The sequence below is a fragment of the Ciceribacter azotifigens genome (assembly GCF_048159625.1).
In the GTDB taxonomy this organism is placed as follows: Bacteria; Pseudomonadota; Alphaproteobacteria; order Rhizobiales; family Rhizobiaceae; genus Allorhizobium; species Allorhizobium azotifigens.
The window spans coordinates 1-54,085 of record NZ_JBLQTA010000002.1 but is presented as its reverse complement, the minus strand read 5'-3'; the positions used below and the strand labels follow the sequence as shown (position 1 = coordinate 54,085).

Below are 54,085 nucleotides of genomic sequence, written 5' to 3'. Positions count from 1 at the left end.
CGCCGAAGGCGAGCGCCACGTCACGGGCCGCGCCGTTGCGCGCCTCGACGAAATCCATGTCGCGGGGCGAGAGCCCCATCGATTTCCAGTCGAGCCCGCCTTCGAGCAGCAGCGGCCGCCCCGCCCGCATCGGCCCGGAATAGCCCTCGTCGAGCTCCCGCTTCAGCCGTTCGTACTGGTCGGGCGCGAGATTGCCGCCCTCCTTCGGCTGGTAGACGAGCGCCCCGGAGGGCCGGGCGGAATTGTCGAGCAGCGCCTTGTTCCAGCGTGCCGCGGCATTGTGGAGATCGAGCGCGACCTGCGCCGCGGCAAGCGGCGGAAAGCCCAGATGATCGTCGAGCGGATGGAAGAGTTTCAGGTGCAGCAAGGCGCCTTCGCCTTCCGCCGCGATCCGCCGCACCGCGCTCCCGGCGCGGTATTCATAGGCCTCCGGCCAGCCGTCGCGGCCGGCCACCACGCTCACCCGGTCGGGGCGGAGGAGGTGCAGTTCCGCCGCCCGTCCGCCAATGACCAGCGGCTCGACGAAGGCATTGCCGGCAAGCAGCAGATGACCGTAGAGCGCCTCCAGGAAGTCCGCCCCGCCGGTGCGTCCGTTCGGCCGCGCCATCAGGGTCAACGCCGGATGTTCACCGACCTCGCTCTCGCCGTCATAGAGCAGCCACGGCACGGCGGCCGCGGCTTCCGAAATCAGCCGCACCGTGCGGTGGGCGACCGGGTTCCTCATGAAGCCCTCGCGGGCGAGCGTACCGTAGGAACGCCCGCTCCACTGCGCCCGCCCCTCGCCGGCAACCAGCGCCAGCCCACCGCCGCCCGCCTTCCGTTCGGCCACGGCTCCCTGATCCGCCGCGGCTCCCCACGGCAGTCGAAACGGCAATCTCATCGGATTTTTCCTGTTGTTTGATGTCCGTGCGCGGGGGGCGCCTCTTCTCCCCTGGAGGGAGAAGAAGCGAAATCAGCATCTTGAGCCGAAAGCTAAGTGCCAGATTTCGCAGATGAGGGGGCCGGACCGCCGCGAGCGATCTGCAACGCCCTTTGCGCAGGTCGCATCCCCGACTCTCCGGGAAGGGCCATCGTATCGATCCGCCCCCTCACCAACAAAATCTGAGGTTTAGCCTGCGGCTAAGCCCTCGATTTTGTATCCTCTCCCTCGCTGGGGAGAGGAGCGGCGCGACTGGACACGGGACCCTCTTCTCCCCGATGAGGGAGAAGACGCGAAATCGGCGTCTTAGCTTCAGCTAAGTGCCAGATTTCGCTGATGAGGGGGCAGCAACGGCGTCACGCTCGGCCCTCCAGAACCTCGACGACATGGACGAGGGCCTGGCCGACATCCGCATAGATCTCCTGGTTCCAGAAGCGCAGAATGCGATAACCGAGCGAGGACAGATAACGGTCGCGGTTTTCGTCGCGAGAGTCTTCGGCATGCTGAAAGCCGTCGAGTTCGACGATCAGTTTCCTGTCGGCACAAAGGAAATCGACAATGTAGGGGCCGATCGGGACCTGAGGTCTGAACTTGTGGCCGTTCAGCAACCGGTTGCGGACATGCGACCAAAAGATCGCCTCGGGATCGGTTGCGTCGACCCGCATTTGCCTGGCCCGCCTTCGGGCCAAATCGGGAAGCTCTCTGGCCATGGCGGCTCTCCGGAAAGCGCCAGATCATGCCGTTTCACCGCAGACCACGCAAGGCCGCGCCGCTCCTCTCCCCTCGAGGGAGAGGATACAAAATCGAGATCTTAGCCGGAGGCTAAGTCTCAGATTTTGTCGGTGAGGGGCCCGGTTCCCATGGCACGATCCTGACGGAGCCCCTCTCTTGGAATTTCTAGCACTTGGCGATCGCCAAGATGCTGAAATTCCATTCTCCCCCGCAAGGGGGGAGATGGAGCCCGTCTCACCGGCGCCTCGCCCCTACCCCCGCGGCTCGATGATCGCCGTGGCCGTATCGTAGTCGCCGGCAAAGCGCTTGTCGCGCAGCGGCCGCACCCTGTCGATCGAGGCCTGGTAGAGCGGATGGGCGTGGTAGGCGGCGAGCGCCGCCTCGTCCTCGAACTCGCCGTAGACCACGATGTCGATGCCGTCGTCGAAGCGGTCGGCCTTCATGTTGGTCGCGATCTCCAGCCGCGTCGCCGCGGGAATACCGGTCAGGATCGACAGGCCGTCGAGCACGGCTTCGAGGTCTTCGTGCTTCGGCACGGTGAAGAGGACGATATGGCGGATCACGAGCCTTCGCTCCGGCTTGGTTGACGGCGGGCGCCTCTGGATTCGGGCAGCCGCCGGATAGCATGGCCGCCCGCTCCGCTCAATCGCCTTCTGCCGACGTTTTCGATCGGGCCGTCACCTGAGCGCCTTCAGGAAGGCGCGGCCGTAGCCGGCAACGAGTTCCGCCCGGTCGAGGCCGTTGACGATGCGCCGGGCGCCGGTCCAGTCCTCTCTGGTCGCGGAAAAGACGTCGGCGAGCGAAACGCCGGTGAAGAGCCCGCGCATCATGCCGGTCACCAGCACGCTTGCTGCGACCTCCATGTCCATCGCCCGGGCCGGGTCGCTCACGAGATCGATGCCGAGCGCCTCGGAGAGGCGCCGGTAGTTCCGCCTGTGGGTGATCTGCACGAAGCCGCGGCCGAGGAAGGTTCGCCCCTTCCCGTCGCGGCGCCAGTATGGCCGGGCAACCTGCGGCAGCCGGCCTGCGGCATAGGCCCGGTCGAGGATTGCGATCGCCCGGTCGTCGGTCGAGGCAAGCGTCTCGCGCACCGGCCGCATCGTCCGCGCCGTCTCGTGGAAGGCGGTCGCGAGCATGTAGGCGAGATGGCGCGGGTCGCCGTCCGGCGCAGTCTTCATCCATGCGCCGCGGATCGCCGAAATCCCCCGCACCTGGCCGTCGGTCAGGCGTCCGCCGAAGGGATCGGCCCGGATCGCCCGGTAGAAGTCGCGTTCATCGTTCATCGTCGATTCGCCCCGCCTTCACGCCGCCGCATGGGCACGACGCTCATCCCACCCACACCTTTCCAGGGGTGCGGCACCACGCGCGTCAACCATGTTGTGAAAAACCCCGGAACTCTAATCGTTTTAAAGAATTTCAATCGTTTAGAGCGCCCGGACGGCGTATTTACAAAAATTTAACAGTGTGAAAATTGGACCCGTCCCATGTCGGACGCGCCCATTCATTGAGGAGAGATCCGGATGCAAGTGAAGCCCACTCAGCCCCAGACCCCTGCCCAGATTCCGGCCCAGACCATCCCGGCCCATGTTCTCGAACGCATGGAAAACGAATGGCGCCAGATGCGCCAGGGCGCCGGCCAGCCGTCCTCCCGATAAGCCCCTAGACACCCCTGACGCGCGGCTCGCCCGCGCGTTCCAGCAGCAGCGCCGTCAGCGCCCAGACCAGCGCGTCCAGCCGGTCGGGCGAGCGGCCTGACGAGAGCCCGTCGGGCCCGAAATCGCACATCTGGTCTTCGAGCGCCGAAAAGCGGCCGGCGTGTACCACCCGGCCCTGCTCGTAGAGGGCTGCCACCGGCTCGGCCCTCAGATACTTGCCCCGCGTCGCGCGCACCAGCGTCAGCGGCAGGCCGGCATCGATGCTGCGCAGCACCGCCGCCACCATCTCGCCGCCCTGGTTTGCCTCTGCCACCACCCGGTCCGCCTCGAAGCGCCGGTAGGCGCGCACCACCGCCTGCGCCCATTGCGCCGGGCTTGCCGCCTCCACCGAGACGTCGGCGAGCACCGCGGCGCGGCCGTTCTCCTCGAGCCCCGCCACCACGATGCCGCAGCAGCTTTCGCGTCCCGTGCCCGCCGGCGGATCGACCGCCACGACGATCCGCCTCAGCGGCCCCGTCAGCTTCACCGTCAGCGCCTCGATCCGCTCGCGTTTCCAGAGCGCGTCCTCGCGGTCCTCGATCAGCTCGCCGTCGAGTTCCTGCCGGCCGAGCCGCGTGCCGCCGTAGCGCTCCTGAAGTGCCGCGATGAAGCCGGGCGCGAGGTTCTTCGCATTGTCCGCCGTCGAAAGCCGGCTCACCCGCGTCGCCTTCGCCGCGATCAGCCGTTTCAGAAGCGGCAGCGGCCGCGGCGTCGTGGTCATGAGCTCCCGCGGCGCAGTGCCGAGTCTCAGCGCAAACTGCAGCATGTCGTAGGTCTCGTCGGGATATTTCCATTTCGCCAGCTCGTCGCACCAGGCAAAATGAAACTGCGGCCCGCGCAGGCTCTCCGGGTCCTCGGAGGAGAAGAATTGCGCAATCGCCCCGTTCGGCCAGACGAGCCGCCGGCGCGAGATTTCCACCTCCGGCCGCATCCGCCGGGCGATCCGCCAGATGCCCGACGCCCCGTCGACCATCACCTCGCGGGCATCGCCGAGCGTTTCGGCGACGAGCGCGATGCGCAGATCGGAGCGCGCCCCGGCGCCAAGCGCCAGCGCGTGCACCCATTCCGCGCCGGTGCGGGTCTTGCCCGAGCCGCGCCCGCCGATCACCAGCCAGGAGCGCCAGTCGCCTTCCGGCGGCTTTTGCTCCGGCCGGCCGGTGAATTCCCAGCTCCGGCCGATCCTCTTCAGCACCGCCGGATCGCAGAGCGCCAGCCGCTCGATGACGGCGTAAACGTCCGGATCGGCGATGATGCCTTCCGAGGGCGGCGGTTCCTGCGTCTCCGGCGGCAGGCTTGCGGCGATGCTGCCGGCGAGCTTTCCCGCCGAGGCGATACTTTGCGCCCTCAGGTCCTCTATGCCGTCGAACCCCTTTCGGTTCTCGTCGAGCGCCGTCGTCAGGCCCTTTCCCGCCTTCTTCACCACCCGCCTGTCATCCGCATTCTGCGCCCGGCGCGCTTTCCGGTTCACCGGAAGCGCCGGGACTGTCTCCGGCCGTGGCGGGAGCGCCGTCGCGGGCTGCGGTCCAGCTCTGAAGCAAGCGTCTTGCACGCGCATCGGCCTGTGCGTCGATGATGGCCCGAAGTTCTGCCCGGATTGCCGCATCGCCACCCTCTTCCTCGGCCAGGAGTTCCGCCGTCTCGCGGTCGCGCACGATCTGCCGCTGCAGGCCGTCGATCTTTTCGAGCGTCCGGACGAGCAGCGCCATGGCATCGGTCGCCGCCTTCGCGTCAGCCCGCGCGGCCTTCGCCGCCGCCTCGTCCTCGCCGGCGATCAGCGCCTCCGCCGAGGCCCGCAGCCTTCGGAAAAGCTCGAACTGGTCGCGCATCTCCGCCGTCAGGTCGTTCAAAAGCCTCTGGAATTCGTCGACAGGCGACGGCCGGTCGGCCGATTTCAGCTCGAGGAACAGCCGACCCACCGCCCGGCGCACCCGTGGCGCGTCCCTCGCCGCGGCCTCCGCCGCGGAGTCCGCACCCACCTCGCCCGGCGGCCACGGGCCGAAGACCGAGATGTCGAATTCGCCTGCCCCGTCCATAGCCTGCTCTCCCTGCCGGCCCGCGCCGACGAAAAAAGGCCCGGGGCGAACCCCGAGCCTCGAATGACTGACAATGCCCCGGCATCGTCCCTGACGACATACATGCCGGTGCTTGCGGCGCCGGCCGGAAATACCTCTCTTCTCCCCGCCGGGGAGAAGGTGGCGCGCAGCGCCGGATGAGGGGGCGGAGAATGCCGGCGGCAGAATCGGACGTCTTCTCCCCCTTGGCGGGGGGTGAGGAGCGGTCGGCGAAGCCGGGCAATCGATCCAGTGAATCGATTGCAGCGACGAACGCCTTGAGCCCAAGCGAAAGGCCGGTCAGGTCCCCAAAAGGGGCAGAGGGGGTCGGTTACATAGATGCCCCTCACCTGCGATTTCTGGCACTTAGGCCTTCGACCTAAGATGCCGAAATCGCTTCCTCTCCCGCCAGGGGAGAGGCGTTGCCAGCGCGGTGCCAAGGGGCGTTCTCCCCCCTCGTGGGCAGGGCTATCGCATATGGGATACCGGTGGCGGCTGCGGCCTCCCTCTTCTCCCCTCGGGGAGAAGTGCCGAGCGTATGCGAGGCGATGAGGGGGCTGCCCGGCACGGCTTTTGCGCTTCGCGCCCCCCTCATCCGGCCCTTCGGGCCACCTTCTCCCCGCTGGGGAGAAGAGGGAGCCCGCTTCGTGCGCCGCTCAAAATTCATAGGCAATTGCCCTGCCCTCAAGGGGGGAGATCGGCGCCATACACACCGCGGCCTCTCATTCCTTATTCTGGCACTACCTCATCGGTACTGCGGCAATCGCAAACCCATCTCCACCGTCATGCCGGGCCTGACCCGGCATCCAGCCCCGGCGCGTCCGCGCCGTGAAAGACTCTTTTGCGATCAGTGACTTGTTCGCACCGGATCCCGGATCACCCTCGGGTTCAACCCGAGGACGGGGATGACGGCGACCTTTTGTGCCAGGAGCACCACCGGGCCACCCCGGCCGCACTTCTTCGACCATGACCGAAGACTATCAAACGACCGTCACGCCGTCAAGGATTATTTTCCTATCCATTGCCCCCCCCACCGCTCTCCCCTATCCTCCCGCCAACGGAGGACGGAGGCCACCATGACCGAGGACGAGGTTGCCGCTCTTGCGCTGGCACTGCCGGAGACGGAGGAGAGTGCCCATTTCGGCAAGCGGGATTTTCGCTTTCGGAACAAGATCTTCGCCACCCTGCCGCGGCCGGGCGAACTGGTGCTGAAGCTTGCCCCCGACCGGCAGGCGCTCGCCGTCGCGGCGGCACCCGACCTGCTTTTTCCGGTCCCCGGCGCCTGGGGTCTCAAGGGCTGGACGGTGCTGCGCTACACGGACGCCGCCCCGGCGGACGTCGAGGACCTCCTGCGCGCGGCATGGGAGACGGTCGCGCGCAAACGCCCGCGCGGCTGAGGCTATCCCCGCACGGGGAGGCCCCTCGCCTACACCTCGCCGCCGGCGATGGGCAGCACGCCGTCGAGGTCGTCGGTTTCGAGTTCCACCACCCAGTAATCGGGATCGAAGCGGCCCTCGCGCGCAAGAAGCGTATCGACCTCGCCCGCCTCGACGCGCGTCAGCCGCACCTCGAAGGCGCGAGCGTCGCGCCGCTCCTCCGCCATCAGGCTCTGCGGCGCCGGGCCGTAGAGCGTCTCGAGCCCGTCGCGAAAACGCTGGCGCACATAGATCGCCCCCGCCTCCTCCGCGCCCTTGCGCGCGACGGCGGCAAACCCGCCGGCGGAAAACACGCGGCGGACGAGCGCGGAAACGAAGATATCGGAACGAAGACGCATCCGCGCGTCATAGGGCAAGCGGGAGGAGAAGGGAATGGGGCGAGAGGCCCGCATACAACAGGCGCGGGGCGACATCACCGACAGGGCACTGTAGCGTTGACGCGCCGCGCGCGTGATTCCGGCCGGCGAAATCCGGCGCAATCCGCTCCGGAGCGGATCGGCGGAGCGCTGTAGCGAAGCAGAGGAGGAGGGCTCGGGAATGAGGATCATGTCTCTCAACGGTTGGGGCGGCAAGCTGCACGAGCCGTTGACGCAATATCTCCGGTCGGAAGCGCCTGAGGTCCTGTGCCTGCAGGAGGTGGTCTCGAGCCCTGCTTCGGCCAAGGACTGGCTGATCTACCGCGACGGGGAGACCGTCCTGCCGCAACGGGCGAACTTCTTTCACGACGTGGCCGCCGCCCTTCCCGACCATACGGCCGTTTTCTGTCCGGCAGCCCAAGGCGTCTTGTGGGATGGCGGGACCGCGGTGCCGTCCCGGTGGGGATTGGCGACCTTCGTGCACAAGTCGCTGGCGATCACCGGCCAGGTCCAGGGCTTCGTCCACAAGGCGTTCTCGCCGCACGGCTATGGCGAGCATCCCCGTTCACGAAATGCACATGCGGTACGCCTCTATGATTTCGAGAACGACCGTCCGGTCTCGATCGCTCATATGCATGGCCTCCGCGATCTCGACGGGAAAGGCGACACGCCGGCAAGAACCCGGCAGGCTCGCAGGCTGGTCGATCTGGTTTCCCAGGTCGCCACCCCGGGGGATGCGCTGGTCGTTTGCGGCGACTTCAATGTCGAGCCGCAGAGCGAGACCTTCGACATCCTGGGCACCTTGGGACTAATGGAGCTGGTGACGGCACGAGGGTTCGAAAGCACCCGCACCTCGCACTATCGCAAGCCCGGACGCTTTGCCGATTACATGCTGGTCAACGAGCGCGTGGAGGTGCTGGACTTCTCGGTCGTCACGGACCCGGAAGTCTCCGATCATTGTCCCCTGGTGCTGACGATCTAGCGGCACAGGCCACCCTCTTTCCCGGGCGGCCCCCTCCTCACACCCTCACCGCCAGCCTCAGCCCGCCCCAGTGGCGGCCGGAGACGGTGATCGGGGCGGAGATGTCCTTCATCACCACGAAATTGCCGCCGCCCATGTCGCGGCGGTAGGTCTGGACGAGGAAGGGGGCCGTCGAGCGGCCGGCGGCAAGGCCGACGCGATCGGCGAAGATGCGGCGGTTGCGGCAGTTGGCGGTGTTCCACACCGCATCGCCCGGCCGCTGCGGCTCGGAGAATTTGCGGTTGTGGGTCGGCAGGTAGCCGTTGACGTCGACGGCGGCGCAGAAGCCGACGCGGTCGCTCAAGGACAGCACCGGCTCGAGGATCGGCGGCAGCACCCTGTCGGAGAATTCGGTGAAGCGGGTCATCATCTGCACCGGGTCGGTGCCGGGGATCGGCCGGTACTGCCGGTCGAAAAGCGCGTCCATGGCGATGCGGCCGGCGCGCACGCCCTCCTCGAACACCGCCGAGATGCGGTCGGCGAGGTCACGGGCGGTGCGGATCCAGGCGCTGTCGACGGTCTCGATGCCGGCGCTCGCGGTCAGCTGGATCAGCGTCTCGGAGAGGTTCACCACCTTGTCGACACGGGCGGCGGCCGCCTGCAGCGCGCCGTCGGAGCTTCGCACCTCGCCGGCCATCTCGCCGAGGGTGACGACGAAGGCGGAGCACTGGCCGTTCACCGTCTCGGTGGTCTTCGCCATCACCGAGGCGCTGTCGAGGATGCGGGTAATCACCCCTTCCATGGTGCCGAAGGACTGGTTCATCGCCTGCGAGGTCTCGCGCACGTCGAGCGCGCTTTCGCTCGCGCCCTTGCCGGCGGTGGCGAGCTTCTCGATCTTGCTGCGGATGTCGTCGAGAATCGCCTGGATCGAGGCGGTCGCCTGCGAGGTCTGCAGCGCCAGCGCCCGGATTTCCGAGGCGACGACGGCAAAGCCCTTGCCGGCCTCCCCGGCGCGAGCCGCCTCGATCGCGGCGTTGAGCGCAAGCAGGTTCGTCTGCCGGGCGATGATACCGATCTCGCTCGCCACCTTGTCGACGTCCGAAAGCGAGCGCGAGAAGGTGCCGATCTCGCTGCTGATCTCGATCGAGGCGTTGACCATCTGGTCGATCTTGCCGACCGCGCCGGTCATGCGGCCTGCCGAGTCCGACAGCATCCGGCGGGCTTCGCCGGCGGTGGCGTCGGTCTCGCCGAGGGCAGCGGCGACGTTATTGTTGGTCTCGGCGATCGAAAGCGCGGTGCGGGTGATCTCGTCGAAGGTCACGGCATGGCGCTTCGACATCGCCGCGACATCGGTGATCGCGCCGGCGATGTCGACGAGGTCGATGCCGAGTTCGGAGGCCTCGCGGGCCATTTCGGAGACGATCCGCTTGAGGACGGCGGCATCCGACGTGGCCTCCTCGGGCACGTCATGCTCTTCACTCACGGCGAGCGCATTCGACATGGTCATTGCAAACCCCTCCCAAGATTTGGAGGATCATCGCCAATCATGGTTAAGGTTTTGCAAATATTCGTATATAGACGAAAGTCTAATGTGGCCGGCAGATCAGAGCGCGCCGATGTCCTTGAGCTTCTTCAGCACCGCCGGGTTCGGCTCGCCGGTTTCCGGCAGGCGATAGTGCCGCTCGAAATGGCGGATCGCCGCCCGCGTCTCTTCGCCGGCAACGCCGTCGACCTTGACGTCGCTGTAGGCGATGTTGCTCAGCCCCTGCTGGATCGCCATTACCATGTTCGGGTCGGCGCCGCCGGCGATTGCCTGCGGGATGTCCCTTGCCGGCCGCAGCACCGCCTCGACGGCGCGCTCCTCCGTCTGCGCCTTGCGGCGCTTTTCCGATACGGTGGTGACGGTGCGCTCGGCGCTGCGGATCGCGGCGGCGACCGGGTCCTCGCCGGCTGCGGGCGAGATGTCGCCGGCCGGGCGCTGGGCCGGACGAACGGCGACGGCGCCGCTTTCGACGGTAAGCGCGGCAAGCAGTTCCGGGCTCGGACGGCCGTCCGCCGGCATGGCGACGGATTTCTGGAAGGCGGCGATCGCGGCTTCCGTGCGCGGGCCGGTCACGCCGTCGACGGTGCCGTCATAGAAGCCGCGGCGGGCGAGCGCCTCCTGCACGGAGCGCACAAGGCCGGCATCGGCAGCGGCATCAACGGGGGGAACGGCGGCGGTCGTCTCGTTCACGGCCTCGCCTGCAGGCATGACGCCATCCGCCGTCGCGGCGGTATCCTGGCCCTGCGGCTCCTCGGCCCGCTCGATGCGGAAGGTCGTGACCCGCGCGGGATCTTCCATCAGCGGATTGCGGGCAATCCCGGCAAGCGCGTTGAAATCGGCCCTGTCGCGGGTGCGCCAGAAGGGCGAGGGATGGACGCCCGGCTGATACCAAAGGGCGTTCGCGGCGATCATGCCGAACACGACGCAAAAGGCCGCCGCCCCGCCGACACCGACGGGATGGCGAGCCGCGAAACCGGCGAGCGCGCCGGCAGCCCGCGAGGCGAGGCCCGGCGCGCGGCGCGCGGGCTTCCTCTCAGGCGATTTTCGCTTTCGCTTCGTCATGCACCCATTCGTCCTTCGTTCGCGCAGCCACGGCGTTCTCCGCCTTCAGCCGCGGCGGGAAGTCCACCCTGTTGTCTGCGCCGGCCGTATCGCCGGCAGCGATGATTCCGGAGCCGTCCGCCGGCAGCGTGACGGTCACCACAGTGCCCTCGCCCGGCCGGCTCGTCATTTCGAAACGGCCGCCATGCAGTGCGGTAAGCCCCTTCACCAGCGACAGCCCGAGCCCCGATCCGTCGTAGCGGCGGTTAAGCTCGCCATGGATCTGGGTGAACGGCTTGCCGATCAGCGACAGCTTCTCCGGCGCGATGCCGATGCCGGTATCGCTGACGACGATCTTCAGTTCGCCGCCCTCGATGCCCGCGTCGATGGTGACCGCGCCGCCGGCTTCGGTGAACTTGATCGCATTGCCGACCAGATTGATCAAGACCTGGCGAATGGCGCGCTCGTCGGCGACGACCTCGCCGAGGCCGCGGCCAAGCCGGCTCGTCAGCGTCACGCCGCGGGTCTTTGCCTGCAGCGAAAGCATGTTCTCGCAATGGCTGATCGTCTCGGCGATGGCGAAGGGCTCGAGCGTCAGTTCGTAGCGGCCGGCCTCGATCTTCGACATGTCGAGCATGGCGTTGACGACCGAAAGCAGGTGGGCGCCGGACTGGTGGATGAGGCCGACATATTCGCGCTGGCGGTCGTTCTCGAGCTTGCCGAAATATTCGCCCGCCAGGATGTCGGAGAAGCCGAGGATGGCGTTGAGCGGTGTGCGGAGCTCGTGGCTGACGGCAGCGAGGAAGCGCGACTTGGTCTCGTGCGCGTCGGCCGCCTCGCCGGCCATGCGGCGGGCCTCGTCACGGATGCGCATCTCGCCGGCGATATCGAGGATCTGGGCGTGGACGGCGGAAAGCGCGCCATCGGCACCGCGCACGGCGGTCATGTCCATGCGGACGTTCATGAATTGCGACTGTTCCAGCCCGAGCATCGGCCGGTCGAGGCGGAGATCGATCGCCACCGCATCGACGCCGGCGCGCAGGTCGGCGAGCGCCTCGACGAAGCCGAGCCGGTCAGAGACATGCACATGCTCGACGAAGGGGCGGTCGATCGGATCGCGCAGGAAGGAGAAGAAGACTTCGCGGTCGCGGCCGCCGGCGGCGCGCACAAGGCCCCTGGCATCAAGCCGGAGGAGAAGGCCGGGGCAGGCCTCGGCGGAGAAGCCGTCCGCGGCCGGCGATTCGGCCGTCTCGTCCGGACGGCCGGGCGCGCGGGCGAAGGCAAAGGCGACGACGCTTGTGACGAGGAAGAGCGAGAGCACGAGCGCAAAGCCGAGCGGCAATGCGACGGCGGGACCGGCGACGAAGAGGAGTGCCACGGGAACGGCCGGAACGAGCGGCAGGAAGGCCAGCATCACCCGGCGAAGCAGCACCACGTCGGCCGCTGCAACGGACCGTCCGGCGCCGGTGCGCGCAAGGCAGGCATGCGCCGCGTCATGCAGCATCGCCACCGTCATCTCAGCCATTTTACTCAATACCAGCACGCCAAATTTCCGCGAACGCTTGCACTCTCGAACCACCCCGACCATAGGCGCCGCGCGCTTAAGGAAAAGATAAAGGAAGGGGCCGGAACAGCGCCGCGAAGGCCCGGTTTGCGCCATTCCGGAACAAGCCGGCCAAGCTTTCGCATTCATGGTTAACAGCGCGTAAGCGACGGAAATTACGGCATTTTCTGGACCGCGTTAACCTTTGGCCAAGGGCCGCGCGGCAAATCGCCGGGATTTCGGGGATGGCCCCCCTGTTTATGCTTAACGGCGATTGCTAAAACTTGATGCAAATGGTGCGTGAGGGCCGGATCGTTAGAATTTTAGTCAATTTCGCCGAAAAACCGAGCGGGTTTTGCAAAGCGAAATTACCAACCCGCGAATAGGCTCCCCTCACACGCCGGGAAGGACCCGGCAGCCGGCACGGACCGGTGATGCTCGGACGGGTAAACGCAATGTGGTTTCTGATCAAAGGAACGTTCTGGTTTTCGATGGTGCTGGTGCTCTTGTCGTATTTCGGCACCCGGCCGGAGGCGCAGGACGCCGGTGCGTCGCTCAACGTCGCCGACGCAATCTCGGCGGCCACCGACGCCTATGCCTATGTGAGCGAGATCTGCAGCGTGAAGCCGGATGTCTGCGTCAAGGGTGCGGAAACCTTCGCCGCGCTCGGCGAACGGGCCCGTGAAGGCGCGCTCGTCGCCTACCAGCTCCTCGACCGCCAGTTCGGCGACGAGGCCAAGGAAAAGGCCGCCGCAGCCGGCGAAACCGCCGACGACGTCTCGGACATCATCGTGACCGGCACCGTCAACACGTCTGCAGGCGCCGTACCGACGCCGCGGCCGAAGCCGGCCTCCTGATTTTGAAAGCTTGCCCGGCGCGCTTGCCGCCCCGGGCCTGATGACTGCCCTACTGCCATACTGTCGACTTGTGCCCCTTTCGGCCGACGCGGTGCCTTTTCACAAGGTGCCGCGTTTTCTTTTCCGGCGGCACGACAGTTCAATTCGCCGCCGAGATCGCCTATATCGGACCCATAGCGGCAATGAGACAATAAACGGAGCCGGGAATGACCACCCTGCAGCACATGATCGACGATTTCGCCTTCCTCGACGACTGGGAGGACCGCTATCGTTACGTGATCGAGCTCGGCAAGGCGCTGCCCGATCTGCCGGAGGCGGAAAAGACCGCCGAACGCAAGGTGAAGGGCTGCGCGAGCCAGGTGTGGCTGGTGACCAAGGTCGGCGAAGGCGACGACCCGGTGATCGAATTTACCGGTGATTCGGACGCCCATATCGTGCGCGGGCTGGTGGCGATCGTGCTCGCCGCCTATTCCGGCAAGCGCGCCTCCGAGATCGTCAAGTTCGACGCGATCGACCTCTTCGGCAAGATCGGCCTCATCGAGCACCTGTCCGCCCAGCGGGCGAACGGGCTGCGCTCGATGATCCAGCGCATCCGCGAGGAAGCTGCCCAGGCGCTGGTGGAAGGCGCGCCCGGACGCTGATCCTTTCGCGCCCGCGTCGCCTGCCTTGCCGCCGCTCGTCTGCTTCGACGGTTTGCGTTTCTGCCCTCAGGTCACCCCCCCCTCAAGGGCAGGGCAATTGCATGGGAATTTTGAGCGGCGCACGAAGCGGGCTCCCTCTTCTCCCCTCGGGGAGAAGGTGGCCCGAAGGGCCGGATGAGGGGGCGCGAAGCGCAAAAGCCGTGCCGGCCAGCCCCCTCATCGCCTCGCATACGCTCGGCACTTCTCCCCGAGGGGAGAAGAGGGAGCCCGGAGCCGCCACAGGTATCTCACATGCGATAGCCCTCCCCTCAAGGGGGAGATCGACCGTGGCACCGCGCCAGCCGCTTCCGCGCGACGCGAAGGGAGAGGTGGGCGTGAAGGGCGAAGGTAAGGGACGCCCCCTCCCAAGCCGGCAGAGGGGGGTGAAGGCCTCGTTCAACGATGGCCGACCCCGCTACCCCGAACAGAACCACGCCTCAGCCGATCTCGGGGCGATAATCCTCCGCGCCCCAGTGGCGGGTGTGCCGCGGCGGGCGGGCCGGCGGGGCATAATGGCGGGCGAGCGCCATCAGCGCGGCGCGCAGCATCAGCTTTGCCGAGCGCACCGGCCATTGCCGCTCGCGCTCCACCGTTTCCAGCCCCTTCATGAAGCAGCAGACGTCGAGCGCCACGCCGGCGAGCTCCGGCCCCATGGCCTCGACCGCCGCCGTCACCCGCCGCCTTGCGGCAAGGGCGCTGTCGCCGAGTTCCGCGGCGCCGCCCGCCGCCCCCTTCGTGCGGCTTGCAAGCCGCGGCTCCCAGGAGGAGGTGATGCGCGGCTGCAGGCCGGCGCGGAGGAAATCGGCGGCAAGCCGCTCGCCCGCGTCGATCGCCTGCGCATCGAGAAAGGGCCCGCCGTCGCGCCCCTTGAGGCGGGCGAGCGGACCGAGCGGCGATTCGGCGAGATTGCGCCGCACCGTGGCGGCCGGCCGCCCCGCCTCCCCCTCCCCGCCGTTTTCTCCCGGCAGCGCGCAGACTTCGATCTCGCGGTGCTGGTCGGCAAAGCCGCCGGCCTCGGGATCGGTGAGCGCCCGGCGGAGGAAGGCGCGTGCCTCGTTGCCGGCGACGACCGCACGGCCGCGGCGCTTCAGGAGGCCGCGGGCGACGGCGAGCCGCAAAAGCCGCTCGGCGAGCACGATCTCGCCGCCGCTTCCCGAAAGACGGCAGGCGCCGCCCTCCTCGCCCGCAATCCGCATCGGCCCGGAAAGGGCAAGCCGCATCAGCCGCAGGAGCGCCCTGCGCTCGGCCGGCACCAGACTGCCGTCAGCCATGCGGGTGACCTCCGGGTGCGAGGAAGAAGCTTGCCGTCAGCCGCTCGGCCGCGCCGACGAAATCGTCATAGGCGCGGTTCTCGCGCCGCTCCTCGACGGTGCGGCAGGCATGGGAGACGGTGGAGCGGTCGGCGCCGAAGGCGATCGCGACGTGCTGCATCGGGATCTGCAGCACGACGTGGCTGACATACATGGAAATCTGGCGGATGTGCTGGACCGAGCGGCGGCGGTCACGCCCGGCCGTACCGTCGTAGCCGGCGAAGGCCAGCAGCTCCGCCACCACCTGCCGCACCATCATGCAGCGGAAGCGCAAACTCTGCCGCTCGGCGGAAGACAGCAACGCCGCCGGATCCGGCGGCCGCGGCGCGGGCTGATACTCGACGGGAACGGCTTCATGTGACAGCATGGGGCTCTCCTCGGTATATAGGTTTTTATTCCTATATCCTTTTAGCCCAAGTGCCGGACGAGAAAACCACAGGGATTTGGGGGAGGTGTGTTTTGTTTGGGGTGTGGAGGAGCGGCCGGTGGGGCCGGGAGGGGGACATGGCGGCTTTCTCGCGAAAGTGGAAGCGTCCTGCGGCCATCGCACCTAGGTGTCGTCGTACTACGCCGCGCAGGTTTTGCTTCGACCTTCGCGACGATAAAGACACAGGTTTGTGGGCTCTAAGTCCTTTCGCGACTTTGAAAGGAAGCCGCTCGCCGCGTGCTTGCCAAAGCCGAAAGAGGTTCTTGTGAGGATTTCAGTCGATCGTCTTGAGTTGTGGGTGACATTGGCACCACACTTGTCGTGGTGCTAGTAATCGCGTCAAGGTAGCTGCTTTAAGAGGACGCTCGACAACGTCATGATTGGGGACATGGTGAGGTACTATGACAGACGCCGGCTGGACAGTAGATCAACTACTTATTGAAATTGAGAAGGCAACCACCGAACAGTGGTCCAAACATCAGCGTCCGCTGCTCCTCAGCGAACTAGGCATGGACCTGACGAAGAAGCAGGGGGATTATCGGCCTGCAATTGCACCGCTGAAGTTAAGGCAGTTTATCGCAACACAACTTTCCAACAAGGTTGTGATCATCACCCATCCGCGTCAACTTCAGAAAATCGCCCTCATTCCGGCGGGCGAGGATTTCTCCTTTGAACCTGTAGGCGGGGAGAAAGCCGGTCCGTTGCTCCGCGAGGCAGGGGAACGGATCAAAGCATCCATTTGGGCGGCGTTCGTGAAACCGCTCGCACCGAATTGCAATCGCTATCTCGATGTCGAAGACAAGGCCTTGCGCTTTCAAGACATCCCCAATGGATCAAATTCCCGATCGAAGAGTGCGCGTTCTATTTCAAGCGAGCTAATCGTGGACGGCCAAAGTAAAGAGTACAATCCGGAAGAAGTTGCGGGTCGCATCAAGACTTGGGCAGCTGAAAATGGCTTACTGGAAGAGCACTTGTATAATCGTGAAGCGAGTGGTGGATTGCCAAAAAATAGCTTCTTCGACGTTTTCAAAGGCCTGAGTGACAGCGATCTTCGTCGAATTGAAATACCTTTTGACATTGTGATGAAGCTCGCACGCCAATGAAAACAGCGTTCCTTCTGTTCGCGAAGGATCAGCAGCTTCGAAAGCATTTCACGGTTTCAGACGAAGCTATGATCCCGAAGGAAATCAGAGACAAGCATGGCTCTGGTTTCAAGTTCTTCACTAACCCGCCTCATCTCAGCGCTGAGGAATTCTGCGTCAAGATCAGCAATGAAAACCCGGAACATGCGCTTGTTCTTCTCGTGGAACACGGCTTAGGTTACTCGCTGGATGGGCTTGGCTTGCCGTTAAGTGTCCTGCAAACTGACGCGAGAGCAATGGGAATTGAGTTTTCCCGAGTGCTTACGTTCTGGATCAAACGCTTAAACGCGGTTGAGCAGATATTTAAGCCAATGGGAAACAAGAAAGCGCTTCTTCTCCCGTTCGGAAACTTCAGAGACGAAAAAGCCAATGAAATCTGGGCTTCGATCGCGTCAAATCTTAGCGAAAGGACGTTCGGCTTAACGGACGAACTAACTCGGCTGATTACCCATCTGAAAACGCGGGAGTTCCCCAAGCGAAGAGGCGGCGACTACAAAGACAAATATTTCGTCGATGAAAAGGGATATTATTTCCAATATGGGCATGAGGTTCATTCCAAACCCGTTACTGTAGGCGATGGACATACGGTCCGCTGTGCGCTGAGTTCGCAACTAAGGCTGGGCCTGCCTTATGACCGAGAGCGCCACTACAATCTTTCGCTTGAAGATAACGGCAATCTCAAAGGCAGAACTTTTGTGAATTGCCATGGCCTTGATCACACTGCCGAAAGCTGTGATCATCTCAACGTTTTTCCGAACGACTTCATAAATTGAAAAAAATGGGCGCTTTCGCGCCCATTTGACTCAAATATCTAAGCCTAACTACCTCACACCGGCTCGGTAATGTCAGATCACGACTAGGTCGATCTCTCCGACACCCGTCATTCCTGCAGTTGGCCTCCAAATGCTTACGGCTGTAAGTTCCACCTGGACGCATGCAAAGAGCTTACTTAGATACGAGCATGTCTCCTATGAAGCCAATTAGATGGCTTTTCCCGAATGAGTCAACACGTCCTTTCGGATTACGCCTTCATTAAACCAAACCAGTTAACAAAGGTTCCACGCCGACCACTCGCCGCTTCGAACAAAGCTATTTCAAATTAATTGGAAATTCGCAAGCGAAATTTCCAGCGCGTCATCCGTCGAACAATTCACCACTTCTCGATGCGTGCTACCTCAGTGTGGCTGTTGGCCAAATGCGCTTTCGCGATAGGCCGCCGATGGTCCGGTTTTGGAAAGCTCTTAGCGCAGCTTAAATGACTGACGGAAGCCGCCCCGCCGGCCGCCGCCCCCCTCCGCCTCCCTCCCACCACCTCCCCTCCCTCCCCCCTCACGCCAACAAAAAACCCGGCCCCGCGCGCAGCGGGACCGGGTCTCGAAGAACAAGGCCTCCGGCCACCCCTTCAGGGCCGGGAGATCTTTATCGGGCGGCGTGCTGCGGCCTGCACCTTGTCGATGCGGCCGCGGCGGTGCCGGGCTTAGCGGCCGCGCTTGCGGCGCTGGCCGAGGCCCATTTCCTTGGCAAGGCGCGAGCGGGCCTCCGCATAGGCCGGGGCCACCATCGGGTAGTCGACCGGCAGGTCCCACTTCTCGCGGTATTCTTCCGGCGAAAGGCTGTGATGGGTCATCAGGTGCCGCTTCAGCGACTTGAAGGCGCCGCCGCATTCCAGGCAGATGATCTGGTCGTCCTGCACGGACTTGCGCACCGAAACCGCCGGCTTCGGCTTTTCGACGACGGCGGCGACAGGCGCAGGCGCGGTCGTGTTGCTCAGCGCCGCGTGCACGTCGGCGATCAGGTTCGGCAGGTCGCCGACCGGGACCACGTGATTGCTTACGTAGGCCGCGACGATGTCGGCCGTCAATTCCACGAAAAGGTCATGGCCGGAGCCATGGGCGGAATCACTCATTGTCATTCTCCTGTTCAACATGTCTTGCCAAGCGCCGCCCTCATGGCCGGCCGCCACTCACCCAGCAAACCAGAACATGACCGCCGCTGCCGCCCTGTTGAAACAACATGAAACCCACCCCTAGATTTCGAGTGGCAACGTCGGTCCCGCCTGTCTGGAAATGATGGTCCAGCATAGAGGCTGCATTAGAAAATCAACCTGTTGCAGTATTCCTGCAAAAATAACTTGCGGAAGATTTTCGACACAACCTCGGAACGCCAGTTCTCAAGTCCAGTGCTCCACTTCAGCGATTATCATTGTTTCGCCGAATATCCAATTACTATTTTTACCCATTGGGCGCAGTCAAAATTCCGCTCTATTTCAGAGCAATTGCGACGCTTGTGCTTTCGCACTGCAAATGGAACCGCAAAATCCGCCGGCGGAAATGCGTCACGAACCGTCTTTCTTCAGATCGTCGCAGACGGACATCCGCGTCAGCGGATAGCCGACCTTGTGGGCGGCGCGCGCCAGCAGATGCGCGGAAACCGGCGCCGTCAGGATGAAGAAGAAGAAAGCGGCGAGCGCGCGGGCGAGCGTTGCGACGTCGCCTGCATGCAGGCCGACGGCGAGCAGCAGCAGGCCGGAGCCGACGGTGCCCGCCTTCGAGGCGGCGTGCATGCGGGTGTAGAGATCCGGCAGACGGTTGATGCCGATCGCGGCGATCAGCGCGAAGAGCGCACCGCCGACGATCAGCGCCGCGGTGACGAGGGCAAAGAGCACGCTCATGCCTTGCCTCCCTTCGCTGCCTGCTTCTTCGTCTTCTTGCCGGCCTTCAAGCCCCCCTTCCGGGTTTCGTCGGCCGCCGTCTCACCGACCAGCCCGCGGGTGAGGATGAAGCGGGCAAACGCGACCGTCGTCAGGAAGCCGACGAGGCCGAGCGAGATGGCGATGTCGATATAAAGCGTGTAGCCGGTGCGGATCGCAAACGCGGCGATGAAGCCGAGCACGATGCCGACCAGCATGTCGAGCGCCAGCACGCGGTCGGGCAGCGTCGGGCCGACGACCACGCGGAAGACGGTGAGGATGAAGGCGATGCCGAGCACGATCAGCGCGAAGGTGCAGGCGGTCTGGATGATGGCTTCGGGTGCCGTCATTGGAAGGCCTCCCTGATCTTGCGTTCGAAGCCGTCGGCAATGTCGCGGCGGGCGGCCTCCGGGTCGGAACAGTCGATGGCGTGGACGTAGAGCGTCTTGCGGTCCTCCGAGACGTCGACCGAGAGCGTGCCCGGCGTCAGCGTGATGAGGTTGGCGAGCAGCGTGATCTCGAAATCGCGCGTCACCGTCAGCGGATAGGCGAAGATGCCGGGCTTGATGTCGACCTTCGGCGAGACGACCATGACCGCCACTTTCCAGGCGGATTTGGCCAGCTCGACGAAGAACAGCCAGGCGAGCGAGGCGACGCGGAAGGAACGGGTGAGATAGCCGGTGCCGTTCACCTGCTCGCGGATGAGGCCGAGCGTCAGCGTCGAGAGCACGAAGCCGAAGATCAGGTTGTGCAACGTCGCGCTGCCGGTGACCGCGGCCCAGACGATCGCCATCAGGAGGTTGATCGCATAGAGGATCATTGCGCGCCTCCTTCGGGGAAGACGGACTGGAAATAGGCGGCGGGGTTCAAGAGCCCCTCGGCGGCGGTCCGGGTCCAGCCGATCATCTGATCGGGGAAGAGGCCGAACCAGACGACGAAGGCCGACAGGAGAAGGATCGGCGCGAGCGCGGAAAAGCGCGGCGCCTCGACCGGCGGCGAAAGCGCGATCGTCTCCATCGTCACCGGCAGGGCCTCCGGCGCCGGCCGCCAGTAGGCGAGGAGGAAGACCCGACCGAAGGCGATGGTGATGAGGAAACCGGAAAGGAGGATCGAACCCGCCAGCCACCAGGCGCCGGTGTCGATCGCCGCCTTGACCAGCAGCGCCTTCGGCCAGAAACCGGACAGCGGCGGCAGGCCGCTTGCGGCGAAGAACAGCGTCAGTGACAGCGCGGCAAAGCCCGGTGCCCGTGCGTAGAGGCCGCTCAAGCCGGAGAGCGAGAAGCTGCCGCCGATCCGTGCGGCCTCACCGGCCAAGAGGTAGAGCGCCGTCATCAGCACGATCGAATGGAGCGCATAGAAGATCGCCGCCGAAAGCCCCGGATTGCCGCCGATCGCGACACCGGCCAGCACGTTGCCGATGCCGGCGATGACGACGAAGCCGAGTATGCGGCGGATGTCGGCCTGGGCGAGCGCGCCCATGGCGCCGAGCACCATCGTCGCGGCGGCGGCGATGCCGACCACCAGGCCAAGCGCCTCGGCCTCGACGGGGAAGAGCATGACCATGGTGCGCAGCAGCGCATAGACGCCGACCTTGGTCAGCAGGCCGGCGAAGAGCGCCGAAACGACGATGCGCGGCGTGTGGTAGGAGGCGGGCAGCCAGAAATTGACCGGAAAGGCCGCCGCTTTCATGCCGAAGGCGAGCACGAAGAGCGCACCGAGCGTCATCAGCGGCGCGGTGCCGCGATGCTCGGCCGCCTTGCGGGCGATGTCGGCCATGTTGAGGGTGCCGAAGATCGCATAGAGATAGCCGACGGCGATCAGGAAGAGCGTCGTGCCGACGAGGTTCAGCACCGAGTATTTGAGGGCGCCATCGATCTGCTCGCGCTCGGACCCGAGGATCAGCAGGCCGAAGGACGAGATCAGCAGCACCTCGAACCAGACATAGAGGTTGAAGATGTCGCCGGTGAGGAAGGCGCCGGAGACGCCGGCCATCAGCACCATCAGGAAGGGATAGAAGCCGTAGCGCCGGCCGCTGACATTGATGTCCTTAGTCGCGTAGACGGCACCGGCGAGCGCCACCACCGCGGCAGCAAGGGCAAAGAGCGCGCCGGCGACGTCGACGGTAAAGGCGATGCCGAAGGGCGGCAGCCAGCGCCCCATCATCATCGTCACCGGACCGCCGGCGAGCACCCGGCCGAGCAGCAGAAGATCGACGGCGACGAGGATCGAAAGGCCGATGATCGCGACGATCGCATGGAGGCGGATCGTGTGGCGCATCATCATCAGCGCCGCGCCGAAGGCGAGCGACAGCGCCACCGGCAGGATGGTGAGCCACTGGTCCGCCGCAGCGGGCGCCATGACCCAGGCCCGGGCGAGATCGACGGAGGAGGAAGCGGCCATCAGAAACCAACCCCCTCACGGCGAGAAGCGAAACGACCCGGCATTTCCGTCAACAGCATCATCACACTCAATATCCCATCGGCGGCAGCGGCGGGTTTTCCGGCTCGGCCACGCGCATTTCGTCGGTGTCGTCCGTCCCGAGGTCCTGATAGGCGCGGTAGGTGAGCACCAGCAGGAAGCAGAAGAAGGAGAAGGAAATCACGATCGCCGTCAGGATGAGCGCCTGCGGCAGCGGATTGGCGGCACCCGCGGCAAGCGTCTCGGACCCCTGGGGAATGATCGGCGGCACCGCGGCGGTGAGCCGCCCGGTGGTGAAGAGCAGGAGGTTCACCGCATTGCCGAGAATTGCGATGCCGAGCAGCACGCGCACGATGCGCTTCGACATCATGAGGTAGAGCGCGACGGCGAAGAAGATGCCGACGAGGCCGGAAAACAGCGCTTCCATCAGTCGTTTTCCCTTTCCTCGAGCGCCAGCGCGATGGAGGTGATCGCCCCCACCACGACGAGATAGACGCCGACGTCGAAGGACATGACGGTGGCGAGCGGCACCTCCACCCCGAAGAAGCTCGGGTAGATCCAGAGCCCGGTCATGAAGGGCACGCCGAAGGCCGCCGAAACGAATCCCGAGAGGCAGGAGAGCATGAGGCCGGCGCCGGCGATCGACATCGGGTGGAACCAGAGTGCGCGGCGCACCGCCTGCACGCCGAAGGCGATGCCGTAGATGGCGAAGGCGGAAGCCGCGATCAGCCCGCCGATGAAGCCGCCGCCGGGCTCGTTGTGGCCGCGCAAGAGCACGAAGATCGAGAAGAGGATCATCAGCGCGGTGAGGAACGGCGCGACGGTACGGAAGATCAGCGTGTTCATGCCTTGCCCTCCTTGCGCGCGCGTTTCTTCAACGGCGGTTTTGCCGGCTCGACGGGGGAGACGACGGCGGCCGTGACCGGCGGGACGGGCGCGATGCGGATGCGGATCAGCGCCAGAATCGCAAGCCCGGTGATCATCACCACCGAGATCTCGCCGAGCGTATCAGTGCCGCGGAAGTCGACGATGATGACGTTCACGACATTGGCGCCGTGGGCGATGACCTTCGAATAGGCGTTGAAGAAATCGGTGAGAGCGCCATTGAAGGGAAGCTGCGTCGTCTTCAGCAGAAGCAGCGCGAAGCCGAGGCCACCGGCAATCGCGATGGTGCCGTCGACGATGACCTGGCGGAGCGGACGGTGATCGGAGGGCGAGAGCCGCAGCCGCGTCATGACCAGAGCCAGGATGACGACCGAGAGCGTCTCGACCATGAACTGGGTGAACGAGAGGTCCGGCGCGCCGAAGAGCAGGAAGATGACGGCGACGGCGAAGCCCTGGATGCCGAGCGAGACGATGGCGGTCAGCCGGTCGCCGGCCGTCACCACGGCGAAGAGGCCGATGATCGCAATGGCGAAGAAGGTGAGCTGGTGGAAGCCGACATCCTCCGGCCAGGCGGGCATCGCCGGCAGTTCGCCGTAGACGAAGGGCGGCACCAGCAGCACGACGGCGAGCAGCACGAAGGTCGCCGTCACGTAGACGTCGAGGCGGCCGTCCTGCACGATCCGCGTCACGCGGAAGGAGAGCCGGACGAGCCCGCGGATGAAGGCGTCGAAGCCGCGATCCGGCCCCGGCCCGAGCAGCTCGAGCAGGCGCGCCATGCCGCCGCGGACGGCCGACAGCGACAGATAGAGGCCGACGCCGATGGCGATCGTCAGCACGGACAGCGCAAGCGGCACGCCGATATGCGGCATCAGGCCGATGGTGACCGTCTCCGTCTCGCCGGCGACGGCGCTCGCCATCGGCGAGGAAACGTAGGCGTGCGACAGGCCGGAGAGCACGGCCGCGGCAAGGCCGGAAAGCGCAAGCACCGCCGGACCGAGCCAGAGCAGGACCGGGCCTTCATGGGCGTGCTTCGGCGTCTTGACCTCGGGCCCGAGGAACGGTTTCAGCGCCACCGCGAAGGCGACGGCGAACATCAGCGCATTGCCGGCGACGGCAACGGCGGTGAAGAGGATGGCGCGCGGATCGCCGCCGGCGAGTGCCGCATAGATCTCCTCCTTGGCGAGGAAGCCGAAGAAGGGCGGCAGGCCGGCCATCGACAGCGCGGCAAGCACCGCGGCGGCGAAGGTGACCGGCATAGCTTTCCTCAAGCCGCCGAGCTTCGTCACGTCGCGGGTGCCCGATTCGTGGTCGATCAGGCCGGCGACCATGAAGAGCGCGCCCTTGAACATCGAATGGGCGACGAGATAGAGCACCGCCGCCTCGACCGCATAGGGCGAGCCGAAGCCGGTCAGCATCACGAGAAGGCCGAGGGAAGCGACCGTCGTATAGGCGAGCATCAGTTTCAGGTCGGTCTGGCGCACCGCCAGCAGCCCGCCGACGAGGAGCGTCACGCCGCCGAAGAGCGGCAGCAGCAGTTCCCAGGCGGGCGTTGCCCCCATCACCGGGTTGAGCCGCATCAGCAGATAGACGCCGGCCTTCACCATGGTCGCGGAATGCAGGTAGGCGGAGACCGGCGTCGGCGCCTCCATGGCGTTCGGCAGCCAGAAATGGAAGGGAAACTGCGCCGATTTGGTGAAGGCGCCGCCGAGGACGAGGAAAAGTGCCGCCGCATAGAACGGGCTTTCACGCAGCACGTTGCCGCCATGGACGAGCAGCGAAAGCCGGGTGACGCCGGACATGTCCCAGAGGAAGATGAGGCCCGCGAGCAGCAGGAGCCCGCCGCCGCCGGTCACCACCAGCGCCTGGAGCGCTGCCCGGCGCGAGGCCTCGCGGGCATGGTCGAAGCCGATCAGCAGGAAGGAGGTGATCGAGGTCAGCTCCCAGAAGACGAAGAGCATCAGCAGGCTGTCGGAGACGACGACGCCGAGCATCGAGCCCATGAACATCAGGATGAAGGAGAAGAACCGCCCCTGCTGCGGGTGGCCCTTCATGTAGCCGCCGGAATAGAGCACGATCAGCGTGCCGATGCCGGTGATCAAGAGTGCGAAGGTGAGCGAGAGCCCGTCGAGGAACCAGGAGAAGGTGAGATCGAGGCTCGGCACCCAAGGATAACCGCCGGTGACGACCTCGCCTGCCGCGATTACCGGCAGGAAGCCGGCGAAATGGACGAAGGCGAAACCCGGAACCAGCGCCAGCAGCCAGGCGGCATTGTGGCCGAGTCGGGCGGTGAGAACGGGCGCGAGCGCCGCGCCGGCGAAGGGCAGAAGCATTGCGAGCAATGTCAGGCCGACTCCATCCACGGGCATCTGTTCTCCTTCTTCACGCAGCGCGGCGGGACCTTTCGGCCGTCGCCGGAGTGGCAACCCTGTTAGGGCAAAGACGCCCCCGCCTCAAGAGCAAAGGGCTATCGGCCGGCGACATGCCGCCGGGCCATTCGCGCGGCAGTGTTGGAAAATGCGCCCGCCAATGCAAGCGGGGGGCGCCTGATGTGGACGGGCAAAATTCCGTTATCCCCCGGAAATCGGAGGGAGGCGATACATGGCGCGGCTGGCGGTCGAGCCCGCGAGCCGCTCCATTTCACCGCATGGAGAAGAGTTCCTGATGGAAGCGCCTCTTCACGTCGAAGCCCTGGCCGGCGAAGTCGCGCTTCAGTGCATCCGCAAAGCCGACGGGACCGCAGAACCAGATGCTCGCCTCGCGCCAGTCCGGCACCGCGGCACGGATCCGCTCGGCGGTCAGCAGGCCGTCGCGGGCATCGACGAGGATATGCAGGCGCACACCCGCGGCCGCAGCATCCGCCGTCAGACGCGCAAACGCATCCTCGTCGAGCTCGGCCGAGGAGTGGAAGAGGTCGATCGCCTGACCGCCACGGCGGTCGGGCTGCGCCGCAAGGTATTTCATCCGCGCGATGAAGGGCGTGATGCCGACGCCGCCGCCAATCCAGATCTGCCGCGGACATCCGTCGTCGAAGGTGAAGCGGCCATAGGGACCCTCGACCCTGACCTCCTGGCCGACGCTCAGCGTATCCGGAAGGCGGCTCGTATAATCCCCGAGGGCCTTGGTGATGAAGGTAATGCTGCGGTCGGTGGCATTCCACGCCGAGGCGATGGTGAAGGGATGCGCGCCCTCGCCCTTGTCGGAGGTGACGAAGGCGAACTGGCCGGGCTGGTGGCCGCACCAGCCGGGCTCCATCTTCATGCCGATCTCGAGCGCGCGGACGCCGGGATATTTCGTGAGCGCGGTGATGTTGCCCATCGCCTGCCGGCTGATGCCGACCCGCCGCAGGAGGACGATGACGGCGGCGACGATGCCGCAGGCAAGCAGCACGGCGAGCACGACGCCGACCGGCTGCGTCCAGTAGGCGAACTCGGCGAGCACGACTGTATGGAAGGCGAGCACGAGATAGGTGACGGCAAGCAGCCGGTGGGTCTTGAAGAACCACCAGTAGGAGAAGCGCGGAACGAGCGCCAGCACGATCAGCAGGACAGAGATGTAGAAGGCCCATTCGCCGAGGCCTTCGGCGGGATCGCGCAAGCCGGCGAGGAATTGCTGGACGGGGTTTTCGATTGGCGGGCGCGGCCCGCGCTCCGGCCGCGTGACGAGGCCGAGGTCGATCGCCCAGCCGGCGCCTTCGAACCAGAGCCAGTGGGCGAGCGAGAAGACCAGGGCGGAAATGCCGAGCCACCTGTGCAGGCGGTACATCTTGTCGAGCCCGTCGAGCCAGGTCTCCGGCCAGCCGGGCCTCAGCGCCAGGACGAGCGCGATGCTCATCGCGCCGATGGCGAGGACGCCGCTGTACTGGATCATCGCAGCGCGCAGCGCAAAGACGTTTTCCGACTGGAACACATCCGGCTCGGCGGCGAGCCAGAGCAGGCTCAAAAGGACCAGTATTCCCCACAAGGCAAGCTTGATATTCCGCATGGCACGCTTCCCCTCTTGGCGGAAGAGACCGGCAGCCGGAACCGAAGAGAGAGTGCCCCCTCGGCTTCCCCGGCCCGTCTCCCCGACTGCGGATGATTCCGCACATCTCCTTATACAGGCAAAGCGTGCCGCCGCCGAGGGAGGCGATGCGAGCGCGATTGTCGCGGCGGCTCCGCCGCCCTATCTTTGGCAGGACGAACAGGGAGACGAGTGATGACCAACGACGTGACGACGACCCGGATCGAGAAGACCGACGAGGATTGGCGCGGGCAGCTGACGGCGGAGCAATACCATATCCTGCGCGAGCACGGCACCGAACGGCCCTTCACCGGCCCCTACTGGAACACGTTTCAGCACGGGCTCTACCGCTGCGCGGCCTGCGACACGCCGCTCTTCCGCTCCGACACCAAGTTCGACGCCGGCTGCGGCTGGCCGAGCTATTTCGCACCCGTCCGTCCCGGCGCGCTGACCGAACACCGCGACACCTCGCACGGCATGGTGCGCACCGAAATCCGCTGCGGCACCTGCGGCGGCCACCTCGGCCACGTCTTCCCCGACGGCCCGAAGCCGACAGGGCTGCGCTACTGCATCAACGGCCACGCGATGGTGTTCGAGCCGCAGGGGTGAAGGGAAAGGGACGGCACCCACCCACCTCCACTAGGCCTCCTACGCTCCCGCCGTCTTCGGCTTCAGCTTGAAGGTGATGCTCGCTTCGGCGCCGGCTTCGGCGATGAAGAGAAGCTCGCCGGAGGCGCTGAGCGTGAAGCCGACTTCGATCTCCTCGACATGCCAGCCTTCTGCACGCTCGGAGACGGTCGCGCCGAGGCCGACCAGCGTGTCGACGGTGCCACGCCATTGTTCCACGACCTTGTCGGCGCCGACCCTGGCGATGCCGCCGACGGCGGCGGCAAACCCCTTGGTGAGCACGTGTTCGCCGATCTCCTCGCGGGAGAGCATCGGGGCGAACGCGGGCGCCTTCTGCGGAACGAAGATCGAGATTTCGAATTGCTTTTCTTTCGGCACCGGATGTTCCTCCTGCCGGGTTTGCGGAGACGTCAATTATCTCCAGTTGCAATCATTACAGCGAAATTCCCTGAAATTGCATCTGTGCCAATTCAAGGGTTTGTCCCCTGAAAGCCGGAGAGACGCGGGCGCGGGCGCCTTGCCACATTTCCGCTACATTGGCGGATGAGCTTGTGCTCGCAGCGGCACGGGAGGGCCGGCCTGTCCGCCCCGGGGGCCGATCGACCCTGTCCCGTCAAGAACCTCATTGCGTTTTTTTTGCAAGAAGGACCGCGGATGCTCGACGCCGAACGCTCCAACCCCCGTGACCTCGAATGGGTCGCCCGGAACGGTGGCCTCGCCAGCCGCATCGCGGCCCGCATCCCGACCTATCTCGCCGACCTCAAGGAAAATCCCGCCTGGCTTGCCATGTTCGTGCTCGCCCGCACCATGCCGGCGCGCAAGGCGCACTGGCTGACGGCGCGGCCGGCGCCGCCGGAGAGCGGGACGGAGAGCTCGATGTTCGGCGATCTGCCGGCCGAGACGATCGCCGCAAGAATCCGCCGCGACGGCATCTTCACCGGCTTGCAGCTGCCGACGGAAATCCATCAGGAGATCGGCCGCTTCGCCCGCGAGACGCCCTGCTTCGGCAATTTCGAGCGGCGGCTCGAGTTCCTCGCCGACGAGCACGGCGAGGCCGAGGCCCGCTTCGGCCGGCCGATCCTGAGCGGACATCATTTCGAGCGGGTGCTCTCCTGCGAGGCGGCGCTTGCCGTGCAGCGGGACCCGCTGCTGCAGGCGGTGGCGCAGCACTATCTCGGCGGAGAGGCGCAGCAGGTGACGCTCCGCACCTGGTGGAGCTTTCCGGCCGCGGGCGCGAGCGAGGCGGACCTGAACCGGCTGTCGTTCAAGTACCATTTCGATCTCGACGACTGGCGGATGCTGAAATTCTTCTTCTACATCAACGATGTCGGCGTCGATACCGGCCCCCATGTCTATATCCGCGAGAGCCATCGCCGGCGGCGGCTGAAGCACCAGCTGACGCCCGTCGTCGGCCATCCGGCGGACGAGGTGCTTGCCTATTACGGCCGCGACGCGGTGATGACGCTGACCGGCCCGGCCGGCACCGGCTTCGTCGAGGACCCCTTCGGCTTCCACATGGGGACGCTGCCGAGAGCGCGTCCGCGGCTGATGATGGAGGTGGCCTACGGCGTCTCGAAGCCGTCGCGCCGGCGCTATCACGGCGAGCCGGTGATCCGCTGACGCCGCGTCAGCGGGCGAATTTCCGCGCCGCGGCGACACAGCCGACGACGCCGGTGGTGACGGCGAACATCAGCGGGCTCACTTCCTCCCCGAGGAGGAGGCCGGCGAGCGTCAGCCCGAGAAAGGGCTGCAGGAGCTGCAGCTGGCCGACGGCGGCGATGCCGCCCTGCGCGAGCCCGCGATACCAGAAGATGAAGCCGATCAGCATGCTGAAAAGCGAGACATAGGCGAGCCCGCCCCAGGCGGCCGGGCTGACGCCGGCAAAGCTTTGCGGCAGCCGCAGCACCAGCACCGCCGCCATCACCGGCAGCGACAGGACGAGCGCCCAGGAAATGACCTGCCAGCCGCCGAGCCGGCGCGACAGCGCCGCCCCTTCCGCATAGCCGAGGCCGCAGACGAGGATCGCCGCCAGCATCAGCAGGTCGCCGGTGGAGGTGGTGCCGAGCCCCTGCCCCGCGGCGAAGCCGGCGATCAGCAGGCTGCCGAGGCCGGAAAACAGCCAGAAGAGCGGCCGCGGCCGTTCGCCACCGCGCAGCACACCGAAGATCGCGGTCGCAAGCGGCAGGAGGCCGATAAAGACCACCGAGCGGGCGGAGGTGACAGTCTCCAGCGCGTAAGCCGTCAGCAGTGGGAAACCGACGACGACGCCGAGCGCCACGACGACGAGCGGCAGGAGATCGCCTGGCGCCGGCCGCTTCTGCCGGAGCAGGAGGAGAAGGGCGAGCGCCAGCCCGCCGGCGATCGCCGCGCGCGCCACCGTCAGGAAGACCGGATCGAAGCCGGTGACGGCAAGCCTCGTCGCCGGCAGCGAGCCGCTGAAGATCGCAACCCCCGCCATTCCATTCATCAAGCCGCTGCGTGTCGCCTGCATCCGGGATTTTCCTTTCCGTTCGTCCTGACGGTCTTTTTCCGTCGCGCGGGCTGGAAGAACCAGAGACGGTGCAGTACAATTTTCTGAAACTGTTATGGTATGATGGACAATACGGATGGATGTTTCCAGCACGGCGGAGAAGACGGCGGGCACGCGCATCGACCAGGTGATGGCGGCGGTAAGGGCACGGATAGCCGCGCGCAGCCTGACGCCGGGGGCGCGGCTTCCCTCGGTGAGAGCCTTCGCGCGCAGCCAGCAGGTCTCGGTCTCGACGGTGGTCGAGGCCTATGAGCGGCTGGCGGCGGAGGGGGTGATCCGCTCGCGCCCCGGCGCCGGCTTCTTCGTCTCGGCACCGCTCGCACCGCTCTCGCTTGCCGAGATCGGGCCGCGGCTCGACCGCGAGATCGACCCGCTCTGGGTGTCGCGGCAGTCGCTCGAAAGCGGTGAAACGGTCGCGAAACCCGGTTGCGGCTGGCTGCCGCCGTCATGGATGCCGCAGGCCGCACTTGCCAAGGCGCTCAGGGCCGCCGCCCGCGGTCCGGAGGCAGGCCTTTCCGATTACGGCACGCCGCTCGGGCTTGCGGGGCTGCGCCAGCTTCTCGCGCGGCGGCTTGCCGAGGCACGCGTGACGGCGCCGCCGGACCAGATCATGCTCACCGACTCCGGCACGCAGGCGATCGACCTCGTCTGCCGCTTCCTGCTGGAGCCGGGCGACACGGTGCTCGTCGACGATCCCTGCTATTTCAATTTCATCGCCCTTCTGCGCGCCCACCGCGTGCGCATCGTCGGCGTGCCCTATACGCCCGAGGGGCCGGACATCGCGCGTTTCGGCGAGGCGCTCACCGAGCACCGGCCGCGGCTCTACATCACCAATTCGGCGATCCACAATCCGACCGGAGCGACGCTCTCGCCGGTCGTCGCCCACCGGCTGCTGAAGCTCGCCGACGAGGCCGGGCTGACGATCGTCGAGGACGACATCTTCGCCGATTTCGAGGAGGTGCCCTCGCCGCGGCTCGCCGCCTTCGACGGGCTCGACCGGGTGATCGCGATCGGCAGCTTTTCCAAGACGCTCTCCGCTTCGGTGCGCTGCGGCTTCATCGCCGCGCGGCCGGACTGGATCGAGGCGCTTACGGACCTGAAGATCGCGACCAGCTTCGGCGGCGGGCGGCTTTCCGCCGAGCTCGTGCTGTCGCTCCTGACCGACGGCAGCTACCGCAAGCATGTCGAGGCGCTCAGGGTGCGGCTCGCCGCCGCCCGCGAACGGGTCGGCCGGCAACTCAAGGCCGCGGGGCTCGAGCCGTGGATCACGCCGAAGGCCGGCATGTTCCTCTGGTGCCGGCTGCCGGAGGGGCTCGATGCCGCCGAAATCGCCCGCACCTGCCTCGAAGACGGCGTGATTCTGGCGCCCGGCAACGCCTTCAGCGTTTCGCAGACGGCCGGGGAATACCTGCGCTTCAACGTGGCGCAGTCGGAAGACCCGCGCATCTTCCCCTCGCTCACCGCCGCGATGGCGCGGGCCGCCCGGCGGTCGGCTGGCCCGGAGACCTAGGACCGAGGCGCAACAAGGCGGCTCGAAACGAAGACACCGGCCTTCCCGAAACGGGAGGACCGGTGCTGCGGCTCTCCCCCGGAGGGGGAGAGCGTCGAGGCGGGGCGCCCCTCGCCCCCGCCCCGAAAGGCGTCAGGTCGTCTGCATGGCGCCCGGGCCGGGGATTGCGGCCGGCGGGCACTTGCCGAGGATGATCATGCCGAGCACCTCGTCCTTGGTAACGTCGGCGGTGCGGGCTTCCCCCACCACCTTGCCGTTCTTCATGACGAAGACGCGGTCGGCGAGATCGAAGACGTCGTGGATGTCGTGGCTGATCAGGAAGATGCCGAGGCCCTCCCGCTTCAGCTGCTGGATGAGCTCGCCGACCTGGGCGGTCTCCTGCGGTCCCAGCGCCGCCGTCGGCTCGTCCATGATCAGGATGCGGGCGTCGAAGAGGATCGCGCGGGCGATCGCCACCGACTGCCGCTGGCCACCGGAGAGCGCCTTCACCGGCTCCTTGAAGCGGCGGAAGTTGGGGTTGAGCCTCCCCATCACCTCGCGGGCCTTCGCCTCCATCGCCACGTCGTCGAGCGTGCCCCAGGCGGTGCGCAGCTCGCGGCCGAGATAGAGGTTGGCGGCGGCGTCGACATTGTCGGCGACGGCGAGCGTCTGGTAGATCGTCTCGATGCCGTATTTCTTGGCATCGCGCGGGTTGTTGATATCGGCCTGTTCGCCGTCGATCAGGATCTCGCCATCGTCGCGCCGGTAGGCGCCGGAGAGGATCTTGATCAGCGTCGACTTGCCGGCGCCGTTATGGCCAAGCAGTGCCACGACCTCGCCGGGATAGAGATCGACCGAGGCGTTCTCGACCGCGTGGATGCCGCCGAACGAAATGGAAACATTCTTCATTTCCACCAGCGGAGTGCGTTTTTCCGACATGAGCGTACTCCTTCTTACTTGGCGCGGGCGCGATAGACGGTGTCGAGCCAGACGGCGACGACGAGGACCACACCGACGACGATGCGCTGGAACGGGCTGTCGATGCCGAGGAGCACCATGCCGGATTGCAGCGACTGCATGACCAGCGCGCCGATCATGGCGCCGGCGATCGTGCCGACGCCGCCGGCGAGCGAGGTGCCGCCGATGACGGCCGCGGCGATGGTGTAGAGCTCGTCGAGCTCGCCCTGCGCATTGGTCGCGGCGTTGAGGCGGGCGGTCGAGATCGCCGCGGCGATGGCGCAGAGGATGCCCATCAGCGTGAAGATCCGGACCGTCACCCAGCGGGTCTTGATGCCGGCGAGTTCGGCAGCCTCCGGGTTGCCGCCGATGGCGAAGACGTAGCGGCCGAAGCGCAGGCGCGTCGAGATGAAGGTCATGACGATGCCGACGACGACGGCGATCAGCACGGGTATGGCGATGCCGTGCGAGATCAGGAGGCCGCCCTCAGGCCAGGCGATGCCGTTGGCATCGGCATATTTGCGGGCGATGTTGGTCGGCCAATAGTAGCTGTTGGCGATCGCGACGGCGCCGAGCACCAGAACGCAGCCGAGCACCGAGAGGAAATATTCGGCCCAGACCGGGCGCAGCGGAAAGCCGAAGCGCTTGCGCTGCTTGCGCGAATTCAGGATGGCCGCGACGATCGCGAGGCACGCGACGAGGCCGACGATCCAGCTCGCCGTGGCGCCGATCGAGCCCTCGGTGCCGCCGCCCATCAGGCGGAAGGTAGCATCCATCGGCGCGACCGTCTGGCCGGAGGTGACGAACCAGGTGGCGCCGCGCCAGACGAGCAGGCCGCCGAGCGTGACGATGAAGGCAGGCACGTTGAGGAAGGCGATGATCGCGCCGTGGAGCGCGCCGATCGCCGCACCGACGATCATGCCGGAGGCGAGCGTCAGGATCCAGATCGCCGGATGCTCGAGGCCGAGATATTGCGGCAGGATCTTCGCCTGCATGACCCCCATCACCATGCCGCAGAAGCCGAGCACGGAGCCGACCGAAAGGTCGATGTTGCGGGTGACGATGATCAGCACCATGCCGCTCGCCATGACGGCGACCGAGGAGGTCTGCACGGTCAGGTTCCACAGATTGCGCGGTTTCAGGAACAGGCCGTCGACGAGGCCGCCGGTCATGAGCTGGAAACCGAGCCAGATGAGCACGAGCGCGCCGACCATGCCGAGAAGACGGGTGTCGATCTCGGTTGCCCGGAAGAAGCGCTTCACCGCGCTCTCGTTGACGTTTCGCGCGGGATTACTCTGGGTAGCATGTGTGATGTCGGCCATGTAGGTGCCTTCTCCCCACTTGTTCTTTGAGAGCCGCCGTCCATGCGGCCAGGGGCCGGAGCGTCATGCGGCTGGTCTGATGATACGGTCCGGATCGCGCCCGCCCCGCTCCCCCGAGCGGCCGACGGAGCGACTGCGGACGCCATTGTCCGCCTCGCACCGACCTTGTGCAAGCGCCGCAACGGGGTGCGTCGCGGCGCTTGCGAAGGTTCGGATCACACCGCGTTCGGGTGCTTACTTGCAGGCAGCGACGTCGCCCTTGACGCCCTGGCAGGCTTCGTCCTTGGAAATCCAGCCGGCGTCGATGACGACGTTCAGATTGTCCTTGGTGATCGGAAGCGGAGCGAGGAAGACCGACTGCATGGCGACGCCCTTCGGGCCGCCGTTGAAGGAGGTCACGCCTTCGATTTCGGTCATCTTCTTGCCGCCGGCAAGTTCGGCCGCGATTTCAGCGGCGCGCTTGCCGAGTTCGCGGCTGTCCTTCCAGACGGAAACCGTCTGGGTGCCGAGAGCGACGCGGTTGAGTGCCGCCTTGTCGGCATCCTGGCCGGAGACCGGAACGGAACCGGCGAGGCCCTGTGCGTCGAGGGCAGCGACCGCACCGCCGGCGGTGCCGTCGTTCGAGGCGACGACCGCGTCGACCTTGTTGTCGTTGGCGGTCAGGAACTGCTCCATGTTCTTCTGGGCGATTTCCGGCTTCCAGCCGTCGGTATAGGCTTCACCGACGTTCTTGATCTTGCCGGCGTCCATCGCTTCCTTCAGCACTTCCATCTGGCCGGCGAACAGGAAGTCCGCGTTCGGGTCGGAGGACGAGCCCTTGATGAAGACGTAGTTGCCTTCCGGCTTCACCTTGAACACTTCGCGGGCCTGCATGCGGCCGACTTCCTTGTTGTCGAAGGTGATGTAGAAGGCATCCGGGTTCTCGATCAGGCGGTCGTAGCCGACGACCGGAATGCCTTCCGCGACGGCCTTTTCGATTGCCGGGCCGATGGCGTCGGAATCCTGGGCGAGAACGATGAGCGCGTTGGCGCCCTGCGAGATCAGGCTTTCGATGTCGGTGAGCTGCTTGGCGGCAGACGACTGCGCGTCAGCGGAAATGTACTTGTCGCCGGATGCTTCGAGCGCAGCCTTGATCGCCGCCTCGTCGGTCTTCCAGCGCTCTTCCTGGAAGTTCGACCAGGAAACGCCGACGACCAGGTCCTTGGCGGCGGCGGCGGAATGCATGGATACGATGACGGCAGCGCATGCCATCAGCTTCGAAATGGACTTCATTTAAGCCTCCCTGTTGGATGCAGGCCGGCGGTGGAACTCCCTCCCCCCCTCTCAGCCCTGCGGAAATCACTGTCTCGTTTGCCGGTCTCACCGGTTTTTCTCGACAGTCGAGAAAATAACTGGCAGAAGATTCCGCAGCTGTCAACAGCCCCCGTCCGGCAGGGGCGAGGGCTTGCCAAGACGCCGGCCGGATGCTTTGGGAGGAGCATGTGCTGCAGACGACCGACATGACCGGAAAGCCCCGATGCTGACGAAGTCCAGCACCGAAATGGTGCGTCAGCAGAACAGCGTGCTCGTCCTGTCGTCGCTCCGGCGCCACGGGCCACTCGCCCATACCGACATCGCCGCGGCGACGGGGCTCGCATCGGCGACCGTCTCGGCGATCACCGCCGACCTCGAGCGGACCGGGGCGCTCGAACGCCACGAGCAGCACGTCTCCGGCGGGCGCGGCCGGCCGCGGGTGCTCTTCGCCCGAAGGCGCGACCACCGCTACCTGATCACGGTGCGGATCTCCTCCGACACGCTGCAATATTCGCTCGCCGACTATACCGGCACGCTGATCGACCGCTTCGACGAGCCGCGCGACGAGGCGGGTCCCTCGACCGCCCAGTTCGTCGAAGCCTTCCGCGAGGCGGTGCTGCGGCTGATGCGCCGCTCCGGCCTCGACGCCGACCGCATCGCGGCGATCTCGATCAGCAGCAAGGGGCTGGTCGATCCGCATGGCTCGCGGCTCCTCTGGTCGCCGATCTTCGGCTACGAGCAGATCGATTTTTCCGCCCAGCTCGCCCTTCCGCCGTCGATGCGGGTCCGGCTCAACAACGAGACGCCGCTGGTGGCGCAGGCGCTCGCGCGGCGGGCCGACCGGGACGGCGACGCCCCCTTCCGCTCGCTCGCGGCGCTTTCGCTCGGCCACTCCATCGGCCTCGGCATTGCCCGGCGGGGCGCGGCGGGCGACATCGAGGTGAGCGCGCCGAATTTCGGGCACATGCTGAACGCCGCCGACGGCAAGCTCTGCCGCTGCGGCTCACGCGGCTGCATCGAGGCGTCGGCCGGTTTCTACGGCATCCTCAGAACCGCCTTCGAAGTGCCGCCCGATACCATACCGGCGAAGTTCGTGCCGCTCGCCGAGATGGACAAGATCGCGCTTCGGGCCCGCCAGGGCCACCGCATGTCGGAATATGCCTTCCGCCAGGCGGGGCTTGCGATCGGCCAGGGACTTTCGCGGATGCTGAGCCTCTTCGGCAACATGCCGGTGGCGATCGCCGGCCACGGCACGCGCTACATGGACCTCCTGTCGCGCGGGCTCGAAGAAGGGCTGCAGCAGTCGCTGCACGTGCGCATCTACGGCACGCCGAAGATCACCGTCGTCGCCGACGAGGCGACCCTCGTCTTCGAGGGCCATGTCGAGCGGGCGCTCGCCGAGATCGACCAGGACGTGGCGGGCCTGCGGGCCGACGAGGCGACGGCGTGATCGTGCACGACGTCCGTCTGCAGCCTCTCGCGGTCTTGCCGCCGCCTGTATCCGGACGTAAGACTTGCCACACGGAATGATCGTCCTTTTCCCGTGATTCCCGCCGCACCTGCGGCCGGCGGAAACGGTGCGGGCGGCGACGTCAGCGGAGGAGGACCGATGTCTACGGCAGCCTATGTCTTCGACGCCTACGGCACCCTGTTCGACGTGCATGCGGCGGTGCGCCGCCATGCCGAACGGGCGGGGCCGGACCACCAGATCTTCTCCGAGATGTGGCGGGCGAAACAGCTCGAATATTCCTGGGTGCGCACGCTGATGGGCGCCTACCGCGATTTCTGGAGCCTGACGGAAGAGGCGCTCGACTATACCTTCGAGCGCTTTCCGGGCGTCGACCGGACGCTCCGGGCAGACCTGCTGGCCGCCTACTGGACGCTCGACTGCTATCCGGAAGTGCCGGCGGTGCTGAAGGACATCAAGGCGCGCGGCGCGAGGGTGGCGATCCTTTCGAACGGCTCGCCGCTGATGCTCGCCGCGGCGGTGAAGAACGCAGCCCTCGAAACGGTGATCGACGACGTCTTTTCCGTCGATACGATCGGGCTCTACAAGACGGCACCCGCCGTCTACGAGATCGTCACCACCACCTACCGGCTCTATCCCGACGCGGTCTCCTTCCAGTCGTCGAACCGCTGGGATGCCGCCGGCGCCAAGAAGTTCGGCTTCCGCACCGTCTGGGTGAACCGCAGCCGGATGCCCGACGAGTACCGGGATTTTCCGCCCGACCTCATCCTGCCCTCGCTCGAAAGCCTCTGATCATGGTGTGGTCGGCGGAACAATACCTGAAATTCGAGGACGAGCGGACACGGCCCGCGCGCGACCTGCTGGCGCATGTGCCGCTCGCTGAGGCGAAACTCGCCTTCGATCTCGGCTGCGGGCCGGGAAATTCGACCGCGCTCATCGTCGAGCGCTTCGGCGGCCACGCGGTCACCGGGCTCGACAGCGACGCCGACATGCTGGCGAAGGCCCGTGTGCGCCTCCCGGAGACACCCTTCGTCACCGCCGATCTCTCGACCTGGGAACCGCCGCGCGACGTCGACCTCTTCTATGCCAATGCCGTGCTGCAATGGCTGCCGGGCCATCTGGCCCTGATGGAGCGGCTGATGGCGCACCTGGCGCCGGGCGGCGTGCTCGCCGTGCAGATGCCGGACAATCTCGACGAGCCCTCCCATCGCGCGATGGAGGCGACGGGGGCCGCCGGCCCCTGGCGGGAGGTCTTCGCCGGCGGACGCTTCCGCCGCACGCCGCTCCCCCCGCCTGCCGCCTATTACGACCGGCTGTCGCGCCATGCCCGCCGCGTCGACCTGTGGCACACGGATTACTACCACCCGATGGAAAGTACCGAAGCGATCGTCGAATGGGTGAAGGGCACGGGGCTTCGCCCCTATCTCGATGCGGCCGGCGCGGAGCATCGCGACGACTTCCTCGCGGAGTACACCGCCCGCATCGAGCGGGCCTATCCGCCGATGGCCGACGGCCGGCGGCTGTTGCGCTTTCCCCGGCTCTTCGTCGTCGCCGTGAAGGCGTGAGGGAGGTTCCGTGCCGGGCTCCTCTTCTCCCCTCGGGGAGAAGTGCCGAGCGCATGCGAGGCGATGAGGGGGCTGCCCGGCACAACTTTTGCGCTTCGCGCCCCCCTCATCCGGCCCTGCGGGCCACCTTCTCCCCGCTGGGGAGAAGAGGGAGCCCGTTTCGTGCGCCGCTCAAAATCCATATGCAATTTCCCTGCCGTGAAGGCTGAGGGGGATTCAGAACGCCGACAGCCCTCTGGCTGAGCTTTTCGGCCGCTTGTGGCAGACACTCCGAGCCGGTATCCTGTGCGATCACGTCCTTGATCGCAAAAGGACTCGTTCACGGCGCAGACGCGCCGTTGCTGGAACCCGGATCAGGTCCGGGGTGACGGAGGATGTGGAGCCGCATCAAACAAGGCGAGCCTTGTCAGAAAGCGTGCAAACCCTCACGCCCGCTTGCGGTCGGGCACGCGGGCGGCGGCGAGGCGGATGTCTTCGCCCGGCTGCGGCTTGCCGAAATAGTAGCCCTGCCCTTCCTCGCAGCCCATGGCGGCGAGCATCTGCCATTCCGTCTCGCCCTCGATGCCTTCGCAGACCACTTTCGCGCCGAAGCCGGCGGCGAGCGACTTGATGGCGCCGACGATCGTCAGGCTCGCCGGGTCGGTCGCGAGCCGGCGGACGAAGGACTGGTCGATCTTGATGAAATCGAGCGGGAAGCGGGCGAGATAGCCGAGCGAGGAATAGCCGGTGCCGAAATCGTCGAGCGCGATCTTCACACCGAGGGCGCGCAATGCGGCGAGCTGTCCGAGGATCTCGTCGGAAACCTCGAGGAAGGCCGATTCGGTGATTTCGAGGTGCAGCCGTTCGGGCGAAAGGCCGCTTTCGGCGAGCGCCTTCCTCACGACCGCGACCATATCGGTGCGGATGAACTGCAGCGGCGAGACGTTGACCGAGACGCTCAGGTTCTCCGGCCAGCCGGTCGCCTGCCGGCAGGCCTCCTCGACCACGAAGGCGCCGAGTTCGCAGATGAAGCCGCTCGCCTCGGCGATCTCGATGAATTCGAAGGGCGGGACGACGCCGAATTCCGGATGGCGCCAGCGCACCAGCGCCTCCGCACCGGTAAGGCTGCCGCGGGCAAGCTCCACCTGCGGCTGGTAGAGCAGGAAGAACTGGCCGGCGGCGAGCGCACCCTTCATCTCCGCCTCCAGCGCCCGGGCGCGAATCTGGCGGCGCGCCTCATCGGAATCATGGAGGCTGTAGCCGGAGCCGGCGCTCTTGCGGGCGTGGTCGAGCGCCGCTTCCGCCGCAGCCACGAGGCCGGCCGGATCGCGGCCCTCGCCGGAAACACAGATGCCGATGCGGGCGCCGATCTCGGCGACCGAAGGACCGAGCACGAAGGCGCGCGACAGAAGGCCGATCAGGTGCTCGGCGTATTCGGCCGGCGGCATGGCAAGGGCTGCCGAGGGTACCGCGACCGAGAAGCCGTCGCCTTCGCTGCGGGCGACCAGCGCGCCGCGCGGCGCATTCTCCTTGAGCCGCGCCGCCACCGCCTTCAGGAGGTCGTCGCCGGTCGAGCGGCCGAGCACCATGTTGATGGCCGCGAAACGATGGAGGTTGATCGCAAAGACCGACCAGTCGTCGCAAGCGGCGGCCTCCATCCGGCGGACGAGTTCGTCGCGGCGAAGCGCGCCGGTCAGCTCGTCATATTGCGAGAGCGCCTTCAGCTTTTCCTCGTAAGCGCGCTTGGCGGTGACATCGCGCACGGTCACGCAGGCGACATAGGGAACATCGGCGGGGTCCGCGGCCTCGTCCGCGGTTTCGAGGAGCGACACGGCAACGTGGCCCTCGAGATAGCGGCTGGCGCCGGCCTCCCGCAATTCCAGTTCGAAGCCGACCGGAGCCGAGCCCTTTTCCTGCCGCGCCCTTTCGAGCGCCGCCTGCATCGGCAGCGGCGCATTCGCGGTGAAGTCGGCAAGCAGGGCCCGATGAAGGCCGGGGCCGAAGATCGCCTCGGCGGAACGGCTGACCTCGACGAGGCGGCCCTCGTGGTCGAGGATCACCACGCCGTCGACGCTGTCGTCGATCACGCGGCGGAGCAGGGTCTGCGAATTGCGGCTCTCGAGCTGGGCGAGTGCGGCGAGCCAGTGGCCGATGTCGACATGCTCGATGAGGTAGAGCAGCAGGCCGGTCGCGAGCACGAGCTGGATGCCCGCGGTCGGCAGGACAAGCGAATAGTGGTGTTGCAGGAAGAAGGCCGCGCCTTCGACCGCGGCGGCCGTCAATCCGAGAAGCGGCAGCAGCAGCCAGCCGGACAGCGGCCGGCTGGAGCGGATCGACAGCACGAGGAGGCCGGCGATGACGAGCGCATAGGGCCTCGGATCGAGGGGGACGGGCACGCGGTCCTGCGCGAGCGTTTCGGCGCCGAGGATATGCAGCATCGGCCCGCCGAGCAGGCCGTAGACGGGGACGGCGAAGACGTCGTTCAGCTCCGCCGCATAGGCGCCGACGACGACGGAGCGGCCCGAGAGGGCATCCGCCGGCACCCGGCCGGAAAGCAGATCGGAAACGGAAAAGACCGGCACGCTCGCAGGCGAGATCGAGAAATCGATGCCGAAGCTCGCGGCCCGCGGCTCCGGCTCCCCGGCGAGCAGGGCTGCGACCGACTGCACCACCTGACCGTCGAGCATCACGCCATGGGGCAGGCTGCGCACGACGCCGTCGGGATCGGCGGCGACATTGGCGGCGGCGAGCCAGGCATTCGCCTCGAAATCCGGGAGCGGCCGCGAGACCACCGTCTCCGGCGTCTCGCCGGCAGCGGCGCGGTATTGCACGAAGGCGGGGAGCACGACGCCGCCGCCGGCATCGGCGAGCGCCTTTGCCAGCCGGTCGTCGGCCGCGGCGGTGGAGCGGGCGCTGAAATCGATGTCGAGGAAGATATCGGCGGCGCCGGCCGCGACCAGCCGGTCGACGATTTGCGCATGAACATCGCGCGGCCAGGGCCAGACGCCGACCGCGTCGAGGCTGCCCTTGTCGATGGCGACGAAGACGAACTTGCCGCCCGCCGCGCGCGGTGCCGCCGCCGCACGCCATTCGGTGAAAAAGAGATCGACGCCCCTGAGAACGCCGAGCGGAGGCAGCGCCAGCGGCATGACGAGAAGAAGGAGCGCGGTGAGCACGCTATAGGTGCCCGCCCGTCCCAGTCGCCGTGTCAGCCTGCGCAGTGCTTCCATCATCGTCAGCCGTGTTTCGGGGGCTTTTTGCCGTGGCCGCCCTTGCCGCCGTGGTCATCGCCACCCTTGTCGCCATGGTCATCGCCACCCTTGCCGCCGTGGCCGTCGTGGTCATCACCGTGACCGCCCCCTTGGCCGCCGCCGTGGCCGCCGCCATTGCCGTTGCCACCGGCGTTGCCATTGCCGCCACCATTGCCACCGGCATTGCCGTTGCCGCCGGCATTGCCACCAGCGTTACCCTTGCCGCCGCCCGCATTGCCGCCAACGGCATTGCCTGTGCCGGTGGTCGCTGCGGCCTCGTCGCCGCCGGTATTGCCGGTATTGCCGGTATTATCGGCCCTGTTCGTCTTCTCAGCCGCCGCGGCGATCGCATTCGGGCTCTTCGGCCCGAGCACGGCGACCTTGGCCGCTTTCGGCCCCACGGCGACGACGGCATGTTTCGGCCCGACGCCGACGACCTGCATGGCCCTGCGGCTCTTCGGATCGACGCTGACTCGCTGGCCCGGGCTCACATGGGTCTGCTCGCCGCGGGCGAAGCCGGTGACCTCGACGAGGCCGCGCTCGACGCCGACCGAGGCCTTCGTGCGGTCGACCCTGACCTCGAATTTCGTGCCCTTGACGACGGCCGCCAGGAACGGCGTTTGCACCGAGGTGTGCGGCACGCCGCGCGTCTCGATGTCGAAGAGCATCGATCCGTATTGCTGGGCGACCTCGGTCTTGCGCACGAAGAAGCCCGAGGTGGTGATCGAGGCGAGGCTGTTCGGCTGGAAGGTGATGCTTTCCTTGTTGCGCGTGAGGACCAGACGGCCGCGCGCGCCGGTGACGACCAGGGCCTTGTTCGGGATCGTCGTGCCCACCGTGACGGCGGTCCAGCTCTTGTTGTCGAGCGTGTACTGCACCGGCTGGCTCACCTTGGCGGCGACCCACTCGGCGGCATTGACGGCACCTGCGGAGACGAGAAGAAACAGGAAAACGGAAAACAATCTGGCCGAAAGAGACATAAACACCACTCCAATCTCAGGGGCATTGGAGGTAAAGCCCCTTAATCTTCAGTGAAGACAAGCGGGCTTCGGCGGACCTGCTTAAAACGGCGTAAACGGAACCTTTCGCATTCTCGCGAAGTCTCGGTCCTGACGGGCGGGCGGCCTTGATCCGGCGGCCAAAAACCGCGACCATGGCCCCAATCCGCCCGATGCCGCCGCAAGACCATGGAGAAGCCCATGCAGATCGTTTCCGCCAACGGCGCCGCCATTCCCGCGCTCGGCTTCGGCACCTTCCGGATGCCCGGCCCCGACGTGATCCGCATCCTGCCGCTCGCGCTGAAGACCGGCTTTCGCCACGTCGACACCGCGCAGATCTACGGCAACGAGGCGGAGGTGGGCGACGTGATCGCGACCTCCGGCATTCCGCGCGAGGAGATCTTCCTCACCACCAAGGTCTGGGTGGACCGCTTCGCGCGCAAGGATTTCCTGCCCTCCGTCGACGAGAGCCTGAAGAAGCTCAGGACCGATTATGTCGACCTGCTGCTCCTGCACTGGCCGAGGAGCCCGGTGCCGCTTGCCGAGCAGATCGGCTGCCTGAACGAGGTGGTGAAGGCCGGCAAGGCGCGCCATATCGGGGTCAGCAACTACAATTGCGCGCTGATGGGCGAGGCGGTGGCGCTTTCGCAAGCGCCGATCGTCACCAACCAGGTGGAATACCACCCCTATCTCGACCAGACGGAGGTCATCGCCGCCGCCCGCTCCTACGGCATGGCGATCACCGCCTATTACGCCATGGCCGACGGGCGCGTGCCGAAGGAGCCGCTGTTGCAGGACATCGGCGCCCGCCACGGCAAGACGGCGGCGCAGGCGGCGCTGCGCTGGCTCTTGCAGCAGCAGGGCGTGGTGGCGCTCACCAAGACGGCGACGGAAAGCCGCATCGCCGAAAACTTCGCCGTCTTCGACTTCCACCTCGACGCGCAGGAGATGGACGCGATCTCCGCACTCGCCCGCCCGGATGGACGGATCGTCAGTCCGGCGCATCTGGCGCCGAGGTGGGATTGAGGGGGCCTTGATCGGTCGACCGAGTTGGAACCGTGAGCTGATTGTCGGTTTGTTGGCGAAGGGCGGCGATTTGCTGCCCTTCCGCTGGGTCGAAATACCCAGTGCGCGGTAACGCCGCCGGCGTAGTTACCCCATACACAACTTCTTCGCCGCGTTTCTGGTGTGCCGCGGCCTCAATGCCTGCTTATTCGTTGCCGAAATATCGTGTCCTGATTTCCTCAAGTCGGCCGCTTTCATGCAGTCCGATGATCTCAACCGACAGCGGGCGCGTCAGTGCGCTGTCATTCGGCAGGCCAAAGGCATATTTGTCAGGCGCAAAGATCGGCCCGACCACTGTCAGCCCCCGCCCCGGGTTGTTGTGCGTATAATATTCCAGCACCGGAGCATCCCCCAGGACGGCGTCGACCGCACCGTCTGCAAGCGCATCGGCGGCCTCCTCGATATGCTGGACTGGCCGTGTATTGAGGCCCGCCTGCCGCGCATAATCTTCAGACACGCTGCCCGGCTGAACTCCGACAACCCGGCCGGGAAGATCGGCCACCGAATTGATCTGGTTGGTCAGCGTCAGGGCGGTCATCACGCTGGTTGCCGATGAGGTGACATAGGCAAGCACCGCGATGCCGCAGACAAGCCACAGGCCCTGCCATATCCGGCCCACCCAGCCAAACAGGTTCTTGCGCCATGGGGCCTTGCCGGATGTCGCCACCGACATGACCGTATAGAAGCTCTCGGCGATGCCATCGCGCCAGCGCTTCGGAGCATCCTGGTCGAATTTGCGGTCGAACAACGTGACGAGAATGGTTGCGAGAAGGATAAGGATCCCGATGCCCGCATAGGTCTGGAGGTGGCCGGATTCGTTCAGCCCTCGCAGCAGGTCGCCTGCGCTCGCGCCGCCATCCTGCCGGACCAGAATGCGCTGTCCGGCATCGAACCATGGATGCGTGAAATCGATGCGCTCTGCCCGTTCGCGTGTGACCGTCATGTTGCTGACGGCGATATCGACCGCCCCGGAAGCGGTCGCATTGACCAGCTCCCCGATGTTTTCATATTCGACGTAACGGCTGGCAATCCCAATCCTGCCGGCTGCAAGCTCCCACAGGTCGATTGCCATGCCGCCATAGCTGTCGCCCGATTTCGTCACGAAAGGCGGGTGCACATAGACGCCGACTGTCTTCACCCTGTCATTGTCCGGTTCCGGAACCATGGCCTGCTGGGCTGAGGCAGGGATGCATCCGAGCAGCGCAACAAGCAGAATGAGAGAGCGGAAGGCAGGCAGGAAAAGGCGACAGGTCATCAGAGGTGGCTCGGTTTGTCTGAACGGTTTCGGGCGTTTCGCTAAGTCGATTTCCGCCTCGATTGTGCTGCCACCATCATCGGTGTCAGCGCGTGGAAGCGCCATAGTGAGTATGCGACGATTGCCCCTCCGACGATAAAGGCCACGAACCACTTGAAAGTCATTCTTCCTCCTGCCTCGAGATTGCCGCTGTAGTGTCGGCAGGTCTATTCCTACCATCGGTAGAATATTATACGGTTCTTTGGCTTTCGTCGAAACGTCTGCGTGAAACGCGCGGCAAAAGATCACTACCGATGCGGAGGCCTGGATGTCAGGCGCACATTATAGGCGGATTTCACTGAGAATGGCGCGCCTCCACCTCCTCCGTCACTCCGGCCCTGAGCCGGAGTCCAGCAGCGGCGCGTCCGCGCCGCGAAAGAGTCTTTCGCGATCAAGGACTTGATCGCGCTGGATGCCGGATCAAGCCCGGCATGACGGCGGGTTTGTGCGTGCGCCGCGAACGCCCCCACCCCCCACCAAAAAAAACCGCCGGATCGCTCCGGCGGTTTCGTTCATTCCGGGAGGTTTCCGCCCCGATCAGACGAACTGGCTGAGCCCCGGGACGGAGGCGACGACTTCGTCGACCACCTCGGAGCCGGCGTATTCGCGGGCGGCGGCGATGGTTTCGCGCGAGAGCGAGGTGATCTCGCCCATGCCGAGGCCGAGCGACATCAGCTGCTGGCCGAGCCCCATGATGCCGCCGCCGCCGATTGCGCTCAACAGTCCGCCGATAAGGCCCTTGCCCTGGCCTTCGCCGTTGTGCTTGGCGACGAGGTCGACGGCGCCGGGGATCGCCTCGATCATCTTGGCGACCGGGCCGTCGGCCGCCTCGCGCTGGAGGAAGCCCAGCATCATTCCGACCGCCTTTTCGGCGACATCGGCGTCGATGCCGACATTGGTGGCGATGCGGTTTACGAGTTCATTCATGGTCTGCCTCCGTTTGAAATTCTGACGTGAACGTCAACGTAATTAATTCCGCCTGTGAACTCAAGCGCCGGAACCGCTCCCCACAGGCTTTTTCGCGCGCCGCGTCGGCTGCGCCGGGGAAGCGCAAGGTGAGCGCCGGGGGAAATACCGGGCTGTTGTCATGTTCCATACTATCCTTATAGTTACAACCTGTTGTTTGGATGAATGCGGGAATGCCGGGCGCCGCCCTCCCCCGCGAAAGACGAGGCCCCATGCTTGTTGACGGAAAGCTTTTCATCGGCGCCAGCCGCAACCCCGACGACAGCCTCAACAAGCCGGAATATCTGGAGCTGAAGTTCGGCAACCGCCACGGGCTGGTGACCGGGGCAACCGGCACCGGCAAGACGGTGACGCTGCAGATCCTCGCCGAAAGCTTCTCCGAGGCCGGCGTGCCGGTCTTCTGCGCCGACATCAAGGGCGACCTTTCCGGCATCGCAGCTAAGGGCGAGGCGAAGGATTTCCTCCTGAAGCGCGCCGAGGCGATCGGGCTTTCGCCCTACGAATTCCGCGCCGCGCCGGTGATCTTCTGGGATCTCTACGGCGAACAGGGCCACCGGGTACGCACCACCATCGCCGAGATGGGGCCGCTCTTGCTCTCGCGGCTGATGGACGCCTCGGAGGCGCAGGAGGGCGTCTTGAACATCGCCTTCAAGATCGCCGACCAGGGCGGGCTGCCGCTTCTCGATCTCAAAGACCTGCAGGCGCTCCTGAACTACATGGGCGAGCATGCGAGCGAGCTTTCGAGCCAGTTCGGGCTGATCTCCAAGGCCTCCGTCGGCTCGCTGCAGCGCGGGCTTCTGATCCTCGAGCAGCAGGGGGCGGAGAATTTCTTCGGCGAGCCGGCGCTTGCGATCTCCGACATCATGCGCACGACGAGCGACGGCCGCGGCACGATCTCGGTGCTCGCCGCCGACAAGCTGATGATGAACCCGAGGCTCTACGCCACCTTCCTGCTCTGGCTGCTCTCCGAACTCTTCGAGGAACTGCCGGAGGTGGGCGATCCGGAAAAGCCGCGGCTCGTCTTCTTCTTCGACGAGGCGCACCTGCTCTTCGACGACGCGCCGAAGGTGCTCGTCGACCGCATCGAGCAGGTGGTGCGGCTCATCCGCTCCAAGGGCGTCGGCGTCTATTTCGTCACCCAGAACCCGCTCGACGTACCGGAGACGGTGCTCGCGCAGCTCGGCAACCGCGTGCAGCACGCGCTGCGCGCCTATACGCCGCGCGAGCAGAAGGCGGTGAAGACGGCGGCCGAGACCTTCCGCCCCAACCCGGCCTTCGACTGCGAAACCGCGATCACCGCGCTCGGCACCGGCGAGGCGCTGGTCTCGACGCTGGAGGGCAAGGGCATTCCCTCGATGGTCGAGCGCACGCTCATCCGCCCGCCGGCCTCGCGGCTCGGGCCGATCACGCCGGCCGAGCGCCAGCAGCTGATGGCAACGAGCCCGGTTTCCGGCGTCTACGACCGCGATGCCGACCGGGAATCGGCCTACGAGATCCTCACCGAACGGGCGCGCAAGGCGGCAGAGGCGGAAGCCGCCCGCCGTGCCGAGGAAGAGGGCAAGGAGAGTGCCGGCGGCCGCTGGACGCTGCCGGGCTTCGGAGACGAGACCGAAGAGCAAACCAAGACGGCGAAGAACGGCACCCGCCGCAGCTCCGGCTACCAGCGGGAATCGGTACTGGAGGCGGCGATGAAGAGCGCGGCGCGCTCGGTCGCGACCTCCGTCGGCCGGGCGCTGGTGCGCGGCATCCTCGGCAGCCTGAAACGGTAGAGGATTTCCGCTTTCCGGCCTCAGTCGAGATTGCCGTAGACCACCTCGTCGCCGCCGATGTGGTGGCTGCCGCCGACATTGCCGTAGACCTTCGCGTCGCCCTCGACGACGGCATGGCCGTGCAGGCGGCCGTGGATCACGGCGTGCCCGCGGGCGACGGCGGAGCCGGAAACGATGCCGTAGACCTGGGCCTCCTCCTCGATCCGCGCCTCGCCATAGGCGAGCGAATCGCCGTGCAGCCAGCAGGTGCCGGCCTGCGACAGGTTTTTTTCCGACTGGACGAAGCCGCCGCTTCCGCCGTCGGTGCGGACGACGCGGTGGAGGATTTCGCCGCTTTCGAGCCGGCGGGTCTCATCGGTGATCCGGTATTTCATGGCACCCTCGACAATCGGTTGTAGAGACGGGTCGTGATACTCTCCTCGCCCCAGGGGGCGAGGTCGTAGCCGTGGTAGCCGGGCATGGGGTTCACCTCGATGACGAAGGGCCCCTCCCCGGTCAGGATGAGGTCGATGCCGGAAAAGCGCAGCCCTTCCGCCTCGGTCAGGTCGCAGAGGTCGGCGGCAAGGGCCGCGTCGATCGCCGCCGGCCGCATCTCGGCGCCGCCCTCCTTGCGGTAGTCGAGCGCCGTCGTCACCACCTCGACTGCAAAGCAGACGCCGTCGAGCACATGCACCCGAAGTTCCCGGCCGCGGAGCCGGGCCTGCGAGAGCACCGGCTCGGAGACGTCGGAGAGCGTGTCGCCGTCGAGGACGAAGCTCGGGGCGGAGCTGCAGTTCTTGATGACCCGGCCGGCAAGCGCATGGCGCGTCGTCATCAGCGTCGGCGGCAGCCGCACGACCCGGCGCGGCACCGCTGCAAGGGCGGCGACATGGAAGGGCTTGCACCAGTTGGTGCTCCGTTCTTCGGCGCGGATGACGTTCGGGTGGGCATCGCAAAGGGCGGCGACGACGGCACGCAGGGCCACGCCGCCGGCATCGGCGCTCCAGCCGTCGCGGATGTAGACGCCCGGCGCCGCCGCGATCCATTCGGCAAGCAGGCCAAGCGGAAGCCTGCCCTCCGCCACCGCCTCGATCGTCACCCAGCGCAGCGGCAGGCCCTCATCGGTCACCCGCTTGTGGAAGGCGGCAGCCGTCGGATCGCCGCTGACGCTGATGAGGAAGGGCGCACCGGTCGCTTGCGCCCCGAAATCCTCGGGCGGCGCCTCTTCGGACTGCCGCGCTCGGCCCATGCGATCCGTCCAGCCGTCGCGAAAGAGCACCGTCATCGGCTCACCATGTCGGCCAACGCCTCGGCAAGGCTATCGCCGGCCGGCCCCTCCAGAATGTCCGGGGAAAACTGCGGGACGACCGACCAGAAGACCGGTTGCCCGAGATAGCTGAAGACCAGCTCGCCGTAGTCAATGCCGAAGACGTGCCGGACGGCGGCGGTGAGTTCCGCGACCTCGTCGAGCGCCCGGTCCGGCAGGTGCATCTCCACCAGGCGGTCGCCCTCGGGGCGGAGAAGCGTAAGCACATCGCCGGCGAAGGCGCAGCACGCCGCTGCACCGCGTGGGCTTTGCACCGCCAGCCGCACCTCGTCCTCGCCCTCGCCGTCGTCGACACGCCGCAGCGAGCGGTCATAGAGACCGGAGACGAGAAGCCAGCCGTCGGCAAGCGTGCCGCCGTCGTGGACCTGCCATTGCGGGCAGGCAAGCCCCGCCCGCGCGCAGCGTGCCCATTGTTCCGGCAGAGAGACCATGTAGGCGCAGGCGCTGCCGGAGGTGCCGCGGTTCAGCGGGTTGCCGCAGGCCATGCGCAGCATGTGCAGGACGGCGGCGCGCTCGCAGGCGGAGAAGACGTCGCCGGATGCACCGGGATCGAGATCGGCAAGCGTGCCGGCGACCTGGCTCAGGAAAAGTGGCTGCATCGCACCCCGCGGGCGGATCCAGCCCTCCCCCGCCGGATCGCCGATCGGGACATGGATGTCGCCGAGGACGATCGCGTCGGTGTCGAGGGAGCGGCTTGCGAGGCCCCGCCGGCCGAGGTTTTCGCGCAAGAGCCGTTCGAGCGGCTCCGCGAGGTTCAGCAGCAGGACAATCCGCTCGTCGCCGGGACCATCGCGCATGGCAGGTTTCAGATCTTCGTGTGCCCGCTAAGGGTGAAGGCGCCCGCCGCAATGCCCGGATCGGCGGCGACGAGGTCCTTGATCTCGCCTTCGTCCTTCAGCGACAGGACGAGATGCACCGACCCGTCGGAAAGCCGCGTCACCGAATCCACGAGGCCGTAGGCGGAGGCCGCCTGCCAGTACTCGTCGCTCTTGCGCAGGAGATCGGCGGATGCGTCCGGCTTCTGCTTCAGGTCGACGCGGAAGAAGTGCCGCTTGAAATCCACCCGTCCCGCTCCGAACCGTTCCATAGGAAGGCTGATCGCCGCGATCCCGGCGAGCCGCGCGGCATCGTCCTTGCCATCTTTGCTGCCTTCCTTGCCGTCACTGCCGTCCTTGCCATACTGCGACATGTCCGTGCCCTCCGTTTGACCGACAAAGGCATAGCAAACAACGCGCAGCACGTAAACTTTTTAGTTGTATTAGCTTTTCATTTATCAATTTTGACGAGTCTATTTTTCAACCCCTCACGACGCGCGGCGGTCGAGCGCCGGGGCGAGCGGCTGCAGGAGGCGATAGAGCCGCGCTCTCAAGGCCGGCATGGCCGAGCGCTCCACCAGCACATGATAGGCGAAGGCGAAGGCGAGGATGCCGGCGACGGAGACGAGGATCGCGACCTCCGGCTGAACAAGTGCCGCGAGCGGGGGGATTGCGACATAGCCGACATGCTGGTGGACGAGATAGATCGGATAGGTGGCGCCGCCGGCGAGCTTCAGCGGTCCCCAGAACCGGCGCGGCAGGTCCATGCGGGCGATGAGCGCAAAGAGAGCGGCCCCGCCAAGGACGGCGACCGCGATCACCGGTCGCGACAGCGCACTGCCGTATTCGGCCTCGAACCAGGAGGCGGCGCTGAGCGACGTGAAGACGCCGTATGAGAGCGAGAGGCCGAGGAGCAGAAGGCGAATGGGCGTGACGCCCTTGCCGAGACGCTGGAACGCGATGCCGGCGACGAAGAAGCCGCTATATTCGGTAATCAGCGCATCCAGCAGCAGACGGACCTGGAAGAAGGCCTCGTTGGCGAACGAGAGCGCCAGCCAGCCGAAGGCGATCGCCTCGATGTCGTCCAGCCGGCGGATGACCAGCAGCAGGAAGACCCAGCCGTAGAAGACGAGTTCGAGCACGATCGACCAGTAGGCGCCGTCGACGAATGGCTCTCCGAGCAGCAGAGAGAAGACCATGAGATTGGCCCCGTACTGCTCGAGGCTCACCTCGAAGCGCGGATTGGCGGCAATGACGACGACGAGCGCGGTGACGGTCATCATCACGATGAAGGTCGGATAGATGCGGACGAAACGCGAGACGAAGAATTCGAGCGGCGTGCGGCCTTCGGCGGAATAGAGGATCACGAAGCCGCTTATGATGAAGAAGATGCTGACGCCGAGATAGCCGTAGGCCGCGGCACTCTTGAGCAGCTCCGGCAGATCCATCTGTGGCAGGTCGCCGACCGCCTCGCCGCGGAAGAGAAAGTGGAAGCCGACCACGGCCAACGCGGCGAGAAACCTCAGCCCATCAAGCCCGAAGAGGTGCCTTTCCATGGTCCTGACGCCCCCCGGCCGCAATCCGCGCCGCGCACGGGCGCATTCCCCCGCATCTTCTTTAGCGGGGGAATGTTAACAATCTACTTTGGGTGGAAACATTGAGACACCCGGACACGACTGCAACCTTTGCGACACAGGGAAGGCTTCGTCCCGAACGTGATCAGGATCAATGTTCTTCGAAGAAGCCTAATGTTATAAGGTGCTGATGGAACAGACTTTCCCGCAGCCGCCGGCGTCGGGCCTCGCCCTACCGGCATTTCGAGGACGTCCGGCATGGCGCATAAACAGGTTCTCTTTCGTGACGAAGCGCGCGCGAAAATCCTGCGCGGGGCAAGCCTCCTCGCCGACGCGGTGCGGATCACGCTCGGTCCGCGTTCGAAATCGGTGCTGATCGAGAAGAAGTGGGGCGTGCCGATTGTCTGCAATGACGGTGTGACGATCGCCAAGGAATTCGACCTCGAGGACGCCGAGGAAAACCTCGGCGCCCGCATGCTCCGGGAAGCGGCGGAAAACACCGGCGAGATGGTCGGCGACGGCACCAGCACGGCGACGATCCTCGCGCATGCGATCTTTTCCGAAGGGCTTCGCAACGTGGTCGCGGGCGCGAGCGCCGTCGACATCAAGCGCGGCCTCGACCGGGCGACGAAATGCGCGGTCGAGGCGCTGAAGACGCTCTCGCGGCCGGTCGCCACGACGCTCGAAAAGCAGCAGGTGGCGGCGATCTCCGCTCATAACGACGAGGCGATCGGGGCGCTGATCGCCGAGGCGATCGAGAAGGTCGGCGACGACGGCGTCATAACCGTCGAGGAGGCGAAGACGACGGAGACCCACCTCAACGTCGTCGAGGGCATGCAGTTCGACCGCGGCTATATCTCGCCCTATTTCATCACCAGCGCGGAAGACATGGAAGCCGTGCTCGAAGATGCCCGCATCCTCCTCTTCGACCGGAAGATTTCGGCGCTGATGGACCTCGTGCCGCTGCTCGAGCAGATCGCCAAGTCCGGCCGGCCGCTCTTGGTGATCGCCGAGGACATCGAGGGCGAGGCGCTTGCCACCCTCATCGTCAACCAGATCCGCGGCACCTTCCACAACTGCGCCGTCAAGGCGCCGGGCTTCGGCGACCGGCGCAAGGCGATGCTGGAGGATATCGCGGTGTTGACCGGCGCAAAGCTGATCTCCGAGGAGATGGGGGCCAAGCTCGAAAACGTGACGCTTGCCGAGCTCGGCTCGGCCGCCCGCGTCGTCATCGACAAGGAGACGACGACGATCGTCGGCGGCGCCGGCGATCCGGCACGGATCAAGGGCCGGATCGAGGAAATCCGCCGCCAGATCGACAAGACCACCAGCGACTACGACAAGGAGAAGCTCGAGGAGCGGCTCGCCAAGCTCTCCGGCGGCGTCGCCGTCATCCGCGTCGGGGCGCCGGCGGAGGCGGAGATGAAGGCGAAGAAGGACGCGATCGAGGATGCGATCAACGCCACCAAGGCGGCGGTCGCCGAAGGCATCGTGCCGGGCGGCGGGCTGGCGCTCCTGCGTTGCATCGGCACGGTGGCGGCGGAAGAGGAGAAATGCGCGGGCGACGAGCGCACCGGCGTCCAGATCCTCAAGCGGGCGCTGGAAGCCCCGGCGCGGCAGATCGCGCTGAATTCGGCGGTGGACGACGGCGTCGTCGTCGACCGGATGCTGCAGGGCTCCGGCGCCTATGGTTTCGATGCCGGGCGACGGGACTATGTCGACCTGATGGAGGCGGGCATCATCGATCCGACCAAGGTGGTGCGGGTGGCGCTCGAAAACGCCGTCTCCGTCGCCGGTATCCTGCTGCTCACCGAGGCGACGATGACCGAGGTGCGCGAGCCGGCGAAGCCGCCGGAAGCCGAGATGGGCGGCGTCTGAGATTCATCTCGGATCGCCGGACCTGCTCCTCCGCCACGCCCTGAAGAGCGCGATGCCGACGCCGATCGCGAAACCCGGCAGCGCCATGGCGACGGCGGAGGTCGCGGCCCCCATCTCGCAGCCGCCGGAATCGCCCGGCGTGCCGCAACGTGGGTCGAAGAGGTAGCCGAGCGACAGCGCCAGGATGCCGGTCAGGATCGGCAGGCCGATGAGGCCGATGAGCCCGAAGGCCAGCGATTGTGCAATCGTCTTCAGCATGCCACGTCCTCCCCCTTGCTTTCATCCGCAGACATAGCGCAATTCCGCGTGCCGGTGAACGGCGGATGTCGGCATGGCCTTGACCTCCCCGCCGTTCGCCGCCATCTGCAGGTTCGGGCTCAGGCAAGCGAAGACGAGGAGACGAATGGCCTTTCGCATCAACAACGGTTCGCTCTACCCCTATGCTGCCGGCGCCGTCGTCGCCGGCCTGCTTGCCGCCTTCGGCATGATCGCCGACGAGGTGAGCGAGGGCGAGACGCTCGGCCTCGACGAGGGCGTGCTGATGGCGCTGCGCACGCCCGGAAATCCCGCCGATCCGATCGGACCTGCCTGGCTCGAGGAGGCCGCCCGCGACGTGACCGCGCTCGGCAGCTTCTCTGTGCTGACCATTCTCGTGCTGGTCGTCGTCATCCATCTCTTCCTCATCGGACGGCAGCGGACCGGCTGGTTCGTCGCCTTCTCGGTGATCGGCGGGACGATCATGAGCACGACGCTCAAATCCTTCTACGACCGCCCCCGCCCCGACATCACCGGCATCGCCCGCGTCTTCACCGCGAGCTTTCCGAGCGGGCACGCGACGATCTCGGCCGTCGTCTACCTGACGCTCGGGGCACTGCTCGCCGAAATGGCGGAGCGCACCAGCCAGAAAGTGCTCTACCTCGGCTCGGCGATCTTCCTCACCGTCATCATCGGCGCAAGCCGCGTCTATCTCGGCGTCCACTACCCGACGGACGTCATCGCCGGCTGGTCGATCGGCGCCGGCTGGGCACTCGCCTGGACGCTCGCCGCCCACCTGGTGCGCAAGCGGATGAAGACGGAGGGGTGAGAAAGGGCGGCGGAGGGGATTGCCCTCCACGTTTCGAAATCAGGCGGCAAATGCCGACAAACGATACCGGCATGGGGTGGGCAGCCTTGCGCCAAGAGGAGACATTCGAGGACTGGATGGGCTAACCTGAACTGCCGCCCACATCACGGATGCGCTCATGCCGACCTTGGTT

At 66.2% G+C, this 54,085-nt stretch carries 54 protein-coding genes (1 of these 54 cut by a window edge); 17 read left to right on the top strand and 37 right to left on the bottom strand.

The genetic code is table 11. The features are described from left to right. The 4 genes from ACM6UT_RS03170 to ACM6UT_RS03155 all read right to left on the bottom strand — a co-directional run. Nucleotides 1-880 carry the 5' portion of a phage portal protein gene (locus tag ACM6UT_RS03170; RefSeq protein ID WP_416795929.1) on the bottom strand. 293 nt of this gene lie to the left of the window's left edge, so 880 of the gene's 1,173 nt are visible here — the first part of the coding sequence; its start codon is at nt 878-880; its stop codon lies beyond the left edge, outside the window. 395 nt (nt 881-1,275) lie between these two features. Next, a complete protein-coding gene (locus ACM6UT_RS03165) occupies nt 1,276-1,629 on the bottom strand; it encodes an endonuclease domain-containing protein (RefSeq protein WP_416795928.1) in 354 nt (117 codons plus the stop codon). A gap of 273 nt (nt 1,630-1,902) precedes the next feature. Beyond that, complete coding sequence (locus ACM6UT_RS03160) at nt 1,903-2,214, bottom strand: Dabb family protein (protein ID WP_416795927.1); 312 nt, start codon at nt 2,212-2,214, stop codon at nt 1,903-1,905. A gap of 114 nt (nt 2,215-2,328) precedes the next feature. Further along, complete coding sequence (locus ACM6UT_RS03155; protein ID WP_416795926.1) at nt 2,329-2,934, bottom strand: hypothetical protein; 606 nt, start codon at nt 2,932-2,934, stop codon at nt 2,329-2,331. A gap of 237 nt (nt 2,935-3,171) precedes the next feature. Between ACM6UT_RS03155 and ACM6UT_RS03150 the strand changes: the two genes are divergently transcribed. Then, on the top strand, nt 3,172-3,306 hold the full coding sequence (locus ACM6UT_RS03150; protein ID WP_416795925.1) for a hypothetical protein: 135 nt from the start codon (nt 3,172-3,174) through the stop codon (nt 3,304-3,306). A gap of 4 nt (nt 3,307-3,310) precedes the next feature. On the opposite strand, the gene ACM6UT_RS03145 is transcribed toward ACM6UT_RS03150, so the two are convergent. Continuing rightward, nucleotides 3,311-4,567 carry a DNA-packaging protein gene (locus tag ACM6UT_RS03145; RefSeq protein WP_416796275.1) on the bottom strand — a complete coding sequence of 419 codons (1,257 nt, stop codon included), beginning with the start codon at nt 4,565-4,567 and terminating at the stop codon, nt 3,311-3,313. A gap of 208 nt (nt 4,568-4,775) precedes the next feature. Then, nucleotides 4,776-5,378, bottom strand: coding sequence for a hypothetical protein (locus tag ACM6UT_RS03140; protein ID WP_416795924.1), 603 nt, complete (start codon nt 5,376-5,378; stop codon nt 4,776-4,778). Between the two features lie 1,094 nt (nt 5,379-6,472). Here ACM6UT_RS03140 and ACM6UT_RS03135 point away from each other — a divergent pair. Further along, a complete protein-coding gene (locus ACM6UT_RS03135) occupies nt 6,473-6,793 on the top strand; it encodes an MmcQ/YjbR family DNA-binding protein (RefSeq protein ID WP_416795923.1) in 321 nt (106 codons plus the stop codon). A 29-nt stretch (nt 6,794-6,822) separates the two neighbouring features. Here ACM6UT_RS03135 and ACM6UT_RS03130 read toward each other — a convergent pair whose 3' ends face one another. Continuing rightward, nucleotides 6,823-7,170, bottom strand: a complete 348-nt coding sequence (locus ACM6UT_RS03130) for a DUF1491 family protein (protein WP_416795922.1) — start codon at nt 7,168-7,170, stop codon at nt 6,823-6,825. A 199-nt stretch (nt 7,171-7,369) separates the two neighbouring features. Here ACM6UT_RS03130 and ACM6UT_RS03125 point away from each other — a divergent pair, with 199 nt between their 5' ends. Continuing rightward, a complete protein-coding gene (locus ACM6UT_RS03125) occupies nt 7,370-8,170 on the top strand; it encodes an endonuclease/exonuclease/phosphatase family protein (RefSeq protein ID WP_416795921.1) in 801 nt (266 codons plus the stop codon). A gap of 37 nt (nt 8,171-8,207) precedes the next feature. On the opposite strand, the gene ACM6UT_RS03120 is transcribed toward ACM6UT_RS03125, so the two are convergent. The 3 genes from ACM6UT_RS03120 to ACM6UT_RS03110 form a co-directional block, all read right to left on the bottom strand. Continuing rightward, entirely contained in the window at nt 8,208-9,650 is a 1,443-nt protein-coding gene (locus ACM6UT_RS03120) for a methyl-accepting chemotaxis protein (protein ID WP_416796274.1), read from the bottom strand. A gap of 102 nt (nt 9,651-9,752) precedes the next feature. Then, complete coding sequence (locus ACM6UT_RS03115; protein WP_416795920.1) at nt 9,753-10,754, bottom strand: peptidoglycan-binding domain-containing protein; 1,002 nt, start codon at nt 10,752-10,754, stop codon at nt 9,753-9,755. Beyond that, on the bottom strand, nt 10,726-12,258 hold the full coding sequence (locus tag ACM6UT_RS03110; protein WP_416795919.1) for a sensor histidine kinase: 1,533 nt from the start codon (nt 12,256-12,258) through the stop codon (nt 10,726-10,728). The genes ACM6UT_RS03115 and ACM6UT_RS03110 overlap by 29 nt, the downstream gene beginning before the upstream one ends. Before the next feature lie 473 nt (nt 12,259-12,731). Between ACM6UT_RS03110 and ACM6UT_RS03105 the strand changes: the two genes are divergently transcribed. After that, entirely contained in the window at nt 12,732-13,133 is a 402-nt protein-coding gene (locus ACM6UT_RS03105) for a DUF5330 domain-containing protein (protein WP_416795918.1), read from the top strand. A 206-nt stretch (nt 13,134-13,339) separates the two neighbouring features. Further along, nucleotides 13,340-13,774: a SufE family protein gene (locus ACM6UT_RS03100; RefSeq protein ID WP_416795917.1), complete on the top strand. Its 435-nt coding sequence runs from the start codon at nt 13,340-13,342 to the stop codon at nt 13,772-13,774. A 476-nt stretch (nt 13,775-14,250) separates the two neighbouring features. Here ACM6UT_RS03100 and ACM6UT_RS03095 read toward each other — a convergent pair whose 3' ends face one another. Beyond that, on the bottom strand, nt 14,251-15,084 hold the full coding sequence (locus ACM6UT_RS03095) for a DUF6456 domain-containing protein (protein ID WP_416795916.1): 834 nt from the start codon (nt 15,082-15,084) through the stop codon (nt 14,251-14,253). Next, a complete protein-coding gene (locus ACM6UT_RS03090) occupies nt 15,077-15,490 on the bottom strand; it encodes a helix-turn-helix domain-containing protein (protein WP_416795915.1) in 414 nt (137 codons plus the stop codon). The genes ACM6UT_RS03095 and ACM6UT_RS03090 overlap by 8 nt, the downstream gene beginning before the upstream one ends. A 461-nt stretch (nt 15,491-15,951) precedes the next feature. On the opposite strand from ACM6UT_RS03090, the gene ACM6UT_RS03085 reads away from it, so the two are divergent. Beyond that, complete coding sequence (locus ACM6UT_RS03085; RefSeq protein WP_416795914.1) at nt 15,952-16,653, top strand: hypothetical protein; 702 nt, start codon at nt 15,952-15,954, stop codon at nt 16,651-16,653. Continuing rightward, on the top strand, nt 16,650-17,465 hold the full coding sequence (locus tag ACM6UT_RS03080) for a hypothetical protein (protein ID WP_416795913.1): 816 nt from the start codon (nt 16,650-16,652) through the stop codon (nt 17,463-17,465). Before ACM6UT_RS03085 ends, ACM6UT_RS03080 begins: the two co-directional genes overlap by 4 nt. Before the next feature lie 704 nt (nt 17,466-18,169). Here ACM6UT_RS03080 and ACM6UT_RS03075 read toward each other — a convergent pair. The 9 genes from ACM6UT_RS03075 to ACM6UT_RS03035 all read right to left on the bottom strand — a co-directional run bounded on the left by ACM6UT_RS03075 (nt 18,170) and on the right by ACM6UT_RS03035 (nt 26,665). Continuing rightward, nucleotides 18,170-18,598 carry a Ros/MucR family transcriptional regulator gene (locus tag ACM6UT_RS03075; protein WP_416795912.1) on the bottom strand — a complete coding sequence of 143 codons (429 nt, stop codon included), beginning with the start codon at nt 18,596-18,598 and terminating at the stop codon, nt 18,170-18,172. A gap of 429 nt (nt 18,599-19,027) precedes the next feature. Beyond that, on the bottom strand, nt 19,028-19,363 hold the full coding sequence (gene mnhG, locus ACM6UT_RS03070; RefSeq protein ID WP_416795911.1) for a monovalent cation/H(+) antiporter subunit G: 336 nt from the start codon (nt 19,361-19,363) through the stop codon (nt 19,028-19,030). Further along, entirely contained in the window at nt 19,360-19,731 is a 372-nt protein-coding gene (locus ACM6UT_RS03065) for a cation:proton antiporter (protein WP_416795910.1), read from the bottom strand. Before ACM6UT_RS03065 ends, mnhG begins: the two co-directional genes overlap by 4 nt. Next, the gene (locus tag ACM6UT_RS03060; protein WP_416795908.1) at nt 19,728-20,201 is read right to left on the bottom strand and encodes a Na+/H+ antiporter subunit E; all 474 of its coding nucleotides are present in this window, start codon (nt 20,199-20,201) and stop codon (nt 19,728-19,730) included. Before ACM6UT_RS03060 ends, ACM6UT_RS03065 begins: the two co-directional genes overlap by 4 nt. Next, entirely contained in the window at nt 20,198-21,781 is a 1,584-nt protein-coding gene (locus tag ACM6UT_RS03055) for a Na+/H+ antiporter subunit D (RefSeq protein WP_416795907.1), read from the bottom strand. The genes ACM6UT_RS03060 and ACM6UT_RS03055 overlap by 4 nt, the downstream gene beginning before the upstream one ends. A 67-nt stretch (nt 21,782-21,848) precedes the next feature. After that, complete coding sequence (locus ACM6UT_RS03050; protein WP_416795906.1) at nt 21,849-22,226, bottom strand: Na+/H+ antiporter subunit C; 378 nt, start codon at nt 22,224-22,226, stop codon at nt 21,849-21,851. Continuing rightward, the gene (locus tag ACM6UT_RS03045; protein ID WP_416795905.1) at nt 22,226-22,645 is read right to left on the bottom strand and encodes a Na+/H+ antiporter subunit B; all 420 of its coding nucleotides are present in this window, start codon (nt 22,643-22,645) and stop codon (nt 22,226-22,228) included. Before ACM6UT_RS03045 ends, ACM6UT_RS03050 begins: the two co-directional genes overlap by 1 nt. After that, on the bottom strand, nt 22,642-25,050 hold the full coding sequence (locus ACM6UT_RS03040; protein WP_416795904.1) for a putative monovalent cation/H+ antiporter subunit A: 2,409 nt from the start codon (nt 25,048-25,050) through the stop codon (nt 22,642-22,644). Before ACM6UT_RS03040 ends, ACM6UT_RS03045 begins: the two co-directional genes overlap by 4 nt. A 271-nt stretch (nt 25,051-25,321) precedes the next feature. Continuing rightward, nucleotides 25,322-26,665: a ferredoxin reductase family protein gene (locus ACM6UT_RS03035; protein WP_416795903.1), complete on the bottom strand. Its 1,344-nt coding sequence runs from the start codon at nt 26,663-26,665 to the stop codon at nt 25,322-25,324. A gap of 213 nt (nt 26,666-26,878) precedes the next feature. Between ACM6UT_RS03035 and msrB the strand changes: the two genes are divergently transcribed. Next, on the top strand, nt 26,879-27,292 hold the full coding sequence (gene msrB / locus ACM6UT_RS03030; protein WP_416795902.1) for a peptide-methionine (R)-S-oxide reductase MsrB: 414 nt from the start codon (nt 26,879-26,881) through the stop codon (nt 27,290-27,292). A gap of 39 nt (nt 27,293-27,331) precedes the next feature. Here msrB and ACM6UT_RS03025 read toward each other — a convergent pair whose 3' ends face one another. Next, on the bottom strand, nt 27,332-27,688 hold the full coding sequence (locus tag ACM6UT_RS03025; protein WP_416795901.1) for a Pepco domain-containing protein: 357 nt from the start codon (nt 27,686-27,688) through the stop codon (nt 27,332-27,334). A 276-nt stretch (nt 27,689-27,964) separates the two neighbouring features. Between ACM6UT_RS03025 and ACM6UT_RS03020 the strand changes: the two genes are divergently transcribed. Next, nucleotides 27,965-28,930, top strand: coding sequence for a hypothetical protein (locus ACM6UT_RS03020; protein WP_416795900.1), 966 nt, complete (start codon nt 27,965-27,967; stop codon nt 28,928-28,930). A gap of 7 nt (nt 28,931-28,937) precedes the next feature. On the opposite strand, the gene ACM6UT_RS03015 is transcribed toward ACM6UT_RS03020, so the two are convergent. After that, on the bottom strand, nt 28,938-29,801 hold the full coding sequence (locus ACM6UT_RS03015) for a DMT family transporter (protein ID WP_416795899.1): 864 nt from the start codon (nt 29,799-29,801) through the stop codon (nt 28,938-28,940). Nucleotides 29,802-29,916: 115 nt separating this feature from the next. On the opposite strand from ACM6UT_RS03015, the gene ACM6UT_RS03010 reads away from it, so the two are divergent. Next, nucleotides 29,917-31,350, top strand: a complete 1,434-nt coding sequence (locus tag ACM6UT_RS03010; RefSeq protein ID WP_416795898.1) for an aminotransferase-like domain-containing protein — start codon at nt 29,917-29,919, stop codon at nt 31,348-31,350. 132 nt (nt 31,351-31,482) lie between these two features. On the opposite strand, the gene ACM6UT_RS03005 is transcribed toward ACM6UT_RS03010, so the two are convergent. From ACM6UT_RS03005 to xylF, 3 genes are all read right to left on the bottom strand, one after another. Next, nucleotides 31,483-32,268, bottom strand: a complete 786-nt coding sequence (locus ACM6UT_RS03005) for an ATP-binding cassette domain-containing protein (RefSeq protein ID WP_416795897.1) — start codon at nt 32,266-32,268, stop codon at nt 31,483-31,485. Nucleotides 32,269-32,282: 14 nt separating this feature from the next. Beyond that, on the bottom strand, nt 32,283-33,608 hold the full coding sequence (locus tag ACM6UT_RS03000; RefSeq protein ID WP_416795896.1) for a sugar ABC transporter permease: 1,326 nt from the start codon (nt 33,606-33,608) through the stop codon (nt 32,283-32,285). Nucleotides 33,609-33,842: 234 nt separating this feature from the next. Then, nucleotides 33,843-34,880 carry a D-xylose ABC transporter substrate-binding protein gene (xylF, locus tag ACM6UT_RS02995; protein WP_416795895.1) on the bottom strand — a complete coding sequence of 346 codons (1,038 nt, stop codon included), beginning with the start codon at nt 34,878-34,880 and terminating at the stop codon, nt 33,843-33,845. 244 nt (nt 34,881-35,124) lie between these two features. On the opposite strand from xylF, the gene ACM6UT_RS02990 reads away from it, so the two are divergent. The 3 genes from ACM6UT_RS02990 (at nt 35,125) to tam (ending at nt 37,934) form a co-directional block, all read left to right on the top strand. Further along, a complete protein-coding gene (locus ACM6UT_RS02990) occupies nt 35,125-36,351 on the top strand; it encodes an ROK family transcriptional regulator (protein ID WP_416795894.1) in 1,227 nt (408 codons plus the stop codon). Nucleotides 36,352-36,510: 159 nt separating this feature from the next. Then, nucleotides 36,511-37,161 (top strand): haloacid dehalogenase type II, encoded by a 651-nt coding sequence (locus ACM6UT_RS02985; protein ID WP_416795893.1) that lies wholly within the window; start codon nt 36,511-36,513, stop codon nt 37,159-37,161. 2 nt (nt 37,162-37,163) lie between these two features. Beyond that, nucleotides 37,164-37,934, top strand: a complete 771-nt coding sequence (tam, locus tag ACM6UT_RS02980) for a trans-aconitate 2-methyltransferase (protein ID WP_416795892.1) — start codon at nt 37,164-37,166, stop codon at nt 37,932-37,934. 425 nt (nt 37,935-38,359) lie between these two features. Here tam and ACM6UT_RS02975 read toward each other — a convergent pair whose 3' ends face one another. Together ACM6UT_RS02975 and ACM6UT_RS02970 are read right to left on the bottom strand one after the other, a co-directional pair. Continuing rightward, on the bottom strand, nt 38,360-41,146 hold the full coding sequence (locus ACM6UT_RS02975) for an EAL domain-containing protein (RefSeq protein ID WP_416795891.1): 2,787 nt from the start codon (nt 41,144-41,146) through the stop codon (nt 38,360-38,362). Between the two features lie 2 nt (nt 41,147-41,148). Beyond that, a complete protein-coding gene (locus ACM6UT_RS02970; RefSeq protein WP_416795890.1) occupies nt 41,149-42,144 on the bottom strand; it encodes a FecR domain-containing protein in 996 nt (331 codons plus the stop codon). Nucleotides 42,145-42,363: 219 nt separating this feature from the next. On the opposite strand from ACM6UT_RS02970, the gene ACM6UT_RS02965 reads away from it, so the two are divergent. Then, complete coding sequence (locus tag ACM6UT_RS02965; protein ID WP_416795889.1) at nt 42,364-43,188, top strand: aldo/keto reductase; 825 nt, start codon at nt 42,364-42,366, stop codon at nt 43,186-43,188. Between the two features lie 184 nt (nt 43,189-43,372). Here ACM6UT_RS02965 and ACM6UT_RS02960 read toward each other — a convergent pair whose 3' ends face one another. From ACM6UT_RS02960 to ACM6UT_RS02950, 3 genes are all read right to left on the bottom strand, one after another. Next, nucleotides 43,373-44,770 carry a transporter substrate-binding domain-containing protein gene (locus ACM6UT_RS02960; protein WP_416795888.1) on the bottom strand — a complete coding sequence of 466 codons (1,398 nt, stop codon included), beginning with the start codon at nt 44,768-44,770 and terminating at the stop codon, nt 43,373-43,375. Between the two features lie 288 nt (nt 44,771-45,058). Beyond that, on the bottom strand, nt 45,059-45,448 hold the full coding sequence (locus ACM6UT_RS02955) for a hypothetical protein (protein WP_416795887.1): 390 nt from the start codon (nt 45,446-45,448) through the stop codon (nt 45,059-45,061). Then, on the bottom strand, nt 45,441-45,617 hold the full coding sequence (locus tag ACM6UT_RS02950) for a hypothetical protein (protein ID WP_416795886.1): 177 nt from the start codon (nt 45,615-45,617) through the stop codon (nt 45,441-45,443). The genes ACM6UT_RS02955 and ACM6UT_RS02950 overlap by 8 nt, the downstream gene beginning before the upstream one ends. Nucleotides 45,618-45,699: 82 nt before the next feature. Here ACM6UT_RS02950 and ACM6UT_RS02945 point away from each other — a divergent pair, with 82 nt between their 5' ends. Continuing rightward, on the top strand, nt 45,700-47,256 hold the full coding sequence (locus ACM6UT_RS02945; RefSeq protein ID WP_416795885.1) for a helicase HerA-like C-terminal domain-containing protein: 1,557 nt from the start codon (nt 45,700-45,702) through the stop codon (nt 47,254-47,256). A 20-nt stretch (nt 47,257-47,276) separates the two neighbouring features. On the opposite strand, the gene ACM6UT_RS02940 is transcribed toward ACM6UT_RS02945, so the two are convergent. The 5 genes from ACM6UT_RS02940 to ACM6UT_RS02920 all read right to left on the bottom strand — a co-directional run bounded on the left by ACM6UT_RS02940 (nt 47,277) and on the right by ACM6UT_RS02920 (nt 50,933). Continuing rightward, nucleotides 47,277-47,630, bottom strand: a complete 354-nt coding sequence (locus ACM6UT_RS02940; RefSeq protein ID WP_416795884.1) for a hypothetical protein — start codon at nt 47,628-47,630, stop codon at nt 47,277-47,279. Then, nucleotides 47,627-48,520 carry an ATP-grasp domain-containing protein gene (locus tag ACM6UT_RS02935; RefSeq protein ID WP_416795883.1) on the bottom strand — a complete coding sequence of 298 codons (894 nt, stop codon included), beginning with the start codon at nt 48,518-48,520 and terminating at the stop codon, nt 47,627-47,629. The genes ACM6UT_RS02940 and ACM6UT_RS02935 overlap by 4 nt, the downstream gene beginning before the upstream one ends. Beyond that, nucleotides 48,517-49,359 carry a hypothetical protein gene (locus ACM6UT_RS02930; protein WP_416795882.1) on the bottom strand — a complete coding sequence of 281 codons (843 nt, stop codon included), beginning with the start codon at nt 49,357-49,359 and terminating at the stop codon, nt 48,517-48,519. Before ACM6UT_RS02930 ends, ACM6UT_RS02935 begins: the two co-directional genes overlap by 4 nt. 8 nt (nt 49,360-49,367) lie before the next feature. Continuing rightward, on the bottom strand, nt 49,368-49,751 hold the full coding sequence (locus ACM6UT_RS02925; protein ID WP_416795881.1) for a hypothetical protein: 384 nt from the start codon (nt 49,749-49,751) through the stop codon (nt 49,368-49,370). A 114-nt stretch (nt 49,752-49,865) separates the two neighbouring features. Continuing rightward, nucleotides 49,866-50,933 carry an acyltransferase family protein gene (locus ACM6UT_RS02920; RefSeq protein ID WP_416795880.1) on the bottom strand — a complete coding sequence of 356 codons (1,068 nt, stop codon included), beginning with the start codon at nt 50,931-50,933 and terminating at the stop codon, nt 49,866-49,868. Between the two features lie 276 nt (nt 50,934-51,209). Between ACM6UT_RS02920 and groL the strand changes: the two genes are divergently transcribed. Then, nucleotides 51,210-52,829: a chaperonin GroEL gene (gene groL / locus ACM6UT_RS02915; RefSeq protein ID WP_416795879.1), complete on the top strand. Its 1,620-nt coding sequence runs from the start codon at nt 51,210-51,212 to the stop codon at nt 52,827-52,829. A gap of 3 nt (nt 52,830-52,832) precedes the next feature. Here groL and ACM6UT_RS02910 read toward each other — a convergent pair whose 3' ends face one another. After that, nucleotides 52,833-53,087, bottom strand: a complete 255-nt coding sequence (locus tag ACM6UT_RS02910) for a hypothetical protein (protein ID WP_416795878.1) — start codon at nt 53,085-53,087, stop codon at nt 52,833-52,835. Between the two features lie 145 nt (nt 53,088-53,232). On the opposite strand from ACM6UT_RS02910, the gene ACM6UT_RS02905 reads away from it, so the two are divergent. After that, nucleotides 53,233-53,913, top strand: a complete 681-nt coding sequence (locus tag ACM6UT_RS02905; RefSeq protein ID WP_416795877.1) for a phosphatase PAP2 family protein — start codon at nt 53,233-53,235, stop codon at nt 53,911-53,913. Nucleotides 53,914-54,085: the final 172 nt, after the last annotated feature.

Excerpts from the sequence above, each read along its gene's own strand:
- ACM6UT_RS03045 (WP_416795905.1), bottom strand. The coding sequence starts at position 22,645 with ATGAACACGCTGATCTTCCGTACCGTCGCGCCGTTCCTCACCGCGCTG.
- ACM6UT_RS02975 (WP_416795891.1), bottom strand. The coding sequence starts at position 41,146 with ATGATGGAAGCACTGCGCAGGCTGACACGGCGACTGGGACGGGCGGGC.
- ACM6UT_RS02905 (WP_416795877.1), top strand. The coding sequence starts at position 53,233 with ATGGCCTTTCGCATCAACAACGGTTCGCTCTACCCCTATGCTGCCGGC.
- ACM6UT_RS03010 (WP_416795898.1), top strand. The coding sequence starts at position 29,917 with ATGGATGTTTCCAGCACGGCGGAGAAGACGGCGGGCACGCGCATCGAC.
- ACM6UT_RS03165 (WP_416795928.1), bottom strand. The coding sequence starts at position 1,629 with ATGGCCAGAGAGCTTCCCGATTTGGCCCGAAGGCGGGCCAGGCAAATG.
- ACM6UT_RS03130 (WP_416795922.1), bottom strand. The coding sequence starts at position 7,170 with ATGCGTCTTCGTTCCGATATCTTCGTTTCCGCGCTCGTCCGCCGCGTG.
- msrB (WP_416795902.1), top strand. The coding sequence starts at position 26,879 with ATGACCAACGACGTGACGACGACCCGGATCGAGAAGACCGACGAGGAT.
- ACM6UT_RS03150 (WP_416795925.1), top strand. The coding sequence starts at position 3,172 with ATGCAAGTGAAGCCCACTCAGCCCCAGACCCCTGCCCAGATTCCGGCC.
- ACM6UT_RS03035 (WP_416795903.1), bottom strand. The coding sequence starts at position 26,665 with ATGCGGAATATCAAGCTTGCCTTGTGGGGAATACTGGTCCTTTTGAGC.
- ACM6UT_RS03105 (WP_416795918.1), top strand. The coding sequence starts at position 12,732 with ATGTGGTTTCTGATCAAAGGAACGTTCTGGTTTTCGATGGTGCTGGTG.
- ACM6UT_RS03115 (WP_416795920.1), bottom strand. The coding sequence starts at position 10,754 with ATGACGAAGCGAAAGCGAAAATCGCCTGAGAGGAAGCCCGCGCGCCGC.
- ACM6UT_RS03040 (WP_416795904.1), bottom strand. The coding sequence starts at position 25,050 with ATGCCCGTGGATGGAGTCGGCCTGACATTGCTCGCAATGCTTCTGCCC.
- ACM6UT_RS03020 (WP_416795900.1), top strand. The coding sequence starts at position 27,965 with ATGCTCGACGCCGAACGCTCCAACCCCCGTGACCTCGAATGGGTCGCC.
- ACM6UT_RS03090 (WP_416795915.1), bottom strand. The coding sequence starts at position 15,490 with ATGCTGTCACATGAAGCCGTTCCCGTCGAGTATCAGCCCGCGCCGCGG.
- ACM6UT_RS03085 (WP_416795914.1), top strand. The coding sequence starts at position 15,952 with ATGACAGACGCCGGCTGGACAGTAGATCAACTACTTATTGAAATTGAG.
- ACM6UT_RS03155 (WP_416795926.1), bottom strand. The coding sequence starts at position 2,934 with ATGAACGATGAACGCGACTTCTACCGGGCGATCCGGGCCGATCCCTTC.
- ACM6UT_RS03015 (WP_416795899.1), bottom strand. The coding sequence starts at position 29,801 with ATGCAGGCGACACGCAGCGGCTTGATGAATGGAATGGCGGGGGTTGCG.
- ACM6UT_RS03075 (WP_416795912.1), bottom strand. The coding sequence starts at position 18,598 with ATGAGTGATTCCGCCCATGGCTCCGGCCATGACCTTTTCGTGGAATTG.
- xylF (WP_416795895.1), bottom strand. The coding sequence starts at position 34,880 with ATGAAGTCCATTTCGAAGCTGATGGCATGCGCTGCCGTCATCGTATCC.
- ACM6UT_RS03000 (WP_416795896.1), bottom strand. The coding sequence starts at position 33,608 with ATGGCCGACATCACACATGCTACCCAGAGTAATCCCGCGCGAAACGTC.
- ACM6UT_RS03050 (WP_416795906.1), bottom strand. The coding sequence starts at position 22,226 with ATGGAAGCGCTGTTTTCCGGCCTCGTCGGCATCTTCTTCGCCGTCGCG.
- tam (WP_416795892.1), top strand. The coding sequence starts at position 37,164 with ATGGTGTGGTCGGCGGAACAATACCTGAAATTCGAGGACGAGCGGACA.
- ACM6UT_RS03080 (WP_416795913.1), top strand. The coding sequence starts at position 16,650 with ATGAAAACAGCGTTCCTTCTGTTCGCGAAGGATCAGCAGCTTCGAAAG.
- ACM6UT_RS02935 (WP_416795883.1), bottom strand. The coding sequence starts at position 48,520 with ATGACGGTGCTCTTTCGCGACGGCTGGACGGATCGCATGGGCCGAGCG.
- ACM6UT_RS02990 (WP_416795894.1), top strand. The coding sequence starts at position 35,125 with ATGCTGACGAAGTCCAGCACCGAAATGGTGCGTCAGCAGAACAGCGTG.
- ACM6UT_RS03100 (WP_416795917.1), top strand. The coding sequence starts at position 13,340 with ATGACCACCCTGCAGCACATGATCGACGATTTCGCCTTCCTCGACGAC.
- ACM6UT_RS02955 (WP_416795887.1), bottom strand. The coding sequence starts at position 45,448 with ATGAATGAACTCGTAAACCGCATCGCCACCAATGTCGGCATCGACGCC.
- ACM6UT_RS03055 (WP_416795907.1), bottom strand. The coding sequence starts at position 21,781 with ATGGCCGCTTCCTCCTCCGTCGATCTCGCCCGGGCCTGGGTCATGGCG.
- ACM6UT_RS02970 (WP_416795890.1), bottom strand. The coding sequence starts at position 42,144 with ATGTCTCTTTCGGCCAGATTGTTTTCCGTTTTCCTGTTTCTTCTCGTC.
- ACM6UT_RS02940 (WP_416795884.1), bottom strand. The coding sequence starts at position 47,630 with ATGAAATACCGGATCACCGATGAGACCCGCCGGCTCGAAAGCGGCGAA.
- ACM6UT_RS03110 (WP_416795919.1), bottom strand. The coding sequence starts at position 12,258 with ATGGCTGAGATGACGGTGGCGATGCTGCATGACGCGGCGCATGCCTGC.
- ACM6UT_RS02965 (WP_416795889.1), top strand. The coding sequence starts at position 42,364 with ATGCAGATCGTTTCCGCCAACGGCGCCGCCATTCCCGCGCTCGGCTTC.
- ACM6UT_RS03060 (WP_416795908.1), bottom strand. The coding sequence starts at position 20,201 with ATGATCCTCTATGCGATCAACCTCCTGATGGCGATCGTCTGGGCCGCG.
- ACM6UT_RS02925 (WP_416795881.1), bottom strand. The coding sequence starts at position 49,751 with ATGTCGCAGTATGGCAAGGACGGCAGTGACGGCAAGGAAGGCAGCAAA.
- groL (WP_416795879.1), top strand. The coding sequence starts at position 51,210 with ATGGCGCATAAACAGGTTCTCTTTCGTGACGAAGCGCGCGCGAAAATC.
- ACM6UT_RS03135 (WP_416795923.1), top strand. The coding sequence starts at position 6,473 with ATGACCGAGGACGAGGTTGCCGCTCTTGCGCTGGCACTGCCGGAGACG.
- ACM6UT_RS02920 (WP_416795880.1), bottom strand. The coding sequence starts at position 50,933 with ATGGAAAGGCACCTCTTCGGGCTTGATGGGCTGAGGTTTCTCGCCGCG.
- ACM6UT_RS03140 (WP_416795924.1), bottom strand. The coding sequence starts at position 5,378 with ATGGACGGGGCAGGCGAATTCGACATCTCGGTCTTCGGCCCGTGGCCG.
- ACM6UT_RS03065 (WP_416795910.1), bottom strand. The coding sequence starts at position 19,731 with ATGACGGCACCCGAAGCCATCATCCAGACCGCCTGCACCTTCGCGCTG.
- ACM6UT_RS03125 (WP_416795921.1), top strand. The coding sequence starts at position 7,370 with ATGAGGATCATGTCTCTCAACGGTTGGGGCGGCAAGCTGCACGAGCCG.
- ACM6UT_RS03095 (WP_416795916.1), bottom strand. The coding sequence starts at position 15,084 with ATGGCTGACGGCAGTCTGGTGCCGGCCGAGCGCAGGGCGCTCCTGCGG.
- ACM6UT_RS02910 (WP_416795878.1), bottom strand. The coding sequence starts at position 53,087 with ATGCTGAAGACGATTGCACAATCGCTGGCCTTCGGGCTCATCGGCCTC.
- ACM6UT_RS03005 (WP_416795897.1), bottom strand. The coding sequence starts at position 32,268 with ATGTCGGAAAAACGCACTCCGCTGGTGGAAATGAAGAATGTTTCCATT.
- ACM6UT_RS02985 (WP_416795893.1), top strand. The coding sequence starts at position 36,511 with ATGTCTACGGCAGCCTATGTCTTCGACGCCTACGGCACCCTGTTCGAC.
- ACM6UT_RS03120 (WP_416796274.1), bottom strand. The coding sequence starts at position 9,650 with ATGTCGAATGCGCTCGCCGTGAGTGAAGAGCATGACGTGCCCGAGGAG.
- ACM6UT_RS02930 (WP_416795882.1), bottom strand. The coding sequence starts at position 49,359 with ATGCGCGATGGTCCCGGCGACGAGCGGATTGTCCTGCTGCTGAACCTC.
- mnhG (WP_416795911.1), bottom strand. The coding sequence starts at position 19,363 with ATGAGCGTGCTCTTTGCCCTCGTCACCGCGGCGCTGATCGTCGGCGGT.
- ACM6UT_RS02950 (WP_416795886.1), bottom strand. The coding sequence starts at position 45,617 with ATGGAACATGACAACAGCCCGGTATTTCCCCCGGCGCTCACCTTGCGC.
- ACM6UT_RS02945 (WP_416795885.1), top strand. The coding sequence starts at position 45,700 with ATGCTTGTTGACGGAAAGCTTTTCATCGGCGCCAGCCGCAACCCCGAC.